Raw genomic sequence first — 57554 nt, forward strand, 5'->3', positions numbered from 1 at the left:
AGATCGGGCTCCTGATCGGCAACGTTCGCAGCCATGAGATGGGTCTCCTTTTGGAAGAGACCCATTGTGTTTCCCATGGCACGGAATGGGCTATTGCAAAATGCTGAACCTCTGGTTTTCCCCAGCGCGAATTTCAGCAATTGCGCATAGTGATCGTTATGTGCTCGCGTTTTCCAGATGCTGAGTGAGGCGTGCCAGCATCGCGTCGCAGCCCTCCAGCTGAGCGACGCTGACGAACTCGTCCGGCTTGTGGCCCTGGTCCATGCTGCCGGGTCCGCAGACGATCGAGGGGATGCCCGACTGCATGTAGAGCCCGCCCTCGGTGCCGTAGGCGACGGTGCCGAAGTCCGTCGATCCGCTGAGCCAGCCAAGCAGCTTGGCGGCATCGCTGTCCTGCGGGGTGACTAGGCCGGGATAGGCGCTGAGTTCCTCGAACGCGATTCCGGTGTCCGGCTTCACCGCCTGCATGCGGGGCAGCAGTTCGTCCGTGGCGAAGGTCTGCAGCGCGCTCACTACCTCGCCTGCGTCGTAGCCCGGCAGCGCACGCACTTCGAAGTCGAACTCGCATTCGGCGGGCACGATGTTGAGCGCGCGTCCGCCCTTGATCACACCCGTCTGCACGGTCGAATACGGCGGGTCGAAGCGCGCGTCGTGCAGCGCCGGTTGTGCCAGCTCCGCACCGATGTCGCCGAGCTTGCCGATCATGCGCGCGGCGTATTCGATGGCGTTCACTCCATACGGCGCATAGGCGGAATGGCAGGCCGCACCCTTCACGCAGCAGCGCATCGCGAGCTTGCCCTTGTGGCCAAGCACCGGCTTGAGTTCCGTGGGCTCGCCGATCAGGCACAGGCGCGGCTTGATCGGGCGCTTGGCCAGCTCGGCCAGCATGGGGCGCACGCCGAGACAGCCGATCTCCTCGTCATACGAGAAGGCCAGATGCACCGGTTGCTTGAGCTGCGCACGGGTAAAGCCCGGAACGGCCGCAAGTACGCTCGCGATGAAGCCTTTCATGTCGGCCGTGCCGCGTCCGTAGAGACGGCCATCACGCTCGAGCAGCTGGAACGGGTCGACCGTCCACGCCTGCCCATCGACCGGCACCACATCGGTATGGCCCGAGAGCGCGATGCCCGCGCGGTCGGTCGGTCCGATGGTGGCGAACAGGCTGGCCTTGTTGCGCTCGGCGTTGTAGAACAGCTCGGCCTTCACGCCATGCTGCGCGAGGTAGTCGCGGATGAAGACGATCAGCTCGAGATTCGAGTTGCGGCTCACCGTGGGGAACGCGACGAGCTGCGCGAGCATCGCGCGGCTGGACATGTCGGTGGCGCGGTATTTTTCTGCGTCACTCATCGCCGGGCACTCCGTAGCTCGGCGCGGCCGTGGGGTTGAGCGCGCGCGTCTGGTAGTCCTGCATCTGCGGCTGGTAGGCGGTCCAGAGCTTCTGCAGCTCGCCGATGGGGTCGTGCTCGGCCCAGTCCACGCGCAGATCGGCGATGGGCCAGACATGCTCGCCCGCGATCTTGAGCGCCGCCGAATGCACCGGACCCGCCTCGCCACCGGCCGCCATGGCGGCCTGCATCGCGATGAGCAGGCGCTCTGCGAGCGGCTTGCCCGCGCTGTTCTCGAACGCGGGAATCATGGCCTCGATCACGCCCTTGCTCGCAAGCATGTTGCCCGCGGCCACGCATTGCTTGCCCATCGCGCTGGTGAAGATGCCGAGCGCCTCGGTGCCGCTGAACACGCCGGTGCGGCCCTGTGCATCGACCACCGTCACCTGCCGGTACTGCGGCCAGCTCTTGTCGTCGAGCGCCTGCTGCAAAGCCGCATCGGGCGCGGCACCCTGCTCCAGCAGATCAAGCACGCGCGGACCCAGCCCCGGCAGCGTGACGTTCTGCGTGGACACCACGCCCACGCCCGCGCGCACCCACGGGCAGCGCGCGCCCACGGCAATGCTCGACGAGCTGATGGCAACGCCGAGTTGCCCGGTCTGGTCACAACGACCAACGATTGAGAACGTCATACCAATATCTCCAGATTCAGTGATTCAGGACTGGTCGCATAAAACTGGCGCGGCCCAGGCCAGCAGCAGCCGCGCAAGGGCCGCCCCGCCGCGCTGGCTGCGTCCCCCTGCCCGCATTGCAACGCAATGCGTAGAGCGGGGGGAAGGCGCGAAGCGACTCAGGGGGGACAGCCTATTTTTTCCAGTCGTCGGGGATGACCGCGATGACGTCGATTTCCATGAGCCACTGCGGCTGACCGAGCGCCGAGATGCACAGACCCGTCGAGATCGGGAACACGCCCTTGAGCCACTTGCCCACTTCGCGGTACACCGGCTCGCGGTAGCGCGGGTCGATGATGTAGGTGGTCGTCTTGACGATGTGCGAGAGGTCGCTTCCGGCCTCTTCGAGCAGTTGCTTGACGTTTTTCATCGCCTGCTCGGCCTGCTTTTGCGGATCACCTAAGCCGACGAGGTTGCCCTCGAAGTCCGTGCCGATCTGGCCGCGCACGTAGACCGTGTTGCCTGCTCGGACAGCCTGGCACAGGTCATTGTCCAAGCTCTGGTTCGGATAAGTGTCCTTCGTGTTGAACATCCGAATGCGTGTATGTGTTGGCATATCTGTTCCTACCTCGGGTTTTACGAAGCCTTTCGGCTTCGATGGTTGGTCGTTTGGTGGCGTCAAGACAGCCCTTGATGCTTTGTTGCGCAGCCTTGCCGTACATGAGTACTGTCTGCGTCTGCGCGTCGCGCCTCAAGGGCTGCCTTGTCGTTGTGGTGGTTGATCGGGACTCGCTTGCGCTTCGGAGGCTGCTGTGGCGAGGTTGTGGATCGTTGTGTGGTTGGCCTTTACTTGCTGCTGTTCTTCTTTTGCGCTGCCGCGTGGTAGTCCGTGTAGCGGCGCTGCTTGGCGATGTGGTCGGCCACATGCTTGGCGTCGTGCCACACGCCCCAGATGAACGACGAGCCGCGGCGCGAGAGCCAGGGGAGGCCGAGGAAGTAGACGCCGGGTTCGTTCGACACGCCGCGGTGGTGCTGCGGCTTGCCGGTGGCGTCGAAGGTGTTGACCTGCAGCCAGCTGAAGTCGGTCTTGTAGCCCGTGGCCCAGATGATGCTGGTGATGCCGGCTGCGGCGAGGTCGAGTTCCTTGAGCGGGTGGGTGACGCACTCGGGATCGGACAGGCGCTTGCGGGCTTCGGGTTCTTCGGGCAGGTCGATGCCGTTGCGTTGGATGAATTCATCGGCCGCGTCGAGCATGCCCAGATAGTTCGCGTCGCCGTTGGCGATGTTTTCCGCGAGATCGCCCTTGAACTTCACCTTGCCGTCGGCAAACGATTCCGTCAGGCCGACGAGCGTGATGCCCTGGTGGCCGAGCGCGCGGAAGTCGACCGTGTGGCCGCCGCGTGCGCCGCTCACGGCGATGGTCACGTGTTCGCGTCCGGGCTTGGCGATGGCCGCGTCCCACTCGCCGAGCACGCCAAGCCACCAGCAGAAGTCACGGCCACGGTAGGCGCGTGGCGGGCGGTCGTGCGCGCCGACCGAGAGAAACACCTTTCGGCCCGCGCGCTGCAGTTCGTCGGCGATCTGCACGCCCGACGAACCCGCGCCCACCACCAGCACCGCGCCTGCGGGCAGCTGCTCGGGGTTGTAGTACTGAGCGGAATGGATCTGCTCGATGCGCTCGTCCTTGGGCGCGATGGGCGGAATCACCGGCACCTGGAACGGGCCGGTCGCGGCGATCACGCTGTTGGCGTGGATCACGCCGTCCGAGGTCTCGACGGTGAAGCCCGGCCTACCCTGATTGCGCGTGACCTTCTTCACCTCGACGCCGGTGCGCACGGGCGCCTTGATCTGCCGGACGTAGTCCTCGAAGTAGTCGGCCACCTCGTCCTTGCCGGGAAAGCCGTCCGCATCGCTCTTGAACTCCATGCCCGGAAAGCGGTCATGCCACGCGGGGCCGTTGGCGACCAGCGAGTCCCAGCGCCCGGTGCGCCAGGCCTGGGCGATGCGGTTGCGCTCCAGCACCAGATGCGGAACGCCGAGTTGGCTCAGGTGTTCGCTGGCGGCGATTCCGGCCTGTCCGGCACCGACCACGAGCGTATCGATTGTTTGGATGTCTGCTGTCATGGCGTCTACTCTCAGAAAAATGGGGCGTGAGTCCGTCCTGCATCGGCGGTCTGCCGACGTTGGCGGTGGGGATCAATCGGATGAAAAGTCGGTTGAAATGCGGCGTGTATGGCTACAGGTACAGGTGCTTGACCACGTCGTTGTTGAGCAGCTCCTTGGCCGTGCCCGAGGCCACCAGCTGGCCCTTGAGCAGCAGATATCCGGTGTGCGCGATCGACAGCGCGGCCTCGGCGTTCTGCTCGATGAGCAGCACTGTGATGCCGTGCTGGTGGATGCGCTCCACCGTCTCGAAGTACTCCTCGATGAGCTTGGGCGACAGGCCAAGCGTGGGCTCGTCCATCACCACGAGGCGCGGATTGCCCATGAGCACGCGGCCGAGCGCGACCATCGCCTGCTCGCCGCCGGACAGCGTGCCCGCCGTCTGCGCGATGCGTTCTCCCACGCGCGGAAACATCGCCACGACGCGCTCAAGCGCCTTGGGAAAGCTCTCCTTGGGACGCAGCGCGTCGTAGCCGATCTGCAGGTTCTCCTGCACCGTCAGTTCAGGGAACAGGCGACGGCCCTCTGGCACGAAGCCCACGCCGAGCCCCGCAAGCTCCTCGGTGCGCATGCGCGCGAGGTCCTTGCCCATGATGCGGATCGCGCCGTGGTAGACGGGCAGCAGTCCGGCGATCGCCTTGAAGGTCGTCGTCTTGCCCGCGCCGTTGGGGCCGAGCAGGCAGACGATGCTGTGCTCGGGCACCTTGAGCGATACCTTGTTGAGCATGTTGACCACGCCGTAGCGCGTGCTGATGGAGTCGATCTCAAGCATGGTGGCTGCTTGCCTTTCTGCCCAGATAGGCTTCCTGCACGCGCGGCAGCTGGCGCACCACTTCGAAGGTGTCGTCGCCGATCTTGCGGCCGTAGTCCAGCACCATCACGCGGCTGGGCAGCGTGGCGATGAGGCGCATGTCGTGTTCGATGATGATGAAGCCGAGCTTCGGGTTCTGTTCGCGCAGCCGCTGTATGTCGGCGATCAGCGCGTCGGTGTCGCGGTCGTCCATGCCGCTCGAAGGTTCGTCGAGCAGCACGATCTTTGGCTCGGTGGCGAGCGCGCGGGCGATCTCCAGACGCCTGCGGTCGGCCTGCGGCAGGCTGCTGGCGAGCACGTTGCGGCGCTCGAAGAGATCGTGCGACACGCTCTTGAGCAGCTCGCAGGCGCGCTCCGCGCAGCGGTTCATCTCGGCCTTGGATTTGCCGGGGCGTAGCAGCGCGGTGATCACGCCGCACTTCGTGCGCGAGTGCATGCCGATGATGACGTTGTCGAGCACGCTCAGGCTGCCGAACAGGCGACTGGTCTGGAAGGTGCGCGCGATGCCCGCACCCGCGATCTCGTAGGCCGGCACGCCCTTGAGCGACTTGCCCTCGAGCAGCACCTCGCCCTCGGTGGGCACGTAGATGCCGGTCAGCAGATTGAGCAGCGTGGACTTGCCCGCGCCGTTCGGTCCGATGATGCCCAGCACCTCGCCCGTGGCCAGATGGATGTCGACGCCCTGCACCGCCGTGAGGCCGCCGAAGCGCATGGTGAGCCCGCGCCCTTCCAGCACCAGCGGACCGGTCGCTTTCGCCGCCTGAGCGGTCTGCGTGTGGTTCGATTCAATGCTCATGGTTGCGCACTCGCTGAGGGAAGATGCCGCGTGGACGGATGATCAGGAAGGCGATCACGACGAGGCCGTAGAACAGGATGCGGTAGTCGGAGAACGCGCGCAGCTTCTCGGGCAGCATGGTCAGCAGGAACGCGCCGACGATCACGCCCAGCGTGTTGTCCATGCCGCCCGCGATCACCATCGTCATGATGGTCACCGAGACCAGGAAGGTGAAGTTGTCGGGCGAGATGAAGCTCACGTAGAACGCGTACACGGTACCCGCGAAGCCCGCGAGAAACGCGTCCACCGCGAAGGCCTTGACCTTGAACCAGGTGACGTTGATGCCGCAGGCGCGCGCCGCGATCTCGTCGTCGCGCAGCGCGTTCCAGGCGAGGCCGACGCGCGAGCTGTGCAGACGCTGGGCCGACACGATGGCGATGCCCAGCAGCGCGACCGCGACGTAGTAGAAGTTGGCCTGACCAGGCAGGCTGTGGCCGAACAGCGTGATCGGATCGTTGAACGAGTGACCGAAGAACGTGGGCGACGGAATGCCCACCAGTCCATTCGCGCCGCCGGTCCATTCGAAGTTCATCAGCAACTGGTGCACGACGATGCCGAAGGCGATGGTCACCAGCGCCTGGTAGCTGTCACGGGTGCGCATCGATGGCAGGCCCAGCAGAAAGCCGAAGATCGTCGCGACGATGGCGGCCACCACGAGGCAGATCCAGAAGCTCACGCCGAAGTGGATCGCGAGCAGCGCCGACGCGTAGGCGCCGATGCCGTACGACGCTCCGGTCGCGAAGTTCGGAATGTTGGCGCTGCCGAGCTGGAAGTTCAGCGCGAGCGCGAGCACCGCGTAGAGGCAGGCGATGATCATCAGGTGCATCGCGTAGCTGTCACCGTTGAGCACCCAGGGAAACACCAGCGCCAGCACGATGCCGAGGCACACGGCCAGCGGCTTGCACTGGCTGAAGGCGGCCACGATGCGGTCTTCCACCGCAGGGCGCTTCTGCACCGCGATCAGCGCGACCGCGAAGCAGGCCAGCAGCACCAGCACGGTGATCCAGCTCTCGGCCAGCAGAAAGAAGCGCAGCAGCACCGCGCTGCCAAGGCACACGCCGAGCACGATGGCCGACGAGGCCATGCGGTCCGGCGCGGCGGCGGTGCGCGCCGCGGCCGAGGGGGAAATCGTCGTCGAAGTCTGCATCACACCTTCTCCATTTTTTGCACACCGAACAGACCGGCGGGACGGAAGATCAGCACCAGGATCACCAGCGCGAAGACGAACACCAGGCGGTACGAAGTGCCGTTGGGCACGTAGCCCTGCACGATGGTCTCGATGGCCGCGATCAGCAGGCTGCCGACGATGGCGCCGCCAAGGCGACCGAGCCCGCCGACCACGGCGGCCGAGAAGCCGATGAGGCCGGCCTGCACGCCGAAGTCAAAGCGCACGACACCCGCATAGCTCGCGAGAAAGATGCCGCCCACCGCCCCGACGGCCGACGCGATGAAGAAGGTGTTGCGGAACACCGGACCCGGAGCGATGGAGAACAGGCGTGCGGTCTCGCGGTCCTGCGACACGGCGCGGATGCGCATGCCCATCGGCGTGTGATGCAGCACGTAGAGCATCAGCGCGACCAGCGCCACCGACACCAGCACCGACACAACGCTGATCATCGGCAGCGAGCCGAAAGGCGTCTCGATGGCGCCCTGCGCAATCGCGGGGAACGCGTGCGGGTTGCTGCCCTGCGGGTAGAGGTGGCGGATCAGCTCGCGGATCACGATGCCGAGCGCCACGGTGGCGACCAGCGGCATCATCGCGGGCGCATCGCGGAAGCGGCTGATCACCAGCCGGTCGAGCGCGATGCCCAGCCCTCCCACCGCCGCGATGGCGATCAGGCAGGCCAGTGCAAGCACCACCCAGGTTGCCGATCCGCCCATCGATGCCGCCAATGCCTGAACGGCTGCGAGCGCGATGAACGGGGCCACCATGGCCACATCGCCATGGGAAAAGTGAATGACCTGCAACACACCAAACAACAGGCTGAACCCCAGGGCAAGCAAGCTGTAGATGCAGCCCAGGGTCAGCCAGTTGATGAGTTGCTGGAACAGCGCGTCATGCATTGATCGGATTCCTATTCGGTTGTTTCGTGTGTCTCCACGTACGCAAAATATTTAAGCAAAGAAATGCCGAAAACCTGCATCGTTTTTGCTGACGCGCTGGTTCGGAAAACGCGAACCAGCGCCCGCCAATGCGGCGATACAGTGATTTCACGACGCAGGAAAGGCTCCGCCTCCGGCCTCGGATTTCCCTGTGGTGGCACACGGCGCGGTCCACCATGAGGACGCCTCGCCGGACGTTCCGCCCTTTGCGCTTCCTTCCGTTTCCTTCCCGTTTACCCACTCACCAGGACAGACTGACCATGCAAGCTCCTTCGACTTTCGCCGCTCCCTCGTCCGCTCGCCGACGCTTCGCCGCGTCCGCCGTGACGCTCGCCGCCGCCGCGCTGCTGTGTGCACCGGCCTTGGCCCAATCCACCGTGAAGCTTGGCTTCATCGGCCCCGTGAGCGGCGGCAACGCGCAGCAGGGTCTGGGTGCGAAGAACGGCTTCCTGCTGGCCATCGACCAGTGGAACGCCACGCCCGGCGTGCCGTTCAAGGTGGAAGGTGTGGTGCTCGACGATGCCTCCGATCCGCAGACCGGCGTGTCCGCCGCGCTCAAGCTGGTGAACGACCGCGACATGGTCGGCGCCATCGGCCACTGGAACAGCCCGGTCGCGCTGGCCACGCTGCCGGTGTTCAACCGCGTGCAGATGCCCTTCATCGTCTGGGGCGCCATCGGCCCCAAGATCACCGAGCAGAACTTCGCCAACACCACGCGCGTGACGCCCACGCTGGTCAACGAGAACAAGCCGCTGGCCACCTGGGCGGCGACGGGCCTCGGTGCCAAGAAGATCGCCATCATTGCCGACACCAGCGACTACGGCCGCGCCAATCTCACGTCCTTCGGCCAGTTCTTCAAGGCCGAAAAGGGCAGCGTCGTGGCCGAGGAAAGCTACCCCGTGGGCACGACCGACTTCCGCTCCATCCTCACCAAGGTGAAGAGCCTGAACCCCGACGCCGTCTACTTCGGCGGCGTGATCACCGAGGCGGGCATCGTGCGCAAGCAGATGGCAGAACTCGGCATGAAGCAGCCGATGCTGGGCATCAGCGGCATGTTCGATCCGCAGCTCATCCAGATCGCCGGTGCGGCGGCGGACGGCACCATCGTCGGCACGCCCAAGTCGCAGCTCAATCCCAAGCTCGACGCCATGAGCAAGGCCTACGCCGCCAAGGGGTATGCGGACTCCGAAAGCCCGTACACCAAGTACGCCTACGACGCCACCGGCATCCTGCTGCAGTCGCTCAAGTCCGCGGGCCCGAAGAACAAGGTCGCCGTCGCCAAGGCGATCCGCGCGATCAGCTATGACGGCGTGACCGGCACGGTGACCTTCGACGCCAACGGCCAGACGCAGATCCCCGTGGAGCTGCAGCTCCATGAAGTGAAGGACGGGAAATGGGTGAATCGTTGAGCACTCCCCTGAGTCGCTTCGCGCCTTCCCCTCGCTCTTGCATTGCTTGCGCAATGCGGGCAGGGGGACGCAGTCCCCGCTGCGGGGCGGCCCTTGCTTGACTGCCCTTGCCTGGGTCGCGCCAGTTTCGCAGAGCGCGGCCCGTCATCGCTTTTTTGCACCACGAGAGGCACGCAGTGATCAGAACAGGAACCCAGTACCGCGACTCGATCCGCGACGGTCGGCGCGTGTGGATGAACGGCGAGCGGGTCAAGGATGTCAGCGTGCATCCGATGTTCAAGCCGCTGGTGGACATCCGCGCGCGCATGTACGACATGCAGCACGAGGCCGCGCTGCGCGACACGCTGACCTACGACGAGGGCGACGGCGAGCGTCACTGCATCGCCCACAAGCTGCCGCTCACGCGCCAGGACTGGTGGGACAAGCGCCGCGCCACCGACCTGCTGCTCGAGGACATCGGCGGCGTGGTCACCCGCGTGGGCGACGAGACGGTCGGCGAATTGTGGTCGCTGTTCGATGGGCAGGATGTGCTGGGCGAGCTCGATCCGCGCTTCTCGGCCAACATCCGCACCCACATCAATCAGGTGGTGCATGGCGACCTTTTCCACGTTTCGGCCAACACCGATCCGCGCGGCAACCGCTCCAAGCCGCCGCAGGCCCAGGACCCCGACGTGCTGCTGCACGTCGTCAAGGAGACCGACGCCGGCGTGATCGTGCGCGGCGCCAAGTACGAGACGGCCGCCGCCTACGCCAATCAGGCCTTCACCAAGCCCGCGCTCGCGCAATGGGGCAACGAGGAGCATTCCGAGTACGCCATCGGCTTCATCTGCGACATGGGCGCACCCAATCTGCGCTTCATCTGCCGCACCGGTTTCGCCACCCGAGCGCCGGCCGAGGACTATCCGCTGTCCAACCGCTTCGACGAGGTGGACTCCATCGTGGTCTTCGACGACGTGCTGATCCCGTGGGAAAACGTGCTCTTCTACCGCCACACCAAGGCGGCCCGCTTCATGCAGAGCACGCTGCACCGCTACTCGGCGTTCGCGTTCGTGCAGCGCAATCTCAAGCTCGCCGACATGCTGATCGGCACGGCGCTGCACAACACGCGCCAGACCGGCGTGGACAAGCTGCAGGCCGTGCAGGACAAGCTCTCGAAACTCGCCTGCTACCGCGAGGGCATCAATGCCCACCTGACCGCCGCCATCGCGCTGGCCGAGCGCAGCCCCGCCGGGCTGATGATGCCCAACCAGTCGCTGCTGTTCACCGGCCGCTCATTCGCGACCAGCCAGCTGCATGAAATGATGAACACGGTGCGTGATCTCTGCGGCGGCCAGATCTGCCTGACGCCCGACTACGCGAGCTTCCGGAACGCCGAGACCGGCCCGTGGCTCGACAAGTTCTACACGCTCAGCCCACAGTGGAAATCCGAGGACCGCCGCAAGCTGCTGGCCTACGCGCGAGATCTGCTCAACTCCGACTACGCGAGCCACCGGCTCACCTTCCAGCTGTTCGCGCAGTCTCCGCCCCATGCGCAGACGGCCGCCGTGCACCAGCACTTCAACTGGGACGAGCCGCTGGATTTCGTCGCCAGATCGGCGGGATTGTCGGATGACGTGAAGGGGATCGACACGCCCGCGGACGGCGACGGTGCGGTCTCGCAGTGGTTCAGGGACCAGATGGACGGAGATTGATTCCGTGAACCCGTGCGTGCTCAATAATGTCGGCCTTCGGGGAAGGACCTATTGCCGTGCCATCCCCACGTTGTTCCACTGTCCCTGTGTCCCCGACCGGCCCATGATTCCAGCTCCCATGCGCACTCCAACGACCCGCCACGCCCCATGTCACGCACGCGAATTTCGCGAGCATGGGACGCGCGCGGGTGCCGACTCAGGCCGCGCACCGTGCTGACGCGACTGACCTTCCGGCAGCTCGAATACTGCGTCGCCGCGGGGGAATTCGGCAGCATCGCGGAGGCCGCCAACCGCATCCATGTCTCGCCTTCGTCGATCTCCTCGGCGATCACGCAGGTCGAGGCGGAACTCAAGGTGCCGCTGTTCGTGCGCCACCATGCGCAGGGACTTTCGGTCACCCCCGCCGGAGCCGAGGTGCTCAAGGAAATCCGCGACCTGCTCGATCAGGCGATGGCGCTCTACGACGTCGCCGGCAGCGCGCAGAACGCGGTGCGCGGCCCCGTGCGCGTGGGCTGCCTCACCACGCTCGCCGCCATGGTCGCTCCCGAACTCTGCCAGGGCTTTGCGCGCGCGCATCCGCAGGCGCGGGTCACGCAGATCGAGGACCATCAGGAAGGCCTGATCAACAAGCTGCGCACCGCGCAGATCGACGTGGCGATCACCTATGACCTGCTGGTCGCCGAGTCGGGCATCTCGTTCGAGCCCCTCGCCTCGCTGCCGCCGCATGTCATCGTCAGCGAGCTCAACCCGCTGGCCAACCACCGGTCGACCACGCTCGAGGAGCTCGCCCAACATCCCATGGTGCTGCTCGACATGCCGCTGAGCCGCGACTACTTTCTGTCGCTGTTCCGCGAGGCCGGCGTCTCACCGCTGATCTCCGCGCGCACCGCCAGCCCCGACGTGGTGCGCTCGCTGGTCGCCAACGATGTGGGCTATTCACTGGTCAACGTGCGCCCGCGCAACCACCATTCGCTCGACGGCAAGAAACTGGTCAATCTGCACCTGAGCGGCAAGCACCGTCCGATGAAGCTGGGCCTCGCCTGGGCCAGCGACCAGAAGCCGAGGCACGTGGTGGAGGCCTTCATGCACCGCTGCCGCAGTTTCATCTCCAATGAATACATTCCCGGCATGGCCGCTCCGGGACGCACCAACCGCCTCGTCAAAGGCCCGGCGGTCGAACCCTGAAACGGCCCGCGCGCACGGCGTTTTCCGATTGGTCGGAAAATACCGGGATGTCCCCGGATTCCCCAGCTCCCCTCCCGCCTTCCAGCACCACGACGTTCGCACGCCCCGGCGCGGCCCGCATGCTCGCGGGCATCGCCGCGATGGCGTTGGTCGTGCTCGCGTCCAACATCCTCGTGCAGTACCCCATCAACGACTGGCTGACCTGGGGCGCGCTGTCGTATCCTGTGGCGTATCTGGTGAGCGATCTGATCAATCGTGGTTATGGTCCCGAACCCGCGCGGCGCGTGGCATGGGTGGGCTTCGCGGTGGCCGTGGTCGCATCCTTGCTGCTGGCCCCGCCGCGCATCGCCATCGCGTCGGGCACGGCCTTCATCCTCTCGCAGCTGTTCGACATCAGCGTATTCCACCGCCTGCGCCAGGGCCGCTGGTGGCGCGCGCCGCTGGTCGCCACCGTGCTCGCGGCGATCCTCGACACCTTCGTTTTCTGGAGCATCGCGTTCGCGGGCGGCAGCGATCCGTGGATCACCTGGGCGCTCGGCGATCTGGGGGTGAAGCTGGTCGTCGGGCTGTGCCTGCTGCTGCCGTTTCGGCTGCTGACCTGGCGCAGCGTCCATTGAACCACCGCATCCGGATCACTCGGCGCTGGCGTTCTCCAGTGTCTTCAGCGCCTCGCCATCCAACTGGAGGCTCGCCGCACGAACGAGCGACCGCAATTGTTCCAGATTGCTCGCGCTTGCAATCGGCGCGGCAATCGCGGAGCGGGTCAGCAGCCAGGCGATCGCGACTTCCCCCGGCTTGGCGTTGACGCTGGACGCCACCCGTTCAAGCGCATCGACGATGCGCAACCCGCGATCATTGAGATACAGCCCCACGGTCTTGGGCCCGCGCGCGCTCTTGCTCACGTCGGCCTGAGTGCGGTACTTGCCGGTGAGGAACCCGGCGGCCAGCGCGTAGAAGTTGATCACCCCGACGCCCTGCTTGTCACACAGCGGCTGCAGCTCCCTCTCGAACACCGCGCGGTCATACAGGTTGTAGAGAGGCTGCAGGCTTTCGTAGCGCGCAAGGCGGTGCTTCTCGCTGCATTCGAGCGCCTCGGCAAGCCGAGCGGCGCTGTAGTTCGACGCGCCCACGGCGCGCACCTTGCCCGCCTCGATCAGCTCGCCGAAGGTGCCCATCACGTCTTCCAGCGGAATCTCCGGATCGTCATCATGCGACTGGTAGAGGTCGATGTAGTCGGTGTTCAGGCGCTTGAGCGAGGCGTCGACCGCCTGCTTGATGTACTTCGGATGCAGGCCCACCTTGCCGTCGCCCATGTCCTTGCCGACCTTGGTCGCCAGCACCAGCTGCCTGCGCCGCGCGGGCGAGCGCTTGAGCCACTTGCCGATCAGCGTCTCCGACTCGCCACCCGTGTGGCCAGGCACCCAGCGCGAATACACGTCGGCCGTGTCGACGAAGTTCATGCCCTCGTCGAGCCACGCGTCGAGCAGCGAAAAGCTGGTGGCCTCGTCCACGGTCCAGCCAAACACGTTGCCGCCGAAGCACAGCGGAGAGACCTGAAGCGGCGAGCGGCCGAGCGGGCGGGTAGGAAACGACATGCGGACTCCTGTGAGGTGCGATGGAATGAAGGTGCGCGAAAGCCGTTTCACGCGGATGCGCTAGTCTATGTCCATGACGAAACGCACACTTGCAGCCCACAGAATCCTCACCATCGCGGTGGGCGGCACGCTCGCCACCACCCTGGCCACGGCTCTCGCGCTCGGCGGCGCTGCCGCAGCCCACGCGGCCGAAGCGCTGAACGCGGCGCAACAGGGCCAGTTCGACGAGATGGAGCGCATCGTCTTTCAGGGCCAGGCGGTACCCCGGGACATCCGTGCGCTGTGCACGCACCAGATCCGGCGCGGCAAGCGCCCCGTGCTGGGCTACGACGTCTACGAAGACCTCAGCGCCTACTGCCTCACGCCCAAGATGGCGAGCGAGCCGCGCTCCACGTCCTACCTGTCGGCTGCGGAACTCAAGGACCCCAGCATCGCCGCCACTGTGAAGGCGACGCATGAAGTGATGTCCTTCATCACCTTCGCGGTGAAGACCGACGACGGCGATTTCATCGGCTACTGGCAATGGCCCAAGGGCACGCCCATCGAGCAGGCGCGCATCGTGCGCTACGACACCGAAGGCCAGTTCAATCTGATGGAGGGCCGCACGATCACCGAGGCCCTGCTCCACGAAATGGCCGATCCGACGACCGACGAATTCAGCGACACGCCCTCCGCCAAGCGCTACGCGCGCGCAAAGAAGGCGCTGGAAAAGCTGGGTGCCGGAACGCTGCCCGCGAGCTTCGAGGCGCTGGACAAGCAGTCCCTTCCCACACCGCAGAAGCGCCCCGACCGATTGCAGGACGAGCTCTACAAGCGCTATCTCGCCACCACCCAACCAGCCTCCCGGAAATGAAAAAACCTGCCGTTTGACGGGCAGGTTTTTTCATTGCGTGAAGGCCTGAGAGCGTGCTTGCGCTCTGAAATCAGCCTTGCTGCGCGTTCTGCAATGCGGCGACGCGCTCTTCAATCGGCGGGTGCGAGCTGAACAGCTTGCCGATGCCGCCGGTGATGCCCATGGCCTGCATGTTCTGCGGCAATGCGCCGGGATGCATGCCCCCGAGGCGGTAGAGCGCGCTGATCATCGGCTGCTTGCGGCCCATGAGCTGCGCGGCACCGGCGTCGGCGCGGAACTCGCGCTGGCGGCTGAACCAGGCGACGATGATCGAGGCCAGCACGCCGAACAGGATGTCGAGCACGACGGTGCTGATCATGTAGCCGATGCCGGGGCCGGAATTCGCGTTGTCGTCATTGCGGCGCAGAAAGCTGTCGACCGCATAGCCGATCACGCGGGACAGGAACACGACGAACGTGTTCATCACGCCCTGGATCAGCGCCATGGTGACCATGTCACCATTGGCCACGTGCGCCACTTCATGGCCGATGACGGCCTCGACCTCTTCGCGCGTCATGCCCTGCAGCAGGCCGGTGGACACCGCCACCAGCGCCGAGTTCTTGAACGCGCCGGTCGCGAACGCATTGGGCTCGCCCTGATAGATGCCGACCTCGGGCATCTGGATGCCGGCCTTGTCCGAGAACTTGCGCACGGTGTCCACGATCCATGCCTCATCGGCATTCTGCGGCTGGTTGATGATCTGCACGCCCATGCTCATCTTGGCCATGGGCTTGCTCATCAGCAGCGAAATGAAGGCGCCGCCCATGCCCATGATGAAGGCGAAACCCAGCAGCGCGCCAAGGTTCAGCCCGTTCGCGGTCAGATAGCGGTTCACGCCAAGCAGGTTGGCGACAATGCCCAACACCACCACAACGGCAATGTTGGTCAACATAAACAAGGCAATGCGTTTCATCGTCAGGTTCTCCACAAAGGGATCACGGAATGCGACTGAAAAAAGTCAGTAAAGGTGGGTGGAAGGATCCGGGCAGTTTCGAAGCCGCCGCTGTCAGACCGACATATGGGGACTTCGCCCTGTTTTTCAACAGGCACTCTCTCGCGGCTTATTGCTGGATATTCTTCTGAAAGCCGCTGCGGAAAACATCAGAGTCATCATAGAAGCAAAAGTTCTCGTTCTCGCTCCACCACCCCGGGACTCCTAGAACTGGCAGGGGATTGAACGGCTTTGTCGCGAACGCCCGCGCTTCGAAATGCCGAGCCATCCAAGCGTCCGCGTCGACGTTCAAGTTGATGTTCAAGTTCAAGTTCAAATTCGTGTCCGCGCCCGGATCCACCCCTCCCTCCGGGAGGAACACATGCGCCGTGATGTTCTTGCGCGGCGAGACGAGCTTTTCGAGCAGCGCATGCCCCACGGGCACCAGCCGCGACTGCCGCCACAGCGGCCGCAGCTCCTCGCCAAGCCTGCGCCACTCGCGGTGCCTGAGCGCCTCCCGCAAAGGCTGCGGAGCGAACAGCAGCGCGCCATTCTCGTCGAACACGGTGATCGCGTCGCGCAGCGGTCCGCGCACTGCGCCGACGCCCTGCGCCGCGATCTCGCGGGCCTGCCATTGGTTGAGCAATCGCTTGGTGCGAGGAAAGTGCAGCCAGATCAGACCGTTGAAAAAATCGTGCAGGCTGTCGCGCGTGGGAATGCGCCGGTTCTCGAAGATGAACCGCTCGTAGGCCATGCCGGGGGGCAGCGCATGTTGATCGACAAATTCAAAATCCGCGCACCGGGATGCGGCGTTGAGCGCCTCGGCCACGCTGGCGCCGCGCAGTATCCGTGCGGCGACCGGCTCGCCGACTTCGCGCAGCTCCGCCAGCCACGGACGTTCCCAGTCGATCTGCGCAAAGGCCTGCGGAAGAACGCTTGCCTGCGCGACATCCACAAGGCTCATGCGCCGGGAACGTCGCTGGCGCGCGCGGCACGCTTGTCGCGCACCGACACGCGCGACGTGCCCTCGTCACGCAGCTCGAAGGCCTGTGTCGCGGCCAGCAGCTTGGTGAGCGAGGCGTAGCCGTAGTTGCGCGAATCGAACGAGGTCTTGTTGCCGATCTGCTGGCCCACGGCGCCGACCCTGGCCCAGCCGGACTCGTCCTGTGACGCCTCCACCGCAAAGCGCAGCAGCGTCATCAGGCGCGTGTCCTGCCGCAGCTGCGGTCCGGGAATGCGCAGACGCTGCTCCGTGGGCGCAGCGGGGGCCGCGGCCGCCGCTGGAGCCGTTGTCGGGACGGCCTTCTCCTGCGCAGAAACGGACTCCGTCGCCGCAGCGGCCTCGGTCGCAGCAATGACATCAACCTCGCTGACCAGCGACTCGAGATACAGAAACCTCGAGCACGCGTTGACGAACGGCTTGGGCGTCTGCTGCGCGCCGAAACCATAGACCGCCGCGCCTTTGGAGCGCAGATGCATGACCAGCGGGGTGAAGTCCGCATCCGACGAAACGATGCCGAACGCGTCGGGCCTGTCGTTGTAGAGCAGGTCCATCGCATCCACCGTCATCGCCATGTCGGTGGCGTTCTTGCGCTTGGAATAGTCGAACTGCTGAATGGGGAGAATCGCGAACTCGAGCAGCCGGTTCTGCCAGCTCGTGAGGCCCGACTTGGTCCAGTTGCCATAGGCGCGCCGCACGTTGATCTCGCCAAGCGTGGACAGCTCGGTGAGGATCTCGTCGATCTTCTCGGCTGGCGCGTTGTCCGCGTCAATCAACAGCGCAATGCGCAGCTGGCGTTCGGCAATGGAGGATGGCATGGCGGGACTCCCCGGAGGTTGACGATCAGATCAGGCGACCAGCTTCCACGGCAGCGCTTCGCCGGCGCGCAGTGGCTTGAGTTCGGCCTCGCCAAAGGCGAAGCTCGCGGGCGGCGTCCACGACTCGCGGCGCAGGGTGACGGTGCCCTGGTTGCGCGGCAGGCTGTAGAAGTCCGGGCCGTTGAAGCTCGCGAAGGCTTCGAGCTTGTCGAGCGCACCCGCGTTGTCGAAGGCCTCGGCATACATCTCGATGGCCGCATGGGCCGTGTAGCAGCCGGCGCAGCCCGTGGCGTGTTCCTTGAGGTGCGCAGGGTGCGGCGCGCTGTCGGTGCCGAGGAAGAACTTGTCGCTGCCGCTGGTCGCCGCCTCGACCAGCGCGAGGCGGTGCGTCTCGCGCTTGAGCACGGGCAGGCAGTAGTAGTGCGGACGGATGCCGCCGGTGAAGATCGCGTTGCGGTTGTAGAGCAAATGGTGCGCGGTGATCGTGGCGGCGGTGTACTTGTCGGCCGACTTCACGTACTCGGCCGCATCCTTGGTGGTGATATGCTCGAAGACGATCTTCAGTTCAGGAAAATCACGGCGCAGCGGAATCAGCTGCTGGTCGATGAAGACGGCTTCGCGGTCGAACAGATCGATGTCGCTGCTCGTCACCTCGCCATGCACCAGCAGCAGAATGCCCGCCTTCTGCATGGCCTCAAGCGTCTTGTAGGTCTTGCGCATGTCGGTCACGCCCGCGTCGCTGTTGGTCGTGGCGCCGGCGGGATAGAGCTTGAGCGCGACCACGCCCGCGTCCTTGGCGCGCGCGATCTCTTCGGGCGCGAGATTGTCCGTCAGGTACAGCGACATCAGCGGCTCGAACGCCGCGCCCTCGGGCACCGCGGCGAGAATGCGCTGCTTGTAGGCCAGCGCCTGCTCGGCCGTGGTCACGGGCGGACGCAGGTTGGGCATGATCAGCGCGCGGCCGAACTGCGCGGCGGTGTGCGGCACCACGGTGCGCAGCGGTTCGCCGTCGCGCACATGCAGATGCCAGTCGTCCGGGCGGGTGATCGTGAGGGTGTCGAGGGTATTGGAGGCAGCGTTCATGCCGCCATTTTCGCATTGCATCGGGCCAGCACGCACCATGGCCCCGTGGCGGTGCCCATTCGCCGTCACTCTCCAAAAAAAAGCCCCGGCCATATCGCTATGGCCGGGGAGCAAGTCCCCACAAAGGGGGCGAGGGGTTCCTACGATCGGTGACGACCACGGGGGTCGCTTGCCATTGATTCTGCTTGAACCGCTTCCAGCCGCTGTAGGCCGAATGCTCGAAACGAAGCAGGAAGTTAGTTAAAAGCAATCAATGAATCACTTCGATACCAATATACAGATAATTCGTGAAATCTGTCACCAGACGTCCGTGACACTCACAACTTTTCTCATTGAGTTGACAAAAGTTAACACCCGCTATCGTGCAATCGATGAGCTGGCATGGCAGTGGTCAGTCAAGGAATTTTCCGCCGTTGGGTCAGGCCGTCCTCCTTGCTGCCAATGACTGCCCAAGGAAACGTGCCAAGCACGGGAATCACCCGCGCGAAGACGATGCGGCGCCTGGGACGAATCGCCGCCGAAGGCATGGCGCAGTTCAATCTTGCGAGCGTGTTTGCGATCTCAGCACCAAACCAGAGCAGAGGGCCGAAAAGCAAGAAATCCCGAGAGGCCGGAGCCACTCGGGATTCTTTCAACTTCGGCTGAAGTGGGTCAGCGCCTGAGAACGGGCTCGAGAGCCTTGCCGGTGTGGGTGCCTATGCGCACCAGTTCTTCGGGCGTGGCGGCGGCAACGATCAGCCCGCCGTCCTTGCCCCCCTCCGGCCCCAGATCGACGATCCAGTCCGCTTCGGCGATCACGTCGAGATCATGCTCGATCACCACCACGCTGTGACCACCGTTGACCAGTCGGTGCAGCACGCGGATGAGCTTGTGCACGTCGGCCATGTGCAGACCCACGGTGGGCTCGTCGAGCACATACAGCGTGTGCGGCGCCTTCTGCCCGCGGCGGCCGACGTCGTCGCGCACCTTGGTGAGCTCGGTGACGAGCTTGATGCGCTGCGCTTCGCCGCCCGAGAGCGTGGGCGACGGCTGGCCGAGCGTGAGATAGCCGAGCCCCACGTCCTTGAGCAGCTGCAGCGGATGCGCGATGCTCGGCATGCTCGCGAAGAATTCGACAGCCTCGTCGACCTCCATCTGCAGCACGTCGCCGATGCTCTTGCCGCGCCAGGTCACGGCGAGCGTTTCCGGGTTGAAGCGCGCGCCTCTGCAGACCTCGCACGGCACCTTCACGTCGGGCAGAAAGCTCATCTCGATGGTGCGCACGCCCTGCCCTTCACACGCGGGGCAGCGGCCCTCGCCGGTGTTGAACGAGAAGCGGCCCGGCGCATAGCCGCGCGCCTTGGCTTCGAGCGTTTCGGCGAAGAGCTTGCGGATGGTGTCCCAGAAGCCGATGTAGGTCGCGGGACAGGAGCGCGGCGTCTTGCCGATGGGGGTCTGGTCGACCTCGAGCACGCGGTCGATCGTCTCGAAACCCGACAGCCCCTTGCAGCCAACGAGCGCGGGCGACTTGCCCGCATCCATCGCGTCGCGCCCCGCCTTGGTCGAACGCTGGCTGACCCATGCCGCCACGTTGGTGAGCAGCACGTCGCGCGCGAGCGTGGACTTGCCCGAGCCGCTCACGCCGGTCACCGCGACCAAGCGGTTCAGCGGCACGCTGGCGGTCACGTCGCGCAGGTTGTGCATCTCCGCGTTGTGCACGGTGAGCCAGTGCTCGGGCACGCGCGCGTCCTTCTTCGATGCATCGACCACGTCGCGCCGCGCCTGCAGCGGATGCTTCATCGCGTGCAGCAGGTACTTGCCGGTCTGCGAATCCTCGGCGGCCTCGATGTCGGCGACCGAGCCCTGCGCGACCAGTCGACCGCCGCGCTTGCCCGCGCTCGGGCCGATGTCGATGATGTGATCGGCGCGGCGGATCGTGTCCTCGTCGTGCTCCACCACCACCAGCGTGTTGCCCTTGTCGCCAAGCTTGTGCAGCGCGTTCAACAGGATCCGGTTGTCGCGCGCATGCAGGCCGATCGTCGGCTCGTCGAGCACGTAGCAGACGCCCTGCAGATTGCTGCCCAGCTGCGCGGCGAGACGAATGCGCTGCGCCTCGCCACCGCTCAGCGTCGGCGCGCCGCGGTCCAGCGTGAGGTACGACAGCCCCACTTCCTCGAGGAATTCGAGGCGGCTCTGGATCTCTGGAATCAGATCGCGCGCGATCTCGGATTCGCGGCCCGTCAGATCCAGCCCCTTTATCCACTCGCGCACCTCGGACACCGACAGCCGCGCCACATCGGTGATCGGCGTGTCGGCAAACAGCACGGCGCGCGCGATGCGGTTCAGTCGCGTGCCTTCGCAGCCGGGGCAGACGGCATCGGTCACGTCATCCGCATCAGGCTCCTCGAAGGTCTGCTCGCGCCCCCGGTTGTCCTCGCCCTGCACGGAGTCGTCAAAGACTTTGCGCTGATCCTTGGTCAGCTTGACGCCCGTGCCCACGCAATCGGGGCACCAGCCGTGCTTGCTGTTGTAGGAGAACAGGCGCGGGTCGAGCTCCGCATAGCTGGTCGCGCACACGGGACAGGCGCGCTTGGTGGAAAACGCCTGCAGCCTGCCGATGTGCGCCGTGGGCTCGCCGAGCTTGAGCGCGCTTTCCAGCCCGTCGAGTTCGCTGAGCACATGCACGACACCCTTGCCATGTTCGAGCGCCTGCTTGAGTGCATCGCGCAGCGCGCCTTCGTGCTGCGGCGACACGGTGATGCTCGCCACCGGCAGCTCGATCGTGTGTTCCTTGAAGCGGTCGATGCGCGGAAAGCCCGTCGTCGGCAGAAAGTTGCCATCGACACGCAGATGCGTGAAACCGCGTGGTCGCGCCCAGTCGGCCAGCTCGGTGTAGACGCCCTTGCGGTTCATCACCAGCGGCGCCATCAGGCCGATGTGCTGCCCCTTGAAGTTCGTGAGCAACTGCGCCGCGATGCTGTCCGCCGTCTGCGGCTGCACGGCCGCGCCGTCCTTGGTGCAGTGCTGCACGCCGAGCTTCACATACAGAAGACGCAGAAAATGCCAGACCTCGGTCGTCGTGCCGACGGTGGACTTGCGACCGCCGCGCGACAGGCGCTGCTCGATGGCGACGGTCGGCGGAATGCCGTAGACCGCATCCACCTCGGGGCGCCCCGCAGGCTGCACGATGCTGCGCGCGTAGGCGTTCAGCGATTCGAGATAGCGGCGCTGGCCTTCGTTGAACAAGATGTCGAACGCGAGCGTGGACTTGCCCGAGCCGGACACGCCCGTCACCACGTTGAACTTGCCGCGCGGGATGTCCACGCTCAGCTGCTTGAGGTTGTGCTCCTTGGCGTTGACGATCTCGATGGCGTTCTTCGCGGCGGCCTTGTCGCCTTCGAGCGCACGCTTTTCACGACGCAGCGCAGCCTGCTTCTCGTGCACCGAATGACCGCTCTCTCCCAGCGATTCCTCGTATTCGCGAAGCGCCTGCGCGGTGTGCGACTTCATGTCGTGGCGCAGCGTTTCCGGCGCACCTTGCGCGACGAGCAGACCACCCGCATCGCCGCCCTCGGGGCCGAGATCGACGATCCAGTCGCTCGCGCGGATCACATCGAGGTTGTGCTCGATGATGATGAGCGAATGCCCCGCATCGAGCAGCTTGCGCAGCGCGCGCATGAGCTTGGCGATGTCGTCGAAATGCAGGCCCGTCGTGGGCTCGTCGAACAGGAACAGCGTGCCCTTCTTCGCGAGCGGCTGCTTGCTCGCGCTGCCGCTCTTGGCGGCCTCGGCGAGAAAGCCCGCGAGCTTCAGGCGCTGCGCCTCGCCGCCCGAGAGCGTCGGCACGGGTTGGCCAAGCTTCACGTATTCCAGCCCCACATCGACGATGGGCTGCAGCGCGCGGATCACCTCGCGGTCCTTCGCGAACGCTGCGGCGGCTTCGCTCACCGTGAGTTCGAGCACATCGGCGACGCTGAGCATGCGGCCCGCGCGCTCGATCTTCACCTCCAGAATTTCGGGACGATATCGGCGACCGTCGCAATCGGGACAGCGCAGGTACACGTCCGACAGGAACTGCATCTCCACATGCTCGAAGCCCGATCCGCCGCAGGTCGGGCAACGCCCGTCGCCCGCGTTGAAGCTGAACTTCGCGGCCGTGTAGCCACGCTCGCGCGACAGCGGCGCGGTGGAGAAAATCTCGCGGATCGAGTCCCATGCGCCTACGTAGCTCACCGGGTTGGAACGCGCGGTCTTGCCGATGGGCGACTGGTCGACGAACACCACGTCGGAGAGATGGTCCGCACCGAGCAGGCGCTCGTGTGCGCCCGGCGCTTCCGTCGCCTTGCCGAACTGGCGCAGCAGCGCGGGCGCGAGCACGTCCTGGATCAGCGTGGACTTGCCAGAGCCCGACACGCCGGTCACGGTGACGAGGCGCTGCAGCGGGAACTCCACCGTCACGTCCTTGAGGTTGTGCTCGCGCGCGCCTTCCAGGATCAGGCGCGGCGTGGCGTCGGTCACGAGGCGCTTGATGCCCGAGCTGATGGTCTTGCGGCCGCCCAGATACACGCCGGTCAGCGTGTCCGCCTTCCGCAGTGCTCCGACCGTGCCATCAAACACGATCTCGCCGCCGCGCTCGCCGGGCGCGGGGCCCATGTCGATCACGCGGTCGGCTGCCAGCATGACGGCCGGGTCGTGCTCCACCACCACCAGCGTGTTGCCCGCATCGCGCAGACGCAGCATGGCCTCGGTGATGCGGTGCATGTCACGCGGGTGCAGGCCGATGCTGGGCTCGTCGAGCACGAACAGCGTGTTGACCAGCGATGTGCCGAGCGCCGTCGTCAGGTTGATGCGCTGCACCTCGCCGCCCGAGAGCGTGCGGCTCTGGCGGTCCAGCGTGAGGTAGCCAATGCCCACATCGCAGAGGTACTTGAGGCGCGTGGAGATCTCTTCGTGCAGCAGCCGCAGCGCCTGCGCTTCGCCGCTGTCCACCTCGATGGCGCTGTGGTCGGGCAAGTCGCCCTGCTGCACTTCGCCGTCCTTGGCCCAGCCGACGATGCGGTGCGACGCGCTCGCGCCGATGCGGTCAAAGAAGATGCGCAGCCGCTCGATGGGCAGCAGCATCAGGTCGTGCAGGCACAGGCCCGGCAGCGCTTCGAGCTGCTCGCGCGTCCAGTCCACGCCCTGCGGCATGAAGCGTTTCTCCGGCGCGAGCACCGCGTCCGCATCGTCCTTGCTGCCGATGCGCCACTGCAGGCTCTCGGTCTTGAGGCGCGCGCCCGCGCAGACCGGGCACGGCGTGTAGCTGCGGTACTTGGAGAGCAGCACGCGGATGTGCATCTTGTAGGCCTTGCTCTCGAGGTACTCGAAGAAGCGGCGGATGCCGTACCACTGCTTGTTCCAGTTGCCTTCCTTGTAGCCCGGCGTGCCGTCGATGACCCATTTTTTCTGTTCGGCCGTGAGCTTGTACCAGGCCGTGTCACGCGGAATGCCCGCCGCCTCGGCATGGCGCATCAGATCGTCCTGCGCCTCTTTCCATGCAGGCGTCTGGATGGTCTTGATCGCGCCGGCGCGCAGCGTGAGTTTTTCGTTGGGAATCACCAGGCCGTAATCAACCCCGATCACGCGGCCAAAACCACGGCAGGTGTCGCACGCGCCCACCGCCGAGTTGAACGAGAAGGCCGACGGAATCGGCTCGCTGTAGCGCAGGTCGCTGTCCGGACAATGCAGGCCAGTGGAGAAGCGCCACAGATCGGGCTCACCGTCATCGTTCAGCTTGTAGACGATGAGCTTGCCGCTGCCGCGCTTCAGGCCCACCTCGATGGCCTCGATCACGCGTGCGCGCTCGGCGTTGCCGAGGCGGAAGCGGTCGGCCACCACGTCGAGCAGCTTGCGCGGCCCGGTGGGCGTGGCCACTTCGCGCTCGGCCTGCACCTTGGTGAAGCCGCTCGCGGACAGCCACTGCTCGACCTGCTCGGCCGACGTGCCCGCCGGCAGTTCCACCGGGAAGGTGATGACGATGCGCGGATCACCCTCGGCTTCGCAGCGCGACTTCAACTCGGCATAGATCGAATCGGGCGAATCGTGGCGAACGGGCTGCGCGGTCACGCGGTCAAACAACTGGCCCGCGCGCGCGAACATCAGTTTGAGGTGATCGTTGATCTCCGTCATCGTGCCCACGGTGGAGCGCGACGAGCGCACGGGGTTGGTCTGGTCGATGGCGATGGCCGGAGGAACGCCCTCCACCTTGTCCACGGCCGGCTTGTCCATGCGGTCCAGAAACTGGCGCGCGTAGGCGCTGAAGGTTTCGACGTAGCGACGCTGGCCTTCGGCATACAGCGTGTCGAACACCAGACTCGACTTGCCCGAACCGCTCGGGCCCGTGACAACGGTCAATTCACCGGTCTGGATATCTACATCGAGGTTCTTGAGGTTGTGCTGTCTGGCTCCGTGGATACGGATCAATCCCTGTGTCATGAGCGCCATCTCTCCTAGCTGAGGCGGAACATTCTAGGCGGCGCGCTTGACCCATGCCGTCGCGGGTCATTGCCATCACTGTCCACCAGAACCCCGCGCCCACCCCCGGTCGCCCATCTCATTGACGCAAAGCAAAGTAAGCGACTACCCCGGCAAATACTACTTGTCACAAAGTTTGCAATCATGAATAGTTTCACGAAACATATTAAAGACTCGCAATGGCGCGCGGATTCAACGCGCCGCCCGTAGCACCTTGCAGGTGCTACGCATTGCCTGTCGAGGATCCACTCCAAGGGTCCGAAATACCAATCCAGGATTTTCAAACTCAGGAGACTCAAAGCATGAGGGGCTGGCACAAGGCTGCAGCATGGGCTGCAATCACCTTCGGGATGGGAATGGGGGCAAGCGCCGCGCAGGCGCAGATCATGATCGGCCAGACAGCCGGTTTCAGCGGCGTCGTGGCCGCAGGCGTGCAGGAAACGACGGAGGGTGCCAAGCTGTATCTGGATGCCGTCAACGCGCGCGGCGGCGTGAACGGACAGAAGATCGAACTGGTGTCGCTCGACGACAAGTTCGATCCCAAACTCGCGGGCGAGAACGCGCGCAAGCTCATCGAGGAACAGAACGTCACCGCCATGTTCCTCACGCGCGGCACGCCGCACAACGAGGCCATCGTGCCGCATCTGAACAAGCATGGCGTGGCGCTGATCGCCCCATCCACCGGCGCGATGGTGCTGCACAAGCCGCTGCAGAAGAACGTCTACAACGTGCGCGCCACCTACCAGCGCGAGGCCGAGAAGGCCATCACGCACCTGGCCTCGCTCGGCATCAACCGCATCGCCGTGGTGCTGGCGGACGACAGCTTCGGCGCCGATGGTCTGGTCGGCGCCCAGCGCGGTTTCGAGCTCTCGAAGATGCAGCCGGTCGTGCTCGAAAAGGTGAACCGCGCCAAGCCCGACTTCGGCCCGGTAACCGCCAAGATCGCGCAGGCCAACGCCCAGGCCGTGCTGATCCTGGCATCGGGCAACACCGTGGTGGACGGCTACAACGCCTACCGCAAGGCCGGCTCGGGCGCGCAGCTCGTGACGCTGTCGAACAACGCGTCGGCGGGTTTCGTGAAGAGCCTCGGCGAGAGCGCGCGCGGCGTGATCGTCACCCAGGTGTTCCCGAGCGAGCGCGCCGGCAACTCGCCCTTGGTGCGCGAGGCGCTGGAGCATGCCAAGGCGAAGGGCAAGGACGTGAGCCCCGCGATGCTCGAAGGCTACGCGGCCGCCAAGGTGCTGGTCGAGGCCCTGCGCCGCGCGGGTCCCAAGCCCACGCGCGACAAGGTCGGCCCGGCGCTCGAATCGATGCAGAAATTCGACATCGGCGGGCTAGAGATCAGCTACTCCCCGGACGACCACACGGGCCTGGATTTCGCCGACCTGTCCATCGTGGGCACGGACGGGAAATTCCGCCGTTGATATTCAAAACGCCCATGCAATGACAGCCCATGTGTGCAAGAGCACACATATGTGTCAATAAGTGTTTTCATATCAATAGATGATTCCAAGGTTACCGTTTTGTTCGAAACGGATCGCTGAATAATCAACCCCCTTGAGGCCGCGCTCACTTACACGACGCGGCCCAATCAACAAGGGGTTGTCTCATGATTCACATCAAGCGCCGGTATGCCATGGTCGCGGCGGCGACCAGTCTTTTGTTGTCCGCCCTGCCCTGCGCCGCGCAGGCCCAGCAACAACAGATACTGATCGGCCAGACCGTTGGCGTGACCGGCTCCGCAGCCGCGACCGTCAAGGAATCCATGCAGGGTGCAGCGCTGTATTTCCAGCATGTCAATGCGCAAGGCGGCATCGCCGGCAGGAAGATCGAAGTCATCACGCTCGATGACAAGTTCGACCCCAAGCTCACCCTCGAGAATGCGCGCACGTTGATCGAGGAAAAGCAGGTCACCGCGCTCTTCATGCCGCGCGGCACGCCCCACACGCAGGACCTGATTCCGCTGCTCGACAAGCACGGCGTGCCTCTGGTCGGCCCGTCCACCGGCGCAATGAGCTTGCACCAACCGGTGCCCAAAAACATCTTCCACGTGCGCGCAACCTACCAGCGCGAAGTGGAAATGGCGATCGACCACATGGTGAGCCAGGGCCAGTCGCGCTTTGCCGTGCTGCATGTGGATGACGCCTTCGGGCAGGACGGCCTCGCGGGCGCCAAGAAGGGCTTCGCGACGCACAAGCTGGAGCCGACCGCCATCGAGACCTTCAACCGCAGCAAACCCGACTTCTCCGCCAGTGCGCCACGCATTCTCGCGAGCAAGGCACAGGTGACCTTTGTCATCGGCACGGGCTCCGCAGTCGTCGACGGCATCGTCGCCCTGCGCAACGCGGGCTACGGCGGCCAGATCATCACGCTGTCCAACAACGCCTCCGGCGGCTTCGTGAAGGCGCTGGGCGACAAGGCGCGCGGCATCATCGTCACGCAGGTGTTCCCGTCCGAGCGCTCCATGGCATATCCGCTGATCCAGGAACTGCAGCGCGTGGCCAAATCCCAGGGCGTGACGGAAACGTCGCCCGCCATGGTCGAGGGCTTTGCGAGCGCGAAGGTGCTCGTGGAAGGTCTGCGCCGCGCCGCGCCCAACATCGACCGTGCCCGGCTGCACGGGGCGCTGGAGAGCATGAGCAAGTACGACATCGGCGGACTCGAACTCTCCTACGGCCCGAGCGACCACACGGGGATGAACTTCGCCGACCTGTCCATCATCGGCACGGATGGCAAGTTCCGGCGCTGACGGCTTTCGCGCTCCTCCATGCGCCTGGCAGGGCACGCGTCGCCTGCGGCTGAATGCTCGGAAACCCCACGTCCGTTTTGACGATACGTACGTGTTGCGCGGACCGCAATAATCGCGGCGGGTCGCATTCATACGCATCACACAACTCAAGCGACCCACTTCAAACAAGAGGGGACGCCACATGAATCGCTGCAGACGCCTGTCCGCCATGGTTGCCGCCATGGCCGCAGGCTTTTTTCTCGCGGGTGCGCCCGCGGTCACGCAAGCCCAGAACATCCGCATAGGACAGACCACCGGCATCACCGGCCCGGCCGCCGCCACGGTGAAGGAGTCGATGCAAGGCGCAGCGCTGTACTTCAATCAGGTCAATGCGCAGGGCGGCGTGGCGGGCCGCAAGATCGAGTTGATCACGCTGGACGACAGGTTCGATCCCGCGCAGACGCTCGAAAATGCCTACGTGCTCATTGAAGAGAAGAAAGTGGTGGCGCTGTTCATGCCCACCGGCACGCCCAACACCCAGCAACTGGTCCCGACGCTCGACAAATTCAGCGTCCCGCTGGTCGGCCCCACATCGGGCGCGATGGTGCTGCACCGGCCGGTGGCAACCAACCTCTTTCACGTGCGAGCGCCCTATCAGCGCGAGGTGGAAATGGCCATCGGCCATCTGGTGCGTCAGGGCTCGACCCGCATCGGCGTGCTGTATGTTGACGACACCTCGGGCGACGACGGCCTTGCGGGCGCGATGAAGGGGTTCAAGCAGAACCAGATCGAGCCGCTGTTCCTCGAAACCTTCGACCGCAACAAGCCCGACTTCTCCGCCAGTGCCCCGCGCATTCTCGCCAAACAGCCGCAGGCGGTCATCGTCATCGGCTCGGGCTCGCCCGCAGTGGAAGCCATCCTCGCGCTGCGCAAGACAGGCTACGGCAGCCACATCATCACGCAGTCGAACAACGCCTCCGCCGGCTTCATCAAGGCACTCGGCGACAAGGCGCGCGGCATCATCGTCACGCAGGTGTTCCCATCCGAACGCTCCACGGGCAAGCCACTGATCCAGGCGCTGCAACTCTCGGCCCGCGCACAGGGCATCACCAGCATCTCTCCGGCAATGGTGGAAGGCTACGCCAGCGCCAAGGTGCTGGTCGAGGGCCTGCGCCGCGCAGCGCCGAACATCGACCGCACCAGCCTGCACGACGCGCTGGAAAGCATCCGCCAATACGACCTCGGCGGCATGGAACTCAATTACAGCAGCACCAACCATTCAGGGCTGGAATACACCGAACTGTCCATCATCGGCCCGGACGGAAGGTTCCAGCGCTGAGGGCGCAAACACGCTCTGAGCGTCACCGTTGCCTGCGGCATCTGTGCGGCAAGGCTGTGCAACAAGGCGTGAGGGGCTGCGTTGCCCCTGCGAAACGCCCCCCGTCAAAGCCGGGGGCTTCGTCAAAACAAACTCATGCAAAACAAAAAGCCCGCAAGCACAAGAACTTGCGGGCTTTTGAATTTGGGGGCTGCCCCTGCTGGACTGGAGACGGTTTGTTGTCTTGCGAATCCCACCAGGAATTTTGGCTCTGACTCCGATCCGCGCCTTGAAGGCTCTGCAGTGGGCTGGCCTGCCTGTTCACTGACTCACTTGCTCGCGGCCGGCTCGGGCGCGTGCGTGGCTTCGGTGCCGTGCTTCTCGCCGCTCATGTCGACCTGATCGCCCGCCTTGGAAATCACAAACAGTGCCACCGCCGCGAACACCACAAAACCCACAACCAGCTTCCACATAGCCTTATCTCCTGTCTCCCGCTCGATTCGAATGACCCGAATGGATTGGAATGAATGTATGAATTAATGATTGATCAAGAGCCGGCCGAGAAACAAAAAAGCCTCACGAAAAATCGTGAGGCCAGTTTCAATCAAACCTGACCCGGATGACATTGCATCAGGCCAGGATTGCAGGCAGCTTACGCCGCCCGTTCTTTTTATTAGAAATTGTGGCGAACGCCGACGGCGAAGGAGCTGAAGTCCTGACCAGCTGCACCGCTCATGTAGGAAGCGCCGTCCTTGTTGTCAACCTTCGTGTAGAAAGCGTAGACCTTGGTGCGCTTGCTCAGGTTGTAGTTGTAGCCCAGTGTGTACTGCAGAGCTTGCGACTCGGAGATGTTCTTCATCTTGCCAGCGCGGCCGACGTTCAGGTGGAACTCGCTTGCGCCCAGCAGGTAGGCACCCGACAGACGGTAAGCGGTACGCGAACCAGCGCCGTTCAGAGCCGTGACCTGGTCGAAGCCCCAGTTCTTGCTGCGCTGCACGTATGCGCCCACCAGGAACTGCGAACCGATCTTGTACAGACCACGGATGGCGTACTGGTCAGCGTTGTCGAACTTGGTGTAGCCAGCGCCCAGAGCCAGAGGACCGCCTTCGTAGTTGGCAGCCAGGTCATAGATGTTCTTGTTGCCGTACTTGCTGTTCTTTTCGTAGAGGCCTGTGCCGGCTTCGATGTTGAAACCGCCGAATGTAGGCGTCTTGTACGAAATGCCGTTGGAGTTCGTGGCCACGTCGTTCATCACGTAGGCGTAGAACGCGTCAGCGGATGTGCCGGTGTCGTGGTTGTGCATGCTGATGTAGTCAGCAGTGGCGAAGTACGAAGGAGCAGTCCAGCGACCCAGACGCAGTTCACCGAAGTTGCCCGACAGGTTCACTTCGCTTTGACGAGCGAAGAAACCACGGCCGTCGGAAGTGCCGGTGTCGGAGTTGAAACCGGATTCCAGCACGAAGCCAGCCTTCAGGCCGCCGCCCAGGTCTTCCACGCCGCGGAAGCCGATACGCGATGCGTTGTTCTGCATCACGGTGGCGCTCACGTCGCCAACCTTCTGACGCTCGACGGAAGTGTTCACACGACCGTAGATGGTGACGCTGCTTTGTGCGAAAGCGGCGGAAGTGCTCAGCAGAGCCAGGGATGCGAGCAACAGACGGCTGGAGGTTTGCATGTTTGTTCCTTGAAGGTGGCGATCACCGTGGTGTGACCAATATGTAATTCGTTGAAAACGTTTGCTACAAATTGGGTTCCAAAGACTCGGCACCCAGATTGTGTAAAAACGTTATTCAGTGCGCTGATTCTAGAGACAACTACTTGTCTAACATACCAAAAAGTCATTTATGAGACTTCAAATGATGTATTGCCGCCACACTTTGCAATGTGGCGGCAATTGTCAACTGTTACCTCTTGGCGGAATCCCGCCAGAAAGTCAGTCGTTGGCGTAGATGTCCACGTCCTTTGTTTCGCGGATGAACAGCGTGCCGATCACGAAGGTCATGCCTGCGATCACGATCGGATACCAGAGGCCGTTGTACATGTTGCCGGTGGACGCCACGATGGCGAACGCGGTGGTGGGCAGCAGACCGCCGAACCAGCCATTGCCGATGTGATAGGGCAGCGACATGGAGGTGTAGCGGATGCGGGTCGGGAACATTTCCACCAGCATGGCGGCGATCGGGCCGTAGACCATGGTCACCAGCAGCACCAGATAGGTCAGGATGGCCAGCATCAGCGGCTTGTTCATCTTCGCGGGATCGGCCTTGGTCGGGTAGCCGGACAGCTTCAGATCCTCGGCCACTTCCTTCTTGAAGGCGGCGATGGCCTTGACGGTGTTCTCGTCAAACTTGTGGTTGACCACGGTGCCTTCCGGCGCGTTGACCGTCTTGTCGCCGATCTTCACCACAGCGGGCGAACCTGCAGGGCCTGCGACGTTCTCGTAGCTGACGGAGCTGGCCACCAGGAAGCGCTTGGCGATGTCGCAAGAGCTCTTGAAATCGATTTCGCGAGCGACTGGGTTGCCTTGGAACGAGCAAGTCTTGGGGTCAGCGGTCACGGTGATGCCAGCGGTTGCCTGAGCATGCGCCAGATCGGGGTTGGCAGCGCCAGTCAGCGCCTTGAACACCGGGAAGTAGGTCAGCACGGCCAGCAGGCAGCCGATCATGATGATGGGCTTGCGGCCGATCTTGTCGGAGAGCGTACCGAAGATCACGAAGAACGGCGTGCCGATCAGCAGAGCGGCGGCGATCATCAGGTTGGCGGTGATCGCATCGACCTTGAGCTGTTGCGTCAGGAAGAACAGCGAATAGAACTGGCCCGTGTACCAGACCACGGCCTGACCGGCGGTGAGGCCGAACAGCGCCAGAATCACGATCTTCAGGTTCTTCCATTCACCGAAGGATTCCTTCAGCGGAGCCTTCGACGTCTTGCCTTCGGCCTTCATGCGTTGGAACGCAGGCGATTCGGACAGCGACAGACGGATCCACACCGAGATGCCCAGCAGCAGGATGGAGACCATGAACGGAATGCGCCAGCCCCAGTCGTTGAAGGCTTCTTCGCCCATGGCGGTACGCGTGCCCAGAATCACCAGCAGCGACAGGAACAGGCCCAGCGTGGCGGTGGTCTGAATCCACGAGGTGTAGGCACCGCGAGCGCCGTGAGGAGCGTGCTCCGCCACATAGGTGGCCGCACCGCCGTACTCACCGCCCAGCGCCAGACCCTGCAGCATGCGCAGCGCCACCAGGATGATCGGAGCCGCCACGCCGATGCTGGCGTAGGTGGGCAGGATACCGACGATGAACGTCGAGATGCCCATGATCAGGATGGTCACCAGGAAGGTGTACTTGCGGCCGATCATGTCGCCCAGACGGCCGAACACGATGGCGCCGAATGGTCGCACCAGGAAGCCGGCCGCGAACGCCAGCAGCGCGAAGATGAACGCGGAGCCCGCATCCAAGCCGCTGAAGAACTGCTTGGCGATGATGGCCGCCAGCGAACCGTACAGATAGAAGTCGTACCACTCAAAAACGGTGCCCAGCGAAGAGGCGAAGATGACCTTCTTCTCTTCACCGGACATGGGCCGTGGCGCGGCCACGGTGCCGGAACCCGGCCGGGTCGGTGCACTGCTGCTCATATTTGCTGTCTCCTGTCGTTGGAAAATTGAAATCGAACCCTCTGCTCGTTTGGCAGGTGAGCGCAATATCTCTTCGCCATCTTTCCAAAAACTGACAGCGCGAACCGCCTTCGAATCGTCCCCGAATCGCGGTGCTTACGACGATCTGACAAACCCGGTAGCAACCCTTGGCTGACATTTCTTCATTTGAAATTTGAGCGCTTTTGTCACGAAAAAATCAGTTGGAAATGGAATTTCGAGACTGTTTTGAACCACCAGACGCAGGGGAAATCCCTCGCTAGGACAAACCCGCGCTTCGTCTTGGCGCCGACAAATTCGGGCTCCAAGAAATGAGCCAGGGCGGCCGGCTCACATTGAAATTGCCAGCGGTGTCGCGGGAAATACGAGTCTGAAGACAAGAGCAGACGCCTGCCCTCAGGGCGCGGCGTGCCGATGCCATGTGCGCCATGCACGCCATATGCGCCAAGGGTTGGGTTTCATTCAATCAACCGTGGGGGAGCCCAACCATCTCCGATCAGCCCCTAGCGTGCATCTGGATGCAAGGCTTCAACGGACGCGTTCAACTCAGGCCGGATTGCACCTTGCGCACACCATCCCACGCCCCGCTGTCAAACCACGCGTCCCCGTCAAGATACGCGCGCAGCATCAGCAGGCTGTCCTGACCCCAGAACAGCTTGCCGTCGACCTCGAACATCGGCACGCCGAACACGCCGAGCGCGTTGGCCTCTTCGGTGTTGGCGCGCAGAAACGCCTTGGCCTGGTCGTCGGAATCGGGGCGGATCTGCTTGGTGAGCAGGGTCTTCAATTCGGCGATGCGCGCGGGGTCACTGGCGTCGAGGCCGCCGAGCCAGACATGGCGGAAGATTGCATCGGCCGTGAAGCGGTTGATGCAGCCATCGTCACTGCACGACAGCGCGAGGCGCAGCAGCGGCAGGGGATTGAATGGATGCTGCGCGGGCATCTGCAGGCCACAGCCTTGCGCGTGGCCGAGCCAGGTGGCGTGGCGGTAGGTCCATTCGCGCTTGGGTGCGATGCCGGCCGGGCCGGGATTGCCATGCTGCTTGAGCAGCGCGCCGAGCAGCACCGGCTTGTAGCGCATCTGGTAGTTCAGGCCCTCGAGCGTGCGCGGGGCCTGATCGAACGCAAGCCATGCGTAGGGCGAGACGAAGTCCAGCCAGCAGGTGATGCGCTTTGTCTCCGTCGTCGTGCTCATGCGATGGCCTTCGGTTGTTCAATTCCCGCGCGTGCCAGCGCGGCGAACCAGATGGTGCGGCGTGTGGCCGCGTCGGCCTTGGACCATTGGCGGATTTCGTCGATGGTGCGAAAGCATCCCTGGCAGTGGCTGCGGTCGGCGGTCATGCGACAGACGTTCACGCAAGGCGAATCGACGACGCCGTCATAGGCCCCGGAGAAATGCCCGATGGCCGCGACGTCCTGCGCGCGCGCCTCGAGCAAGAGGTTGTCCACGATATCGTTCATGCCTGCGACTCCACCTTCACCACATCCGCGACCGGTGCGCCGGTCAGCTTTTCGAGATCCGCCGGTGCCAGTTGGAACACGCCGTTCGGATGCCCCGCCGCCGCCCAGATCACGTCAAAGCGGAACAGTTCGCGATCAATGAGCGTGACCGGTTTGTTCGCATGCGCGACGGGCGACACGCCACCGATGGTGAAGCCGGTCGCGGCCTTCACGAAATCGGCGTCGGCGCGACCTGTCTTGCCGACGATGGCGTCGACCTTTTTTTCATCGACACGGCGGTCGCCCGATGTGATCACCAGCACCGCGACGTCGTCGCTCTTGCGGCGAAAGATGATGCTCTTGGCGATCTGGCCGACGGTGATGCCCAGCGCGTCGGCCGCTTCCTGCGCGGTGCGCGCGGAGTTGTCGAGCATGACGGGCGCATGTGCATGGCCCTTGGACTGCAGCACCTCGGCCACGCGGCGCACGCCGTCGGGCAGCGGTTGGAGTTCGGATCCGCACATGACGCGATCAGCCCGCACGCTTGTTGAGGATGGCGGTCGCCACGCGCGAGTTCGGCTTGCGGCCGAGGAAATCGCTGATGAACTTGCCCGCATCGACCAGCTTGTCGAGATCGATGCCGGTATCGATGCCCATGCCCTGCAGCAGATAGACGACGTCCTCGGTCGAGACGTTGCCTGTCGCGCCCTTGGCGTAGGGGCAACCGCCCAGCCCCGCGACGGACGACTGGTAGTTCCACACGCCCATCTCGAGCGCGGCCAGCGTGTTGGAGAGCGCCTGTCCGTATGTGTCGTGGAAATGGCCGGACACCGCATCGATGTCGAAATGCTGGAGCGTGGCCTCGATGGCGGCCTGCACCTTGCGCGGCGTGCCCACGCCGATGGTGTCGGCCACGTCGACGCGCTGCACGCCGATGTTCTTCATCAGGCGCGCGAGTTCGCCGACCTTGGCGGGCGCGATCTCGCCTTCATAGGGGCAACCCACGGTGCAGCTCATCGCGCCGCGCACCTTGATGCCGGCCGCGAGCGCCGCCTCGACCACGGGCGCAAAGCGCTCGATGCTCTCGGCGATGGAGCAGTTGATGTTCTTCTGGCTGAAGGCCTCGCTCGCCGCGCCGAACACGACGATCTCGTCGGGCTTGGACGCGACGGACGATTCAAAGCCCTTCATGTTGGGCGTGAGCACCGAATACAGCACGCCGGGCTGGCGCCGGATGCCGGCCATCACCTCGACGTTGTCGCCCATCTGCGGCACCCACTTGGGGCTCACGTAGCTGGTGACCTCGATTTCCTTGACGCCAGCGTCCTGCAGGCGGTGCACGAGCTCGATCTTGACCTCGGCGGGCACGGGCGTCTTTTCGTTCTGCAGGCCGTCGCGTGGGCCCACGTCGATGAGTTTCACGCGGCTGGGGATGAGGGAGGACAGTGCCATGATGTGGGTTCCTTTTTGCTTTCTCTATCTCGTGTGTTCAGTGTTCGTCGTGCGGGGCGAAGCGTTCCCGCTCAGTAGCCGCGCGACAGATCGACCAGACCGGCCACCGCGTCGCCACGGTCAAAGGCCATGATCTTGCGCGCGATCTGCGCGACGCTTTCCTCGCGCATGGTATTGGCCGAAGAATGGGGCGTGATGGTGATTTTCGGATGGTTCCAGAACGGATGCCCAGCGGGCAGCGGTTCGGTGCGGAACACATCGAGCGCCGCGCCCGCCACATGGCCGCTGGCGATCTGCGCGAGCAAGTCCTCCTCGACCAGATGCGCACCGCGCGCCACGTTGATCACATAGGCACCCGGTTGCAGTTGCGACAGGGTGTCGTTGTTGATGATGTCTGTGGTGTCGGGCGTGAGCGGCAACAGATTGACAAGCACGCGCGTGGCCGCCAGAAAGTCCCGGAAACCCGGGCCTTTGACATCGCCGCTGAACGTGCGCACGCCGTCGATCTGCTTGGGCGTGCGGCTCCAGCCATTGACCGGAAAATCAAACTGCGTCACGGTGCGCGCCACGCGTTCGCCGAGCACGCCGAGACCCATCACGCCGACCGGAAAGTCGGTGCGCAACTGGGTGCGGCTCATCTTCCATTCGCCCGCCTGCTGTTGCGCGGCGTAGCGGTCCAGTTCCCGGAAATGGCGGATCAGCGCATGGCTCACGTACTCTGCCATCTGCACCGCCATGCCGCCATCGTCAATGCGGATCAGAGGCAGGCTGCTTGGCCAATTCAGCTTGAGCAGCGCGTCCACGCCGGCACCCAGGTTGAAGAAGCCCTTGAGGCCTGGCTTTTGCTCGTCCAGAAGTTGCTGGGGGGGTTGCCAGGCGATGGCGTAGTCGGCCTGAGGGGCGCCGGGTTGCCACTCGGTGATGTCAGCCTGCGGCAGGGCTGCGCGCAGGTCTTTGAGCCACTGGTCAGTGGGGGAATTCTTGAAGTAGAACGTGATCCGCATGGCTTGAAGGTTAACGGCTTTTCTTTGGTTTTTTCGCTTTGACCTACGGTGGTGTTTTGGTGGAGGGGTTTTTCGTGGATTTGTGTCGTCGTTGCTCACGGAGGCCGGGACTGCCCCCGGCGGGGCAGTAACTTTTTGGTCTTGCCCAAAAAGTCACCAAAAATGCGCTTCTCAATTCGGGGGCACGCGGCAGAACTCACTGCGCGACTGCGTCGCTCCGTTCGGGCAACCGCCGCGAGTCAGTGTTTAACCAAGAGGTGTGTTCGGCACGTCGCTGCGCTCGTGCCGGGGTATTTGTGAAGCTGGGTTGGGCAACCTATGCTCGCTGCTCTTTTGAACGACGTTGATCCCACGAGTAAATCAAAAATCGCACAGCGCTGGCGCAACCGCATCTCGCGAAGTCGCGAGATGCCCGGCACGAGCGCAGCGACGTGCCGAGCACACCTCTTATGAAACATCTAGCTCGCGGCGGTTGCCCGAGCGGAGCGCGCAGCGCAAAGCGAGTTCTGCCGCGGGTATTGAAAGCGCGTTTTGGGTTACCTTTTGCGCGCAAGCAAAAGGTGACTCCGCCGCCGGGCGGAACTCCCGGCCTCTGTCCTCAAACCCAAAGCAAGAACAAAAAATACCTCAAGCCACCTGCAGCTTGAGCAACTCAGCCCCTTCAGTGACCTGATCCCCAGGCGCATAATGCAACTCAGCCACCACACCATCCGCCGGAGCAGCGATGGTGTGCTCCATCTTCATCGCCTCCATCACCGCCAAAGCCTGTCCCTTGGCAACCTTGTCCCCTGCCTTCACGGCAAAGGAGACGACCTTGCCAGGCATAGGCGCTGTAAGACGACCGCCTTCGGAATGCGCGTCACCAGCGTGGGCGAGTGGGTCCACCACGTCGATGCGGGTGGCGCCTGCAGGCGTGAAGACATGCGCGGTGTCACCCTGCATGTAGACACGCGAGCGGGCCCGCTTGTCGCCGAGTTGCAGGTTGAGCACGCCGTCCTCGCGGCGCTCGAATCGCAGAGGTGCAGTAGCCAGTTGCTGCTCGCCATCACGTATGTCGAGCACATACTGACCTTCCGCAAGATAGGACAGCGATGCCGTCACGGGGCGGCCCACGTAGTCGAAATCGAAGGGGCGCTGCAGCACGCCAAGCGAGCGCCAGCCGTCGCGGTGGCTGAAGGGGTCGGCGGTCTGTGCACTGGCTTCGTTCAGCAGCACGTTGGCGACGACGGCCGCCACGGCCAGCGGGATGCCGACGGTTTCCTGCTTGAACAGCACGGCTTCTTCGCGCGGGATGAGGGCGGTGTCGAGGTTGGCGTTGGCAAACGAGGGGCTGCGCGCGACGAGGCGCAGGAACTGCACGTTGGTGTTGAGCCCAACGATGTGGGTCTGCGCGAGCGCTCCGTCAAGGCGCGCGAGGGCCTGCTCGCGGGTATCGCCGTGGACGATGAGCTTGGCGATCATCGAGTCGTAGAAAGGACTGATCGCGTCGCCTTCGCGCACGCCGTCGTCGATGCGCACATCGCCGCGCGTGAAGCTCACGCAGTGCGGCTTGCGGTAGACATTCAGCGAGCCGGTCGCGGGCAGAAAATTGTTGTCGGGATTCTCCGCGCAGATGCGTGCCTCGATGGCGTGGCCGATGATCTTGAGTTCGCTCTGCTGCTTGGGCAGGGGCTCGCCGCTGGCCACGCGCAGTTGCCACTCAACGAGGTCTTCGCCGGTGATGGCTTCGGTGACTGGATGCTCCACCTGCAGGCGGGTGTTCATCTCCATGAAGAAGAAGTTCATCTCGCCGCCTTCGCGCTGCTCGACGATGAATTCCACCGTCCCCGCGCCGACGTAATTCACCGCGCGCGCGGCCGCCACGGCGGCTTCGCCCATCTGCTTGCGCATCGCTTCGGTCATGCCGGGCGCGGGCGCTTCTTCGAGCACCTTCTGGTGGCGCCGCTGCACCGAGCAGTCACGCTCGAACAGATAGACGCAGTTGCCGTGCGTGTCACCAAACACCTGAATTTCGATGTGACGCGGGCGCTGCACGTACTTCTCGATCAGCACCGCATCGTCGCCGAAGCTGTTGATGGCTTCGCGCTTGCACGATGCGAGCGCGTCGGCAAAGCCGGCGGCGGAATCAACCGCGCGCATGCCCTTGCCACCGCCGCCCGCGCTGGCCTTGATGAGCACCGGATAGCCGATGCGGTCGGCCTCGCGCTGCAGCAGCGCCGGGTCCTGATCGGCTCCGTGGTAGCCGGGCACCAGCGGCACGCCGGCCTTTTCCATGAGCTGCTTGGATTCAGCTTTCAAGCCCATCGCCTGGATGGCGGAAGGCGGCGGGCCGATGAAGACCAGCCCCGCCTTGGCGCAGGCCTGTGCGAACTCCTCGTTTTCCGACAGGAAGCCGTAGCCCGGGTGCACGGCCTGTGCGCCCGTGGCCTTGGCGGCTTCAATGATGCGCTCCCAGCGCAGATAGCTGTCCTTGGGCGCGCTGCCGCCGATGTGCACGGACTCGTCGCACGAGGCCACATGCTTGGCGTTGGCGTCGGCGTCGGAATAGACGGCCACGGTCTTCACGCCCATGCGGCGTGCGGTGGCGGCCACGCGGCAAGCGATCTCGCCTCGGTTAGCAATCAGGATCTTGTTGAACATACTCAAACCACCTTCCTCTCGGAATCGGAAAACGAACCAGACAAGCGACGCCACACGGCGCGCAGAAATTTGAACAGCACGACGAGCACGATCACCGACAGGATGATCGCGATCACCAGTGCGACGGCAAAAGCCACCGGGTACTGCGTGGCGAGCCACACGGTGCCGACGACGAGACCATCCTCAAGAAACGACAGCCCCCAGTTGGAAAACGGCTCGGGCGAGGTGTTGGCCGCCGCGCGCGTGGTCATCTTGGTGGCAAGCGACGTGGCCGACAGCGTGCCGCCGAGCAGCCCCGCCGCCACCGCCATCGATGCGTTGTCGGCACCGAAAACGCCCGCCGCCAGCGCCGCGCCCGCAGGCACGCGGATGAAGGCGTTGATCGAATCCCACAGGCTGTCGAACCACGGAATCTTGTCGGCGAAGAACTCCACGAGCAGCATGAAGCCGCTCACCGCCAGCACCACCGGGTTCTGCAGCACGGACAGCCCCGCAGGCAGCGGAAACCAGCCGGCCGCACCCATCGCGCCCACCAGAAAAACGACGGCATAGAGACGGAACCCGCTGGCCCAGCCCAGCGCTGCGGCAAGCGCCATCATGCTGGTCATGTCGAGCTTTTCGGTCACGTGTTTGGCCCCTTCGGCCACCTCGCGCACCGTGTTGCCGTCCATGTGCAGGCCGACCGAATGCAGCCATTGCACGATCTGCAGCCAGATTGCGTCCATAGAGTTGCGGGTCCTCGGTGAAACGCCGGATCAGCCCGGCAGCCACGAAGGCTTGCGCTTGGCCAGGAACGACTGCACGCCCTCTCGGCCCTCTTCGCTCGCGCGGATGTCGGCAATGCCTTCCACCGTCTGGGCGATGAGCGCCGCGTTGATCTCGCGCTCGGCCACGTCCTGCACCAGCTTCTTGGCGGCGCGCACGGCGTTCGGGCTTGCGGAGAGCAGGTTCTTGAGGATGCCGTCCACCTTCACGTCCAGATCATCCACATGCACCACCTCATGCACGAAGCCGATGCGCAGCGCCTCGGCCGCGTTGAAGCGCTCGGCCGTCAGAAAGTAGCGGTGCGCGGCGCGGGCGCCCATCGCGCGGATCACGTACGGGCTGATGGTCGCGGGGATCAGGCCGATCTTGGTCTCGCTCAGGCAGTAGTTCACGTGGTCGGCGGACACCGCGATGTCGCAGCACGCCACCAGCCCCACGCCTCCCGCATACACGTCGCCCTGAACGCGCGCGATGGTGGGCTTGGGGCATTCGTAGATCACGCGCAGCATCTCGGCGAGCAGGCCCGCGTCCTGGATGTTTTCCTCGCGTGTGTAGTCCGCCATGCGGCGCATCCAGTTGAGATTCGCGCCCGCGCAGAAGGCCGGTCCCTCGGCCGCGAGCACGATGGCGCGCACGTCGGGGCGATCCCCTGCGGTGCGAAAGGCTGCGGTGATCTCGGCGATCACCTCGTCGCTGAAGGCATTGCGGATTTCCGGCTGGGTGAGCGTGATCGTCGCGACCGCGCCTTCGACCGTCAGAGTCAGTGCTTGGCTCATATGTTTGTCTCCGGTGAATCCATTACATGCGGAACACACCGAACTTGGTGTCTTCGATCGGTGCATTGCGCGTGGCCGCCAGACCCAGCGCCAGCACGCGACGCGTATCGGCGGGGTCGATCACGCCGTCGTCCCACAGGCGCGCGGTGGCGTAGTAGGGGTGGCCCTGCTCCTCGTACTGCTTGCGGATCGGCGACTTGAAGGCCTCTTCCTCGTCGGCCGTCCACTGGCCGCCCTTGCCTTCGATGCCGTCACGCTTGACGGTCGCGAGCACGCTCGCGGCCTGCTCTCCGCCCATCACGCTGATGCGTGCGTTCGGCCACATCCAGAGGAAGCGCGGCGAATATGCGCGACCGCACATGCCGTAGTTGCCCGCGCCGAAGCTGCCGCCGATGATGATCGTGAACTTGGGAACGCCCGCCGTCGCCACCGCCGTCACCAGCTTGGCGCCGTGGCGCGCGATGCCTTCGTTCTCGTACTTGCGGCCCACCATGAAGCCGGTGATGTTCTGCAGAAACACCAGCGGAATCTTGCGCTGGCAGCACAGTTCGATGAAGTGCGCGCCCTTCACCGCCGACTCGCTGAACAGAATGCCGTTGTTGGCGATGATGCCGACCTGCATGCCCTCGATGCGCGCAAAGCCGCAGACCAGCGTGCTGCCGAAGCGCGCCTTGAACTCGTCAAACTCGCTGCCGTCCACCACGCGGGCGATGATCTCGCGCACGTCGAACGGCTTGCGCGTGTCCACCGGAATCACGCCGTAGAGTTCCTTGGCCTCGAACAGCGGCGCGCGCGGCGCGTGGTCGCCCGCGTTGGGCTCCTTGTTCTTGTTGAGGTTGCCCGCGATCTGGCGGGCCAGCGCCAGCGCATGCAGATCGTTCTCGGCCAGGTGATCGGCAACGCCCGACAGGCGCGTGTGCACGTCGCCGCCGCCGAGGTCCTCGGCGCTCACCACTTCGCCGGTCGCGGCCTTCACCAAGGGAGGGCCACCGAGGAAAATCGTGCCCTGGTTCTTCACGATGATGGACTCATCGCTCATCGCGGGCACATACGCGCCGCCCGCCGTGCACGAGCCCATGACCACGGCGATCTGCGAGATGCCCTGGGCGCTCATGTTGGCCTGATTGAAGAAGATGCGGCCGAAGTGCTCGCGGTCGGGAAACACGTCGTCCTGATTGGGCAGGTTGGCGCCGCCCGAGTCGACGAGATAGACGCAGGGCAGGCGGTTCTGCTGCGCCACTTCCTGCGCGCGCAGGTGCTTCTTCACCGTCATCGGGTAGTAGGTTCCGCCCTTCACCGTCGCGTCGTTGCAGACGATCATGCAGTCCACGCCGTTGACGCGGCCGATGCCGGTGATCACGCCCGCGCCGGGCGCGTCGTTGTTGTACATGTTGAGCGCCGCCAGCGGCGAGAGCTCCAGGAACGGCGTGCCCGGATCGAGCAGGCGCTGCACGCGCTCGCGTGGCAGCAGCTTGCCGCGCGCCACGTGCTTGGCGCGTGCGGCCTCGCCGCCGCCCTGCGCGACCCGCTCGGTCTGCGCGCGCAGATCGTCGACCACGGCCTGCATGGCCTGCGCGTTGGACTGGAAGTCCGCCGACCGCGCATTGAGTTGCGTTCCAAGAATGCTCATCGTTCAGTTCTCCACTTTTCCCTATTCGGGCACTCGGTTTTTTTCAATATCTGACAGAAGCGACGGCGCATATGGGTCGAAAATGCCATATGCACACCGTCGAAACCGTCCTGCTTGTCCTGATGCTTGGCGCGCTGACGGGCATTGTTGCCCGCTACATCCGCGCCATTCCGCTTCCACTGATTCAAATCGCGCTCGGCGCCGCCATCGCCTGGCCACAGAGCGGCCTGCACATCGCTTTCGACCCCGAACTGTTCATGCTGCTGTTCATTCCGCCGCTGCTGTTCGCCGACGGCTGGCGCATTCCCAAGCGCGAGTTCTTCGCGCTCGCGCGCCCCATCCTGCTGCTCGCGCTCGGTCTCGTGGTGTTCACGGTATTCGGTCTGGGCTATCTCATCAACTGGATGATTCCCGAGATTCCGCTGCCCGTCGCGTTCGCGCTGGCCGCCGTGATCTCGCCGACCGACGCGGTGGCCGTCTCGGCCATCACCCGCAATCTGGGCATGCCCGACAAGACCATGCACATCCTCGAAGGCGAGTCGCTGCTCAACGACGCGTCGGGTCTGGTGGCACTCAAGTTCGCCGTCGCGGCCACGCTGACCGGCACGCTGTCCTGGGGCGCGGTCGCACGCGACTTCATCTGGATGGCGGTCGGTGGCCTGGCCGTCGGCGCGCTGCTCGGCTGGGGCTTCAGCTACGCGCGCAGCACCATCACCCGGCGGCTGGGCGACGTGGCGGCCACGCAGATGGTGCTGCTGCTGGTGCTGCTGCCATTCGCCGCCTACATCGTGGGCGAAAAGATCGGCGTGTCGGGCATTCTCGCGGCTGTGGCGGCGGGCATCGCCACCAACTTCGGCGACCTCGACCGCAGCAGCTACGTGAGCGAGCGCCTGCAAACTGAAGGCACCTGGAGCCTGGTCGAAGCCGCGTTCAACGGTGCCATCTTCCTGCTGCTGGGCCTGCAGTTGCCGTCCATCATCGGCGTGCCGCTGCACGAGGCCGGTCATGAATGGTGGATTCTGGTGGGCTACGTCGTCGCCATCTCGAGCGGTCTGCTGCTGCTGCGCTGGATCTGGATCACGCTGGGCGTGCACGGCGCGCTGCGCCGCGCGCACCACTCGGGCAAGATGGCGGAGCGCCCATCGGCGCTGCTCAATCTGGCCACCACCTTCGCGGGCATCCGTGGCGCGGTGACGCTGGCCGGTGCCCTTTCCGTGCCCATGCTGCTGAACAACGGCGAGCCCTTCCCCGCGCGCGGCATGCTGATCTTTCTGGCGACCGGCACCATTCTGTTCACGCTGGTCATGGGCAGCGTGATGCTGCCCATCATCCTCAGACGCCTGCCCCCTCCGGGCGAGCCGCCCACCGTGCGCGAGGAACGTCTGGCGCGCGAGGCCGGCTGCATTGCAGCGATCTCCGAGCTCACGCTCACCGAAGAAGACGTCGAGCAGCATTCGCCCGAGTGGGTGGCGATGCATCAGGAGGTCGTGGGCCGGCTGAGCCAGGAATACCGCAACCGCCTGCAACTGCTCGACGACGGCAGCGGCGTCGCCACGACCCTCGAGAGCTCGCGCGAGGCACCCGAGATCGTGCAGCAGCGCAAACACCGCTACGTGCTCGAGATCGAGACGCGCCTCAAGTGCATCCGTGCCGAGCGCGACGCGGTCTACGCCGAGCGCCACAAGCACCGCATCAACGACGAGACGCTGCGCAACATCGTCAGCGAACTCGATCTGCAGGAAGTCTCGATGCGCAAGCGGCTCATCGCCGCGCGCCGCGCCGCGGGTCTGGACAAGTCCAAGGGAGCGCACGGCGGCCATTGACCGACGAGGGCGCAAGCCGGGGTCGCGTCCGGGTGACGCGGGCGGTGTGCTCATCGCGCCGCCTCTTCCGAGCTCTGCGCCGAGGCGGGCGACGATGCCGGCAAGGCGGCGGGAACCACAGCGGGCTCGATGCGGACGGCCAGCGGCAGCGGGAAGCCCACCTCATCAAGGAACTGAGACACCAGAGGCTCCCACTGCCTGATGCCCGCGCGGAACAGCTCGTGCCCGTCGTTGCCGAACGCGGGCAGCTGCGTGAACTGAGCGCGGCCCCCGCCCCGCTCGAAGGCGGCGTGCCACTTCACCGGCCAATCAGCGCCGAAATACTGGTCGTTGCCTGCGTAGATCCACAGCATCGGCAACTGCGACTGGCTGCCGTAGTGCTGAAACGTCTTCGCCATCTGCTCGGGATCGCAGGGTTTTCCGGTGTGCGTGCGCGGATTGCCCCCCGCGCCGCCCGCAAAGCTGATGACCGCCTGCACGCCCTCGGGCTTCTGCGCCGCCGCGGCCACCGAGGCCGCACCGCCGAACGACTGGCCGACGATCACCGCGCGATCGGGCAGCGCATCGCTGCGCTTTGAGCGCACGGCCGCGAGCACCGCGTTGATCTGGGAGGCTGCGGCGTTCATCGCAGGCGCGAAGCGCTTTGCCTTGCACGGGCCGCTGTCCTCCGCATCGCTCTCGAACGTCGGGCCGTAGCCAAGCCGCGTCGGCACCGCCACCAGAAAGCCCCGGCTCACGAAATAGCGCGCCTGCTTGGCAAAGCGCGCGCGGTGCAGTTCCTTGCGGCCCTCTGCCTGCGGAGAGCGGCCGTGGTTGAGCACCAGCACCGGCGCGGGCACCGGGTTGGCGGGGTCGGAATACACCGTCACCGCGATCTGCCCCTTGACCTGCTTTCCCTGCGGACTGGTCGCCGTCACCGGCACCTGCAGCACGCGCTCCTGCATGCCGGCCCATGCGGGCGCGCTTGCCAGCAGGGCAACGGCCACGGGCAACGGAGCGAGACGGGCGCGAAGGTGAGCGGTCATGTCGAGGTCTCCGGGAATCAGGCCGATCTGGCGTCCTCAAGACCCAGCTCGTCCTTCATCTGGTCGCGGATGCGGAACTTCTGGATCTTGCCGGTCACCGTCATCGGGAACGATGTCACGAAGCGAATGTAGCGCGGCACCTTGTAGTGCGCGATCTGGCCCTTGCAGAATTCGCGGATTTCCTCCTCGACCAGCTTCTCGCCGGGCTTGGTGATGACCCAGGCGCACAGTTCCTCGCCATAGCGCTGGTCGGGCACACCGACCACCTGCACGTCCTGCACCTTGGGGTGGCGGTAGAGAAATTCCTCGACCTCGCGCGGATAGATGTTCTCGCCGCCACGGATCACCATGTCCTTGATGCGACCGACGATGTTCACGTAGCCCTCGTCGTCCATGGTCGCGAGGTCGCCGGTGTGCATGAAGCCCTCGGCATCGATGGCCTCGCGCGTTCTGTCCTCGTCGCCCCAGTAGCCGAGCATGACCGAGTAGCCCCGCGTGCACAGCTCGCCGCTCTGCCCCACGGGCAGCACCTCGCCCGTCTCGGGGTGGATGATCTTCATGTCGAGATGCGGCTGCACCTTGCCGACCGTGGAAACGCGCTTTTCGAGCGGCGTGTCGTTGTCGCTCTGGCAGCTCACCGGACTGGTTTCGGTCATGCCGTAGGCGATGGTGATCTCGGAGAGATTCATGTCCTTGACCACGCGCTTCATCACCTCGATGGGGCACGGCGATCCGGCCATGATGCCGGTGCGCAGCGTCGACAGATCGAACTCGGCGAAGCGCGGATGGTCGAGCTCGGCGATGAACATCGTCGGCACGCCGTGCAGGCCGGTGCAGCGCTCGGCCTGCACGGTCTCCAGCACCTTGAGCGGATCGAAACCATCGCCCGGATACACGATGGCCGCGCCATGTGTGACGCAGGCCAGATTGCCGAGCACCATGCCGAAGCAGTGATACAGCGGCACGGGAATGCACAGCCGGTCTTCAGACGTGAGCCGCATGCACTCGCCGATGAAGAAGCCGTTGTTCAGGATGTTGCGGTGGGTGAGCGTCGCCCCCTTGGGAAAGCCCGTCGTTCCGCTGGTGAACTGGATGTTGATCGCGTCGGTGTTGCGCAGCGTGGCCGCAATGGGGTCGATGCGCGCGTCGCTCGCCTCGCCGCGCGCGAGCAAGTCGGAAAAGCGCAGCATGCCGGGCTGCTCGTCGCCCACGCCCGCCTCGTCGATCCAGACCACGGTGCGCAGCGTCGGCAGACGCGCGGCCTTGAGCGCACCCGGCAGCGCGGTGGCCAGCTCGGGCGACAGCTCGCGCAGCATGCCCAGATAGTCGCTGGTCTTGAAGCTCGGCATCGTCACGATGGCCTTGCAGCCGACCTTGTTGATCGCGTACTCCACCTCGGCGGAGCGATACGCGGGATTGATGTTCACCAGCACCAGACCGACCTGTGCGGTCGCGAACTGCATCAGCACCCATTCGGCGTTGTTGTGCGACCAGATGCCGATGCGGTCGCCCTTCGCCAGCCCCAGGCCGAGCAGTGCGCTCGCGAGTCTGCGGACTTCGGCATGCAGTTGGGAATAGGTGTAGCGCCTGGCCTGATGGGCGCTGATCAGCGCATCGCGCCCGGGGTGGCGGGCGGCCATGTCACGGAAGAAGTCACCGAGCGTCTGCTCGATCAGTGGCTGCCCGGTCGCGCCGGAGGCCTGGCTCAGAACGAAGCGACCGGCGGTCGTGGACTGCGAAATCATGTGTGCTTGTCTCCTGCAGGGTGGGCGCGGCCGGCCCACGACATTTGTCGCACAGCATACGCCGGACGGGTGACAATGTGGAGCCATGATCAGGCCACGATAGTTGCAATTTGCGCCAGTGCAACGCAAAATCCGCTCATGCGCCATCTGGTCTCCCCTCACCCTCTGGACAGCTCCCACCCCGCCGTCACGCCGATGGCATTCGTGCAGGCGATTCTGCTCGTCTACGAGCGGCGCGGCATCAGCCCGCAAGCGGCGCTGGAGACGGCACATATTGCGCCAGAAGACATCAAAAACAATTCCGCACGAATTACCGCCCTGCAGATGGAGGTGTTCTCCGGCCACGCCATGCGCGAGCTCGACGACGAGGGCCTCGGCTGGTTCCAGCGCCGCCTGCCCTGGGGGAGCTACGGCATGCTGGCGCGCGCCTCGCTGAGCGCACTCACGCTGGGCCTCGCGCTCGCGCGCTGGTGCCGCCACCACCATTTGATTGCGGATGACATCAGCCTGCACCTGCACGCCGAAGATGACCGCAGCGTGCTCAGCATCACCGAGCACCGCGATCTCGGCGCGCTGCGCGAGTTCTGCCTGATCTCGGTGCTGCGCAACGCGCTGGGCCTGGCCAGCTGGTTCATCGATTCGCGGCTGCCGGTCGTGTCGGCGCAGTTTCCATTCGCAGCGCCGCCCCATGCCGACGCCTACCGCGTGCTGTTCAGCGGCAAGGTGGCCTTCGACGCTCCGCATGCGGCCGTGGAGCTCGACTCACGCTATCTCGCCCTGCCGCTCAAGCGCGATGAGGCCGCCATGCAGCAGATGCTGCAGCGCGCGCTGCCGCTCATGGTGCACAAGTACCGCCGCGACCGGCTGCTGGTGCAGCGCGTGCGCCAGATCCTCGCGAGCACGCCCGACGTGATGCACAGCGCGCGCACGCTGGCCGACGAGCTGCATGTCTCCACGCGCACGCTGCACAGGCAGTTGAAGGAGGAAGGCGCGTCGCTGCAGACGCTCAAGGACGAGATGCGCCGCAACAAGGCCATCGAGCTGCTCAACCGCACCGACCGCCCGATCAAGCAGGTCGCGCAGGCGGCGGGCTTTGCGGGCGAAAAGAGCTTCATCCGCGCGTTCCGCACCTGGACCGGCTACTCCCCGGCCGAGTACCGCAAGCACTCGCGCAAGGCAACGGAAACGGAAACGGAAACGGAAACGGAAGCGGAAGCGGAGTAAGGGCCTCAGTCCTCCGCCATCAGGCGGGGCAGATCGCCCATCGCGTCGAACACCCGGCTCGCACCCGCCGCAACCAGGTCGCTCGCATCGGCATGCCCCTGATGCGAGGGGAAATAGGCCCAGACGACGGCCCCCGCGGCCACACCGGCCTGCACGCCGGTCAGCGTGTCCTCGATCACGAGACAGCGTTTCGGGTCGACATCGAGCGCGGTGGCCGCCGCCAGATAGACATCGGGAAACGGCTTGCTGCGCGGCGTCTCGTGCCCGCTGAAAACGCGGCCTTCAAAGAACGGAGCCAGTCCCACCTTGGCAAGCTGCATCTCGACCTTGGCGCGGTCCGCCCCCGAGGCGCAGGCGATGCGGCCGTTCAGCGCCGCGTGCACGCTCTTCACGGCCGCGAGCGATCCATCGATGGCCACCAGCTCCGCCGTCAACGCCTCGTTGCGGCGCACGTAGAACTGCTGCAGCCACTCCTCGGTGAACGGTTTGCCGGTGTGCGACTCGATCAGCGCGGCCTGGCTGCGCACCGTCTTGCCGATGAACTGCTGCAGGCATTCCTCGGTCGTGATCGGCCAACCCGCTTCGTTGAGCATGTCGCGCAACACGCGGTTGGTAATGGATTCGCTGTCCACCAGCACTCCATCGCAATCGAACAGAACGGCATCAAACTTCGCGGTCATCGGTCGGGCTCACCAAAAGCACAAAGGCGCCGAAAAATTCAGCGCCTTTGAAAGTGGAAAAAGGGTCGCGCCGATTATGCGGCAGACCCTCTTTCATGTGCCCGCACACGGGCATGTGGCCGTCACCCGTCAGCCGGGAAACGCCACGCCCGCCAGCGGATGCAGCACGGTGGCCGCATTCAGCGTGGAGACGTTGTGGATCACGTTGTCGCTGGTGCTGTAGCTGGTCAGGAAGAAGAAGCCCTTGGCCGCGTTGGCGTCGAGGCGCGACTTCATCTTGGCGAGCGTGTCGGTGCTCACGTCGGACTCGACAAGATACTGGATCGCGCCCGCCTGCCTCGAGGATTTCTCCCACACCGAGACGGCCGCACCACCGCCGATGACCAACTCGCCGCGCGAGAGACGCCCTTGCGCGCCCATGGCATCAAGCACCTTCTTGAGTTCGGCCGCGTTCTTCTCGCCATACGGACCGCTCGGCGTCGCCAGCGTGTAGTCGTAGGTCGTGCCGACGCTGTCCTTGCAATACAGGTTGAACATCTGCGAGCCGATGATCATCGGACCCAGCCAGCGGAAGCCGCGACCGCCCATGCGCGCGAGCTCGTCGCCGAGGCTCTTGGCGCTCATCGCGCTGTTGTCGCTCATTGCCGCTTCGTAGGTGTAGGTCCGGCCGAGCGATGCATCGCGCACATAGAGGTTGCGGATGTCATTCTGATTGGCGGGGAACACCGCGCCGGATTTGTACATATAGCCCTGCGCACCGCGCTGGTTGGCCTGCGCCACGAGCGCGGAGACCGAGGCCACGTCAGCATCCGCCACATAGTCGAGGCGCGCACTCGTGTGCGCCGAGTCGCTCACGTAGAAGTCGCCCATGGCCACGTTGTTGCCCACGCCCGCACCCAATGTGCTGATGTGCGCATAACCCTGCGCGCCGAGCTGGTTGGCCGTGGCCAACGCAACCGAGAACGACGCGGCCGCAGGCTCAAGCCGGTACTGACCTGTCACGGCGGTGGTTCCGCCGCCCGTGCCACCTCCTGTACCACCGCCACCGGTTCCGGGATCCGTGGTCCCGCCTCCGGTACCACCGCCAGTTCCACCACCGCCCGTGCCTCCTCCCGTTCCACCACCGCCGGTGCCACCGCCGCTGCCACCGGACTCATCACCTCCACCCCCTCCGCCGCCACAAGCGGAAAGCGATGCCAGCAACAGCATGGCCGCGGAGCGTCGGGTGAGTAGCGTTGAGTTCATATATCCTCTCCGTCCTGCACAAAGAATTTATGTCGGTTGACCAACTTGACGATTCTCGGCTTGCCTCCCCATTCACAGACACCCTCCCAAGGCGGGGTATTTGTTACCGCATTTTTCTTCACCGCATAGCCCCCTTCACGCCCATGCAGCCCGCCCACCATCAGTCCTACGCACTTGTGATCGATGACCATCCGATGGTTGCTCAGGGCATGGGACAGATGCTTTCGCAACTCTCGGGCGTGAGCGAAGTGCGGCATGTCGTCAATGCGGCCGAGGGGTTGCAGACCATCGCCGCACTCGGCTCTCCGCTCATCGTGGTCATGGATTTCTGGCTCGAGGATGGCGACTCCACCCATTTCGTCACCGACATCCTCACGCTCGCGCCCGACACGCGGGTACTGATGGTGAGCGGCGACAGTCATCCCGCGCTGCCAGGCAAGGTCAGCGCCGCCGGTGCCCACGGGCTGATCCACAAGAGCTGCACACCAGATCAATTCAATGCGGCCGTGCTCGCCGTGCTTTCAGGCAGTCCCTGGGTCACGCATGAAGCCCCGGACAAGGCGCAGGCCAAGCGCCCCGCAGCGGCGCAGCTGCGCATGAGCGGCAACGATCTGGGTCTCACGCAACGCCAGACGCAGGTGCTCGATCTGGTGCTCAAGGGCAAGCCCAACAAAGCGATCGCGCAGACGCTCACGCTCTCGGAACACACCGTCAAGGAACATGTGACGGCTATCCTGCAGAAGCTCGGCAGCACCAACCGGGTCGAGCTGATCACGCGCATGCAGGGCGTGGACCTGATCCTGCCCACCGTCGCGGCTGACTGACGCAGCTGACTGACGCGTTCTCAGCGCGCCGTTCTGCCCGCCCCCCCGATGCGCGCAAGCACTGCATGCAGCGCGCGCGGCTGCAGCGGCAGCGCGAACACCATATAGCCCTCATCCTCGGCGCGTCGCTGCAAGGCAGCATCGTTGGTGAGCAGCGCACCGGTAACGCCCGGCGCATGCTCGAGCACCCGCTCCAAAGCGAATATCACATCCGCATGATCCACCAGTGAGTCAGCGCAGAGCAGCGCGTCGGGTGCACCATGCTGATCGAAATCGGCCACCGCATGCATCGCCGAGCGCGCGACACGCACATCCAGCCCCAGCCCGCGCAGCAGACGCGCGGTCTCGGCAGAGCGCGGCTCGTTGGCGTCAAGCAGCAGCAGCCGGGCACGCACCGGCGCAGCGTCCAGCGCCGCGCCAGCGTCCTGCATCGGCAACAGCGACGCCTGAAATGCCGACTCGCCCACATCGGCATCCGCAGGCCATTGAAGCCAGAAGCACGAGCCCCGCCCAAGGCGGGACTGCACGCCGTAGCGCACACCGAGACGTTGCGCCGAGCGAGCCACCACGGCCAAACCCAGCCCGCTCGCACGAGCCGATCCGCTGGCCTTGCCGCCCAGGGAATCTTGCACACGCTCACCGTTGCTCGCCTTGTAGTGCGCGGCGAAGACCTTGTCCAGCTCGTCGGCCCCGATGCCGATGCCAGTGTCCCACACCTGAATGCGCCACGCACCCTGACGCCTGCGGCAGGTGAGCGTGACCGAGCCCTCGCTCGTGTAGCGCAGCGCGTTGTGCACGAGGTTGAACACCATCTGCCGCATCAGCGAGAGGTCGGTATGAACGGCAGCATCCGCGCGGCGCGGCAACATCACGCGCAGCTCCACGCCCTGCTGCTCAGCCACCGGCGCGAACATGCGCCGCGCATCCAGCAACACCATGCCGATCGGCACCGGCTGCATGCGCAGCTCCAGCGTTCCGCTCTCGAGCCGGGAGAGATCCAGCAGGTCGTTGAACATCATGTCCAGATCGCGCGTGCAGGCCTGCACATCGGCAAGCGCCTGCGCCACGCCCGTATCGCGATTGCGCATGCGCGCGGTCTCGAGCATGAAACCAAGCGCCTGCAGCGGCTGGCGCAGATCGTGGCTGGCCGCCGAGAGAAACCAGTTCTTCTCCGCGAGCGCGTTCTCCGCCTGCACCTTGGCGCCATGGATCTGCACGGCCAGCGCATGGCGTTCGCGCTCCTGCGCGTGTTGCTGGCGCACGAAGCGCCGCGACGCGAACGCATGGCGCGCGACCGTCATGCCGTAGAGCAGCAACAGCACGACCATGAAGATGCCCTGCTGCGGCAAATACCAGTGCGCGGCCAGCAGCATGGGCAAATAGAAGGTGATCGCGAAGGACCAGAACACCGCAGGAATCGGCGCGAGAAACGTGGTGGCCGACGCGAGCACGCCGCAGAAGACGAGATACACGACCACGCGGAACTCATACGTCGCGCCCTCCCAGGAGCACAGCAGGAGCAGGCTCCACATCATGCCGCTGGTCGCTGCGTAGGCAGAGAAGATGCGCTGCCAACCGTCCAGCGCCGCCGCCGTGGGCACCGGGTCGGCCCGCGTGGCCAGCACATCCCAATCGCGCTTGAGCCGGTGGCGCATCCACAGCATCGCCGAGGCAAAGCACATCATGCCGATCCACCACAGCGCGAGCGGCCAGATCGGCGTGCTCCCGCCATGTGCGTAAAGCGCGAGAAACGCGGGCGGAATCAGAAACGCGGCCAGCTCGGTCGAGCCGCGCGAGGCCAGCAGCTGCAGAAGGCGCAGCCGCGCCCGGGCGTCAATCGTCGCCGCGTCCTCAGGCGACAGTCCGTCGTCCGCCAACGCTGTAGCGGCAGCGTCAGAACTGCTCGCCATCCACGTAGTACCAACGGCCTTCTTCGCGCACGAAGCGGCTGCGCTCATGCAGCCGCACCGCCCGTCCGCCCACGCGGTAGCGGGCGACGAATTCAACCTCCGCCGTGTTCTCTCCCGTGGCGCTCGCCTGCTTGATGGCAAGACCCAGCCACTTGGCTGCCGCATCGAAATCGAGCGATGCAGGGCGCTCCTTCGCGTGCCAGGTCGCCTGCAGATATTCAGCGTCCTCCATCACGAAAGCGGTGTAGCGCGAACGCATGAGCGACTCGGCATCGGGTGCAGGCGCCTCGTCGAAATGTGCGACGTAGCGCGCGCAGCAATCGACGAACGCCAGTGGCTTGCCCTTCGCGTTGCTGCGGCCGCAGGGACAGGGCGATGTGCCCGGCAAAGTGAGCGTCATCGGTTCGCTTCCGTCTTTCATTTCGATGTCTGCTTGCATTCCGTGCGCATCAATGACCAAAACGATCCGCGTCGAGCAGATTCGCCGATGGGTCCTCCAGCTGATCGATGGCCGCCATTTCCGCTGCACTCAAAGCAAAGCCGAACACATCGAGATTCAGCCGCTGACGTTCAGGGTCAGACGACTTCGGAATCGCCACCAGCCCCTGCTGCACATGCCAGCGCAGGACCACCTGCGCGGGCGTGACGCCATGCGCCTCGGCCGCACCGGCGACGGCCTGCGCCTTGAGCAGATCACCGCCGCGATCGAGCGGCGACCAGCTCTCCGTGACGATGCCGTGCTGTCGGTGCAGCGCCACCAGGTCCCTGCGCGGACGCGTAGGTGAGAGCTCGATCTGATTGACCTGTGGCGTCAGCCCCGCATCCAGGAGTTTCTGCAGATGCGCAATCTTGAAATTGGAGACGCCGACCGCGCGCACCAGCCCCGCATCGCGCAGGCGGAGCAGGCCCTCGAAGGCCTGCACATAGCGGTCCTGCGCCGGGTTGGGCCAGTGAATCAGCAGCAGGTCCACATAGTCCAGCCCGAGGCGCTGGAGGCTCGCCTCACAGGCCGTGCGCGCGCCGTCGACGCTGTGCCATTCCTTGTTGAACTTGGTGGTGACGAACAGTTCCTCGCGCGCCACGCCGGCGTCGCGAATGCCCTGACCCACGCCGACCTCGTTGCGGTAGTTCTCGGCCGTGTCGACATGGCGATATCCGATGCGCAGCGCGCCGGCCACCGCCACGCGGGCCTCATCGTCATTCATGGGCCAGGTTCCCAGCCCTATCTGCGGAATGCCCGCCCCTCCGGCGATTGGCAGTGTGGCGGCTCTCCGTGGAGACGTTGGTGAATTGGGCGAAGTGTTGCTCATGCGAAATCGATCCTTGTGCTTGCCGCGCGATGCGTCGTTGGAATACGAGGGTACTGCAACGGAGAGGCCCGCGCATGAACGCATGGATTCAGCGCAGCAGTCCCTCACCGTCACCGCGAGCAAAACAGCGAAAGCCGGCTCGCACCGGGGGTGTGCCGAAGCTCAGGCCAGCGCGCGCTGGATGATGATCTTCTGCACGTCGCTCGTGCCCTCGTAGATCTGGCAGACACGCACGTCGCGGTAAATGCGCTCGACCGGAAAGTCGTTGACGACGCCGTAGCCGCCCAGCGTCTGGATCGCCGCGCTGCACACACGCTCCGCCATTTCGCTCGCGAAGAGCTTGGCCATCGCGGCCTCCTTCAAGCAAGGACGATTGGCGTCGCGCAGGCTGGCAGCATGCCAGATGAGCTGGCGGGCGGCCTCGATCTGCACCGCGCAATCGGCAAGGCGAAAGCCCACGGCCTGGTGGTTGAAAATGGCGGTGCCGAAGCTCTCGCGCTCCTTGCTGTACTGCAGCGCGAATTCAAACGCACTGCGCGCCATGCCCACGCTCTGCGCGGCAATGCCGATGCGCCCGCCCTCGAGTCCACCCAAGGCGATCTTGTAGCCCTCGCCCTCCGCACCGATCAGGTTCTCGGCGGGAATGCGGCAGTCGTCGAAGTTGATCTGCGCGGTGTCGCTGCTGTGCTGGCCGAGCTTGTCCTCGAGCCGCGCAACCACATAGCCCGGCGCGTTGGTCGGCACGAGAAACGCGCTCATGCCCTTCTTGCCCGCGCCCTTGTCGGTCACCGCGATGACGATGGCCACATGCCCGTTCTTGCCGCTGGTGATGAACTGCTTGACGCCGTTGATCACATACTCATCACCCTGCTTGACCGCCGTGGTGCGCAGCGACGAGGCGTCCGATCCCACATGCGGCTCGGTCAGGCAGAACGCGCCCAGCATGTCGCCACGCGCAAGCGGTTCGAGCCACTGCTTCTTCTGCTGCGCGTTGCCGTACTTCATGAGGATGGCGTTGACCGGGCAGTTGGTCACGCTGATCACCGTGCTCGTTCCGCCGTCGCCGGCCGCGATCTCCTCGAGCACCAGCGCGAGCGACAGATAGTTCAGACCCGCGCCGCCATGCTCCTCGGGCACGCAGATGCCGTAGGCGCCGAGGTCGGCAAGCCCCCTGTGCACTTCGCGCGGAAACACATGCTCCTTGTCCCAGCGCGCGGCATTGGGCCACAGCTCTTCCTGCGCGAACTGACGCACGGCGTCGCGGATCATTTCCTGGTCTTCTGTGAGCAGCATCTTGTTTGTCTCTGTGGTCTTGTCGGGTGACGGGAAAGTGAAAAGAGAAAAGAGGGAAAAAGATCACCAATGCGCCGCACGACGACCGTCGTAGTGCAGCAGCTGGCCCTTGTCGTCGGGCGTGAGCGATGCAAGCACGCTTCGCATGCCGCTCACGCTGACGTCGATCTGCACGGGGGCCTCTGCGCCGCCCATGTCGGTCTGCACCCAGCCCGGGTCGATGGTGATGAGCGTGGCGCGCGGGTAGTCGTTCTGCGCGGCCGCCACCACCATGTTGAGCGCGGCCTTGCTCGCGCGGTAGATCCAGGACTCGCTGTCCTGCACGCTGCCGATCTGCGACATGGAGCTCGACAGAAACGCCAGCACGCCACCGGCATCCTCCACCATCGGCGCGATCTGCGGCAGCACCTGCATCGCACCGAGCAAGTTGGTGTGCATGACGGCGTCAAAATCTTCCTGCGTGGGCGGCGTGAGCGCGTTGGGCCTGCGTATCACGCCTGCCACGTAGAGCGCGATGTCGATCTTCACGCCGTCGAGCAGCCACGCCAGCCCACTCACGCTCGCAGGTTGGGCCACATCGATCCGATGCACTTCGGCACCGAGCGCAACCAACCGTTCGCGCGCGACCTCGTCACGCACGGTGGCGATCACGCGGTGGCCCGCTTCTCGGTACTGGTGCACGAATTCGAGACCGATGCCACGCGACGCGCCGATGACCAGGATGGTGGAAGACATGATCAACGCACTCCTTGTTCGTCGGTGATCTGCTGCTGATAACGCCGCACCATGTCGGCCTGCGGTTCGGGCACTGCGGTCGATCCCGTCTGCGCCAGAATGATCTCGTTGAGCGATGGCAGCTCGCTGCGCGCGATCTGCGCATCGGCATCCCAGAGTTTCGAGCGCATCAGCGCCTTGGCGCAGTGCAGATAGGCCTCCTGCACCTGTACCTCGATCACCAGCTTGGGCAGTTGCCTCTCTCCCGCGAAGCGCTGGATGAACTCGGGCTCGTCGCGCAATTGCGCTGTGCCGTTCACCCGCAGCGTCTCGTCGACACCAGGCACGAAGAACAGCAGTGCAATGCGTGGATCGCGCAGCAGATTGGACAGCGAATCCAGCCGGTTGTTGCCGCCCGCGTCCGGCACCAGCAGATGCTGCCCATCCACGCATTGGACGAAGCCCTTGGGGCCACCGCGCGGCGAGGCGTCGAGCAGGGCACCGCCCTCGCCCGCCGTCGCGATCACGCAGAACGGCGACAGCGCGATGATGCGCTGGCAGTACGCGTCGAGGTGATCGAGCTGCTTTTTCACTGCGCGTTCGGCCGGCTGCGCGTAGATCGCGCGAAGCTGTTCAAGTGTCGTGATCACCGTCCTTCTCCTTCGTCCGCACCATCCTCCGAACGGCTGGCATGGATCGCGCCGTAAAGACCGAGAAACTCGCGCCAGGACGGGTCGTAGCTCACCTCGATGTCGCCGGGCTGCTCGGGAGCGTGCTGCGCGCCCAGCTGCCTTGCGAGCGCACTCGCGTGCGCCGCATCGTCCACATAGAAAGCGGCGGCACGCGTGCTCATGTTCTCCATGCGGGAGAACGCGAGAACGCCGCGCTGGTGCTGCGCGAGGGCCGCATCGAGCGCGTCCTGCGCATCGCGCACCGCGTCGAGCTCCTCCTGGCTTGCGAAGGGCAGACGCCAGAGCAGAAAGTGCGACAGATCGGCGCGCGTGGCGAGCGCATTGGCGGAGTCGTGGAAGGTCAGGATATCCGGCGGATCGTCATCGCTGGCCTCGCGCGGACGCACTTCAAGCGAGATCCAGCGGTCATCCTCCTCGCGTGGAAATTCGTAGCTGCGGCCCAGTTCCTCGCGCTGAAAGGCATCGAAGATCGCCGGAAAGACCGACAGCGGCTCGGCGCCCGCGACGTTGTCCGAGAAACCATCGACGAACTCCACCGGACCCACGCGAACGGAAAAATCCCATTCTCCGAGCACATGGTCGAGCATGATGAAGGCCATGTGCCGCGCGTGATCGACCATGTCCTGCGGAATGATCTTCTCGAACGCCAACTCGAGGCCG

At 64.8% G+C, this 57554-nt stretch carries 50 protein-coding genes (2 of these 50 running past the window's edge); 12 read left to right on the plus strand and 38 right to left on the minus strand.

Going from position 1 to position 57554, the window contains the following annotated elements; translation table 11 throughout:
- The 9 genes from ISG32_RS07475 to ISG32_RS07515 all read right to left on the minus strand — a co-directional run.
- Positions 1-35, minus strand: partial view of a CaiB/BaiF CoA transferase family protein gene (locus ISG32_RS07475; RefSeq protein ID WP_194770358.1) — the beginning only. It extends 1198 nt beyond the left edge of the window; only the first 35 of its 1233 coding nucleotides appear in the window; its start codon is at positions 33-35; its stop codon lies off the left edge, out of view.
- A gap of 121 nt (positions 36-156) precedes the next feature.
- On the minus strand, positions 157-1347 hold the full coding sequence (argE, locus tag ISG32_RS07480; RefSeq protein WP_194770359.1) for an acetylornithine deacetylase: 1191 nt from the start codon (positions 1345-1347) through the stop codon (positions 157-159).
- Positions 1340-2017: a DUF1028 domain-containing protein gene (locus ISG32_RS07485; protein ID WP_194770360.1), complete on the minus strand. Its 678-nt coding sequence runs from the start codon at positions 2015-2017 to the stop codon at positions 1340-1342. Before ISG32_RS07485 ends, argE begins: the two co-directional genes overlap by 8 nt.
- Positions 2018-2189: 172 nt before the next feature.
- On the minus strand, positions 2190-2612 hold the full coding sequence (locus ISG32_RS07490) for a RidA family protein (protein ID WP_194770361.1): 423 nt from the start codon (positions 2610-2612) through the stop codon (positions 2190-2192).
- Positions 2613-2842: 230 nt separating this feature from the next.
- Positions 2843-4120, minus strand: a complete 1278-nt coding sequence (locus ISG32_RS07495) for a flavin-containing monooxygenase (RefSeq protein ID WP_194770362.1) — start codon at positions 4118-4120, stop codon at positions 2843-2845.
- A 112-nt stretch (positions 4121-4232) separates the two neighbouring features.
- Positions 4233-4931, minus strand: a complete 699-nt coding sequence (locus ISG32_RS07500) for an ABC transporter ATP-binding protein (RefSeq protein ID WP_194770363.1) — start codon at positions 4929-4931, stop codon at positions 4233-4235.
- Positions 4924-5766, minus strand: coding sequence for an ABC transporter ATP-binding protein (locus tag ISG32_RS07505; RefSeq protein WP_194770364.1), 843 nt, complete (start codon positions 5764-5766; stop codon positions 4924-4926). The genes ISG32_RS07500 and ISG32_RS07505 overlap by 8 nt, the downstream gene beginning before the upstream one ends.
- Positions 5756-6952, minus strand: coding sequence for a branched-chain amino acid ABC transporter permease (locus tag ISG32_RS07510; RefSeq protein ID WP_194770365.1), 1197 nt, complete (start codon positions 6950-6952; stop codon positions 5756-5758). Before ISG32_RS07510 ends, ISG32_RS07505 begins: the two co-directional genes overlap by 11 nt.
- Positions 6952-7869, minus strand: coding sequence for a branched-chain amino acid ABC transporter permease (locus ISG32_RS07515; protein ID WP_194770366.1), 918 nt, complete (start codon positions 7867-7869; stop codon positions 6952-6954). Before ISG32_RS07515 ends, ISG32_RS07510 begins: the two co-directional genes overlap by 1 nt.
- A gap of 299 nt (positions 7870-8168) precedes the next feature.
- Between ISG32_RS07515 and ISG32_RS07520 the strand changes: the two genes are divergently transcribed.
- From ISG32_RS07520 to ISG32_RS07535, 4 genes are all read left to right on the plus strand, one after another.
- A complete protein-coding gene (locus ISG32_RS07520) occupies positions 8169-9317 on the plus strand; it encodes a branched-chain amino acid ABC transporter substrate-binding protein (RefSeq protein WP_194770367.1) in 1149 nt (382 codons plus the stop codon).
- Between the two features lie 176 nt (positions 9318-9493).
- On the plus strand, positions 9494-11008 hold the full coding sequence (locus ISG32_RS07525) for a 4-hydroxyphenylacetate 3-hydroxylase family protein (protein ID WP_194770368.1): 1515 nt from the start codon (positions 9494-9496) through the stop codon (positions 11006-11008).
- Positions 11009-11218: 210 nt separating this feature from the next.
- Positions 11219-12193, plus strand: coding sequence for a LysR family transcriptional regulator (locus ISG32_RS07530; RefSeq protein WP_194770369.1), 975 nt, complete (start codon positions 11219-11221; stop codon positions 12191-12193).
- A gap of 47 nt (positions 12194-12240) precedes the next feature.
- Positions 12241-12810 carry a queuosine precursor transporter gene (locus ISG32_RS07535; RefSeq protein WP_407645034.1) on the plus strand — a complete coding sequence of 190 codons (570 nt, stop codon included), beginning with the start codon at positions 12241-12243 and terminating at the stop codon, positions 12808-12810.
- Between the two features lie 15 nt (positions 12811-12825).
- On the opposite strand, the gene ISG32_RS07540 is transcribed toward ISG32_RS07535, so the two are convergent.
- Complete coding sequence (locus tag ISG32_RS07540; RefSeq protein WP_194770370.1) at positions 12826-13788, minus strand: aldo/keto reductase; 963 nt, start codon at positions 13786-13788, stop codon at positions 12826-12828.
- A 73-nt stretch (positions 13789-13861) separates the two neighbouring features.
- Between ISG32_RS07540 and ISG32_RS07545 the strand changes: the two genes are divergently transcribed.
- Positions 13862-14641, plus strand: coding sequence for a hypothetical protein (locus ISG32_RS07545; protein ID WP_194770371.1), 780 nt, complete (start codon positions 13862-13864; stop codon positions 14639-14641).
- A gap of 70 nt (positions 14642-14711) precedes the next feature.
- Here the strand turns inward: ISG32_RS07545 and htpX are convergent, their stop codons facing one another.
- The 4 genes from htpX to pyrC form a co-directional block, all read right to left on the minus strand.
- Positions 14712-15593 (minus strand): protease HtpX, encoded by an 882-nt coding sequence (htpX, locus tag ISG32_RS07550; RefSeq protein ID WP_194770372.1) that lies wholly within the window; start codon positions 15591-15593, stop codon positions 14712-14714.
- Positions 15594-15741: 148 nt separating this feature from the next.
- Positions 15742-16575: a DUF3025 domain-containing protein gene (locus tag ISG32_RS07555; protein WP_194770373.1), complete on the minus strand. Its 834-nt coding sequence runs from the start codon at positions 16573-16575 to the stop codon at positions 15742-15744.
- Positions 16572-17429: an NYN domain-containing protein gene (locus ISG32_RS07560; protein WP_194770374.1), complete on the minus strand. Its 858-nt coding sequence runs from the start codon at positions 17427-17429 to the stop codon at positions 16572-16574. Before ISG32_RS07560 ends, ISG32_RS07555 begins: the two co-directional genes overlap by 4 nt.
- A gap of 30 nt (positions 17430-17459) precedes the next feature.
- Positions 17460-18512, minus strand: coding sequence for a dihydroorotase (pyrC, locus tag ISG32_RS07565; RefSeq protein ID WP_194770375.1), 1053 nt, complete (start codon positions 18510-18512; stop codon positions 17460-17462).
- Between the two features lie 381 nt (positions 18513-18893).
- Between pyrC and ISG32_RS07570 the strand changes: the two genes are divergently transcribed.
- Positions 18894-19157, plus strand: coding sequence for a hypothetical protein (locus ISG32_RS07570; protein ID WP_194770376.1), 264 nt, complete (start codon positions 18894-18896; stop codon positions 19155-19157).
- Between the two features lie 6 nt (positions 19158-19163).
- Here the strand turns inward: ISG32_RS07570 and uvrA are convergent, their stop codons facing one another.
- The gene (uvrA, locus tag ISG32_RS07575; RefSeq protein WP_194770377.1) at positions 19164-24965 is read right to left on the minus strand and encodes an excinuclease ABC subunit UvrA; all 5802 of its coding nucleotides are present in this window, start codon (positions 24963-24965) and stop codon (positions 19164-19166) included.
- A gap of 341 nt (positions 24966-25306) precedes the next feature.
- Between uvrA and ISG32_RS07580 the strand changes: the two genes are divergently transcribed.
- From ISG32_RS07580 to ISG32_RS07590, 3 genes are all read left to right on the plus strand, one after another.
- Entirely contained in the window at positions 25307-26428 is a 1122-nt protein-coding gene (locus ISG32_RS07580) for an ABC transporter substrate-binding protein (RefSeq protein WP_194770378.1), read from the plus strand.
- Between the two features lie 185 nt (positions 26429-26613).
- Positions 26614-27753: an ABC transporter substrate-binding protein gene (locus tag ISG32_RS07585; protein WP_228529637.1), complete on the plus strand. Its 1140-nt coding sequence runs from the start codon at positions 26614-26616 to the stop codon at positions 27751-27753.
- Positions 27754-27934: 181 nt separating this feature from the next.
- Positions 27935-29071, plus strand: coding sequence for an ABC transporter substrate-binding protein (locus tag ISG32_RS07590; RefSeq protein WP_194770379.1), 1137 nt, complete (start codon positions 27935-27937; stop codon positions 29069-29071).
- 308 nt (positions 29072-29379) lie between these two features.
- Here ISG32_RS07590 and ISG32_RS07595 read toward each other — a convergent pair whose 3' ends face one another.
- The 12 genes from ISG32_RS07595 to ISG32_RS07650 form a co-directional block, all read right to left on the minus strand.
- Entirely contained in the window at positions 29380-29523 is a 144-nt protein-coding gene (locus tag ISG32_RS07595; protein WP_194770380.1) for a hypothetical protein, read from the minus strand.
- Between the two features lie 200 nt (positions 29524-29723).
- Positions 29724-30725 carry a porin gene (locus ISG32_RS07600; RefSeq protein ID WP_194770381.1) on the minus strand — a complete coding sequence of 334 codons (1002 nt, stop codon included), beginning with the start codon at positions 30723-30725 and terminating at the stop codon, positions 29724-29726.
- 258 nt (positions 30726-30983) lie between these two features.
- Positions 30984-32684 carry an MFS transporter gene (locus tag ISG32_RS07605; protein ID WP_194770382.1) on the minus strand — a complete coding sequence of 567 codons (1701 nt, stop codon included), beginning with the start codon at positions 32682-32684 and terminating at the stop codon, positions 30984-30986.
- Positions 32685-33243: 559 nt separating this feature from the next.
- Positions 33244-33897, minus strand: coding sequence for a 2-hydroxychromene-2-carboxylate isomerase (locus tag ISG32_RS07610; protein ID WP_194770383.1), 654 nt, complete (start codon positions 33895-33897; stop codon positions 33244-33246).
- A complete protein-coding gene (locus tag ISG32_RS07615; protein ID WP_194770384.1) occupies positions 33894-34163 on the minus strand; it encodes a DUF1289 domain-containing protein in 270 nt (89 codons plus the stop codon). The genes ISG32_RS07610 and ISG32_RS07615 overlap by 4 nt, the downstream gene beginning before the upstream one ends.
- The gene (locus tag ISG32_RS07620) at positions 34160-34666 is read right to left on the minus strand and encodes a YbaK/EbsC family protein (RefSeq protein ID WP_194770385.1); all 507 of its coding nucleotides are present in this window, start codon (positions 34664-34666) and stop codon (positions 34160-34162) included. The genes ISG32_RS07615 and ISG32_RS07620 overlap by 4 nt, the downstream gene beginning before the upstream one ends.
- Before the next feature lie 7 nt (positions 34667-34673).
- The gene (locus ISG32_RS07625) at positions 34674-35594 is read right to left on the minus strand and encodes a hydroxymethylglutaryl-CoA lyase (RefSeq protein ID WP_194770386.1); all 921 of its coding nucleotides are present in this window, start codon (positions 35592-35594) and stop codon (positions 34674-34676) included.
- A 71-nt stretch (positions 35595-35665) separates the two neighbouring features.
- Positions 35666-36598: a 2-hydroxyacid dehydrogenase gene (locus ISG32_RS07630; RefSeq protein WP_194770387.1), complete on the minus strand. Its 933-nt coding sequence runs from the start codon at positions 36596-36598 to the stop codon at positions 35666-35668.
- A gap of 627 nt (positions 36599-37225) precedes the next feature.
- Complete coding sequence (locus ISG32_RS07635; protein ID WP_194770388.1) at positions 37226-39238, minus strand: acetyl/propionyl/methylcrotonyl-CoA carboxylase subunit alpha; 2013 nt, start codon at positions 39236-39238, stop codon at positions 37226-37228.
- A 2-nt stretch (positions 39239-39240) separates the two neighbouring features.
- Positions 39241-39963, minus strand: a complete 723-nt coding sequence (locus ISG32_RS07640) for a DUF4126 domain-containing protein (RefSeq protein WP_194770389.1) — start codon at positions 39961-39963, stop codon at positions 39241-39243.
- Between the two features lie 30 nt (positions 39964-39993).
- Positions 39994-40779 (minus strand): enoyl-CoA hydratase/isomerase family protein, encoded by a 786-nt coding sequence (locus ISG32_RS07645; protein WP_194770390.1) that lies wholly within the window; start codon positions 40777-40779, stop codon positions 39994-39996.
- A gap of 22 nt (positions 40780-40801) precedes the next feature.
- On the minus strand, positions 40802-42409 hold the full coding sequence (locus ISG32_RS07650; RefSeq protein WP_194770391.1) for a carboxyl transferase domain-containing protein: 1608 nt from the start codon (positions 42407-42409) through the stop codon (positions 40802-40804).
- 89 nt (positions 42410-42498) lie between these two features.
- On the opposite strand from ISG32_RS07650, the gene ISG32_RS07655 reads away from it, so the two are divergent.
- Positions 42499-44232 carry a Na+/H+ antiporter gene (locus ISG32_RS07655; RefSeq protein ID WP_194770392.1) on the plus strand — a complete coding sequence of 578 codons (1734 nt, stop codon included), beginning with the start codon at positions 42499-42501 and terminating at the stop codon, positions 44230-44232.
- Positions 44233-44282: 50 nt separating this feature from the next.
- Here ISG32_RS07655 and ISG32_RS07660 read toward each other — a convergent pair whose 3' ends face one another.
- Both ISG32_RS07660 and ISG32_RS07665 read right to left on the minus strand, forming a co-directional pair.
- Positions 44283-45257, minus strand: a complete 975-nt coding sequence (locus tag ISG32_RS07660; protein WP_194770393.1) for an alpha/beta hydrolase family protein — start codon at positions 45255-45257, stop codon at positions 44283-44285.
- Positions 45258-45274: 17 nt separating this feature from the next.
- Positions 45275-47002 (minus strand): AMP-binding protein, encoded by a 1728-nt coding sequence (locus tag ISG32_RS07665; RefSeq protein ID WP_194770394.1) that lies wholly within the window; start codon positions 47000-47002, stop codon positions 45275-45277.
- Between the two features lie 138 nt (positions 47003-47140).
- Here ISG32_RS07665 and ISG32_RS07670 point away from each other — a divergent pair, with 138 nt between their 5' ends.
- Entirely contained in the window at positions 47141-48226 is a 1086-nt protein-coding gene (locus ISG32_RS07670) for an AraC family transcriptional regulator (protein WP_194770395.1), read from the plus strand.
- A gap of 5 nt (positions 48227-48231) precedes the next feature.
- On the opposite strand, the gene ISG32_RS07675 is transcribed toward ISG32_RS07670, so the two are convergent.
- Complete coding sequence (locus ISG32_RS07675; RefSeq protein WP_194770396.1) at positions 48232-48906, minus strand: HAD family hydrolase; 675 nt, start codon at positions 48904-48906, stop codon at positions 48232-48234.
- A gap of 129 nt (positions 48907-49035) precedes the next feature.
- Positions 49036-50151, minus strand: coding sequence for a hypothetical protein (locus ISG32_RS07680; RefSeq protein ID WP_194770397.1), 1116 nt, complete (start codon positions 50149-50151; stop codon positions 49036-49038).
- A 143-nt stretch (positions 50152-50294) separates the two neighbouring features.
- Between ISG32_RS07680 and ISG32_RS07685 the strand changes: the two genes are divergently transcribed.
- Entirely contained in the window at positions 50295-50975 is a 681-nt protein-coding gene (locus tag ISG32_RS07685) for a response regulator transcription factor (protein ID WP_194770398.1), read from the plus strand.
- 20 nt (positions 50976-50995) lie between these two features.
- Here ISG32_RS07685 and ISG32_RS07690 read toward each other — a convergent pair whose 3' ends face one another.
- The 7 genes from ISG32_RS07690 to ISG32_RS07720 all read right to left on the minus strand — a co-directional run.
- Positions 50996-52885 carry a sensor histidine kinase gene (locus tag ISG32_RS07690; RefSeq protein WP_194770399.1) on the minus strand — a complete coding sequence of 630 codons (1890 nt, stop codon included), beginning with the start codon at positions 52883-52885 and terminating at the stop codon, positions 50996-50998.
- Entirely contained in the window at positions 52869-53306 is a 438-nt protein-coding gene (locus tag ISG32_RS07695) for a YchJ family protein (RefSeq protein ID WP_228529638.1), read from the minus strand. The genes ISG32_RS07690 and ISG32_RS07695 overlap by 17 nt, the downstream gene beginning before the upstream one ends.
- Positions 53307-53334: 28 nt before the next feature.
- On the minus strand, positions 53335-54195 hold the full coding sequence (locus ISG32_RS07700) for an aldo/keto reductase (protein ID WP_194770400.1): 861 nt from the start codon (positions 54193-54195) through the stop codon (positions 53335-53337).
- Positions 54196-54357: 162 nt separating this feature from the next.
- Positions 54358-55488: an acyl-CoA dehydrogenase family protein gene (locus tag ISG32_RS07705; RefSeq protein ID WP_194770401.1), complete on the minus strand. Its 1131-nt coding sequence runs from the start codon at positions 55486-55488 to the stop codon at positions 54358-54360.
- Between the two features lie 63 nt (positions 55489-55551).
- On the minus strand, positions 55552-56223 hold the full coding sequence (locus ISG32_RS07710; protein ID WP_194770402.1) for an SDR family oxidoreductase: 672 nt from the start codon (positions 56221-56223) through the stop codon (positions 55552-55554).
- Positions 56224-56225: 2 nt separating this feature from the next.
- On the minus strand, positions 56226-56852 hold the full coding sequence (locus ISG32_RS07715) for a pyridoxamine 5'-phosphate oxidase family protein (RefSeq protein ID WP_194770403.1): 627 nt from the start codon (positions 56850-56852) through the stop codon (positions 56226-56228).
- A protein-coding gene (locus ISG32_RS07720; RefSeq protein WP_194770404.1) for a DUF695 domain-containing protein crosses the window boundary here: on the minus strand, positions 56849-57554 show its 3' portion. 419 nt of this gene lie beyond the right edge of the window; only the last 706 of its 1125 coding nucleotides appear in the window; its start codon lies off the right edge, out of view; its stop codon occupies positions 56849-56851. Before ISG32_RS07720 ends, ISG32_RS07715 begins: the two co-directional genes overlap by 4 nt.

Source organism: Diaphorobacter caeni (genome assembly GCF_015354245.1).
GTDB lineage: Bacteria > Pseudomonadota > Gammaproteobacteria > Burkholderiales > Burkholderiaceae_C > Diaphorobacter_A > Diaphorobacter_A caeni.

Bases quoted from the DNA above. Each gene is read 5' to 3' on its own strand.
- ISG32_RS07695 (WP_228529638.1), bottom strand. From the start codon at position 53,306: ATGAAAGACGGAAGCGAACCGATGACGCTCACTTTGCCGGGCACATCG.
- ISG32_RS07570 (WP_194770376.1), top strand. From the start codon at position 18,894: ATGGCAGTGGTCAGTCAAGGAATTTTCCGCCGTTGGGTCAGGCCGTCC.
- ISG32_RS07510 (WP_194770365.1), bottom strand. From the start codon at position 6,952: ATGCAGACTTCGACGACGATTTCCCCCTCGGCCGCGGCGCGCACCGCC.
- ISG32_RS07710 (WP_194770402.1), bottom strand. From the start codon at position 56,223: ATGTCTTCCACCATCCTGGTCATCGGCGCGTCGCGTGGCATCGGTCTC.
- ISG32_RS07505 (WP_194770364.1), bottom strand. From the start codon at position 5,766: ATGAGCATTGAATCGAACCACACGCAGACCGCTCAGGCGGCGAAAGCG.
- ISG32_RS07555 (WP_194770373.1), bottom strand. From the start codon at position 16,575: ATGAGCCTTGTGGATGTCGCGCAGGCAAGCGTTCTTCCGCAGGCCTTT.
- ISG32_RS07490 (WP_194770361.1), bottom strand. From the start codon at position 2,612: ATGCCAACACATACACGCATTCGGATGTTCAACACGAAGGACACTTAT.
- ISG32_RS07685 (WP_194770398.1), top strand. From the start codon at position 50,295: ATGCAGCCCGCCCACCATCAGTCCTACGCACTTGTGATCGATGACCAT.
- ISG32_RS07620 (WP_194770385.1), bottom strand. From the start codon at position 34,666: ATGTGCGGATCCGAACTCCAACCGCTGCCCGACGGCGTGCGCCGCGTG.
- ISG32_RS07610 (WP_194770383.1), bottom strand. From the start codon at position 33,897: ATGAGCACGACGACGGAGACAAAGCGCATCACCTGCTGGCTGGACTTC.
- ISG32_RS07650 (WP_194770391.1), bottom strand. From the start codon at position 42,409: ATGAGCATTCTTGGAACGCAACTCAATGCGCGGTCGGCGGACTTCCAG.
- ISG32_RS07580 (WP_194770378.1), top strand. From the start codon at position 25,307: ATGAGGGGCTGGCACAAGGCTGCAGCATGGGCTGCAATCACCTTCGGG.
- ISG32_RS07520 (WP_194770367.1), top strand. From the start codon at position 8,169: ATGCAAGCTCCTTCGACTTTCGCCGCTCCCTCGTCCGCTCGCCGACGC.
- ISG32_RS07635 (WP_194770388.1), bottom strand. From the start codon at position 39,238: ATGTTCAACAAGATCCTGATTGCTAACCGAGGCGAGATCGCTTGCCGC.
- ISG32_RS07640 (WP_194770389.1), bottom strand. From the start codon at position 39,963: ATGGACGCAATCTGGCTGCAGATCGTGCAATGGCTGCATTCGGTCGGC.
- ISG32_RS07615 (WP_194770384.1), bottom strand. From the start codon at position 34,163: ATGAACGATATCGTGGACAACCTCTTGCTCGAGGCGCGCGCGCAGGAC.
- ISG32_RS07540 (WP_194770370.1), bottom strand. From the start codon at position 13,788: ATGTCGTTTCCTACCCGCCCGCTCGGCCGCTCGCCGCTTCAGGTCTCT.
- ISG32_RS07485 (WP_194770360.1), bottom strand. From the start codon at position 2,017: ATGACGTTCTCAATCGTTGGTCGTTGTGACCAGACCGGGCAACTCGGC.
- ISG32_RS07660 (WP_194770393.1), bottom strand. From the start codon at position 45,257: ATGACCGCTCACCTTCGCGCCCGTCTCGCTCCGTTGCCCGTGGCCGTT.
- ISG32_RS07690 (WP_194770399.1), bottom strand. From the start codon at position 52,885: ATGGCGAGCAGTTCTGACGCTGCCGCTACAGCGTTGGCGGACGACGGA.
- ISG32_RS07515 (WP_194770366.1), bottom strand. From the start codon at position 7,869: ATGCATGACGCGCTGTTCCAGCAACTCATCAACTGGCTGACCCTGGGC.
- htpX (WP_194770372.1), bottom strand. From the start codon at position 15,593: ATGAAACGCATTGCCTTGTTTATGTTGACCAACATTGCCGTTGTGGTG.
- ISG32_RS07625 (WP_194770386.1), bottom strand. From the start codon at position 35,594: ATGGCACTGTCCTCCCTCATCCCCAGCCGCGTGAAACTCATCGACGTG.
- ISG32_RS07605 (WP_194770382.1), bottom strand. From the start codon at position 32,684: ATGAGCAGCAGTGCACCGACCCGGCCGGGTTCCGGCACCGTGGCCGCG.
- ISG32_RS07670 (WP_194770395.1), top strand. From the start codon at position 47,141: ATGCGCCATCTGGTCTCCCCTCACCCTCTGGACAGCTCCCACCCCGCC.
- ISG32_RS07585 (WP_228529637.1), top strand. From the start codon at position 26,614: ATGATTCACATCAAGCGCCGGTATGCCATGGTCGCGGCGGCGACCAGT.
- ISG32_RS07645 (WP_194770390.1), bottom strand. From the start codon at position 40,779: ATGAGCCAAGCACTGACTCTGACGGTCGAAGGCGCGGTCGCGACGATC.
- ISG32_RS07705 (WP_194770401.1), bottom strand. From the start codon at position 55,488: ATGCTGCTCACAGAAGACCAGGAAATGATCCGCGACGCCGTGCGTCAG.
- ISG32_RS07675 (WP_194770396.1), bottom strand. From the start codon at position 48,906: ATGACCGCGAAGTTTGATGCCGTTCTGTTCGATTGCGATGGAGTGCTG.
- uvrA (WP_194770377.1), bottom strand. From the start codon at position 24,965: ATGACACAGGGATTGATCCGTATCCACGGAGCCAGACAGCACAACCTC.
- ISG32_RS07535 (WP_407645034.1), top strand. From the start codon at position 12,241: ATGTCCCCGGATTCCCCAGCTCCCCTCCCGCCTTCCAGCACCACGACG.
- pyrC (WP_194770375.1), bottom strand. From the start codon at position 18,512: ATGAACGCTGCCTCCAATACCCTCGACACCCTCACGATCACCCGCCCG.
- ISG32_RS07500 (WP_194770363.1), bottom strand. From the start codon at position 4,931: ATGCTTGAGATCGACTCCATCAGCACGCGCTACGGCGTGGTCAACATG.
- ISG32_RS07560 (WP_194770374.1), bottom strand. From the start codon at position 17,429: ATGCCATCCTCCATTGCCGAACGCCAGCTGCGCATTGCGCTGTTGATT.
- ISG32_RS07495 (WP_194770362.1), bottom strand. From the start codon at position 4,120: ATGACAGCAGACATCCAAACAATCGATACGCTCGTGGTCGGTGCCGGA.
- ISG32_RS07630 (WP_194770387.1), bottom strand. From the start codon at position 36,598: ATGCGGATCACGTTCTACTTCAAGAATTCCCCCACTGACCAGTGGCTC.
- ISG32_RS07655 (WP_194770392.1), top strand. From the start codon at position 42,499: ATGCACACCGTCGAAACCGTCCTGCTTGTCCTGATGCTTGGCGCGCTG.
- ISG32_RS07600 (WP_194770381.1), bottom strand. From the start codon at position 30,725: ATGCAAACCTCCAGCCGTCTGTTGCTCGCATCCCTGGCTCTGCTGAGC.
- ISG32_RS07590 (WP_194770379.1), top strand. From the start codon at position 27,935: ATGAATCGCTGCAGACGCCTGTCCGCCATGGTTGCCGCCATGGCCGCA.
- ISG32_RS07700 (WP_194770400.1), bottom strand. From the start codon at position 54,195: ATGAGCAACACTTCGCCCAATTCACCAACGTCTCCACGGAGAGCCGCC.
- ISG32_RS07680 (WP_194770397.1), bottom strand. From the start codon at position 50,151: ATGAACTCAACGCTACTCACCCGACGCTCCGCGGCCATGCTGTTGCTG.
- ISG32_RS07595 (WP_194770380.1), bottom strand. From the start codon at position 29,523: ATGTGGAAGCTGGTTGTGGGTTTTGTGGTGTTCGCGGCGGTGGCACTG.
- argE (WP_194770359.1), bottom strand. From the start codon at position 1,347: ATGAGTGACGCAGAAAAATACCGCGCCACCGACATGTCCAGCCGCGCG.
- ISG32_RS07665 (WP_194770394.1), bottom strand. From the start codon at position 47,002: ATGATTTCGCAGTCCACGACCGCCGGTCGCTTCGTTCTGAGCCAGGCC.
- ISG32_RS07545 (WP_194770371.1), top strand. From the start codon at position 13,862: ATGACGAAACGCACACTTGCAGCCCACAGAATCCTCACCATCGCGGTG.